The organism is Pseudooctadecabacter sp. (genome assembly GCF_020627745.1).
GTDB lineage: Bacteria > Pseudomonadota > Alphaproteobacteria > Rhodobacterales > Rhodobacteraceae > Octadecabacter.
Window position 1 is genome coordinate 6,349 of record NZ_JAHDGE010000022.1, and the last position, 42,773, is coordinate 49,121.

A 42,773-nucleotide genomic window follows, 5' to 3' on the forward strand; every position below is an offset into this window, starting at 1 on the left:
TCTGGGTGCCTGTATTTGTCAGCACATATTCGTAATCAATCGTATCGCCCACGGTATCAAAGGTGGTCGGATCGCCTGCAGGCAGGCGTTTGACAATCTCAAGCCCGGTGGTCGTCACGGCGGGGATCGACACAGCGGATGTTCCGGTGGCCGCGACACCGCCCACGGTGATATCGGCGGTGGCCGTGTTCGTCAGGCTTTCAGCGTCAAGATCATCCTGCGTGATCCGGTAATCGCCGGTGCAGGTGATCAGGGCATTCGGGGCAACGGGCCCGGCAGGGCAAGTGACCGTGCCGCCTGCATCGGTGATCAGCATGTCCGTGATCGAAGGGGCCTGCGGCCATGTGACGTTGCCGGTGTTTCGAATGGCAATCTCGAATTGGATAAGATCGTTGACTGCATCGTAATCAGGCTGGATTGCCGTCTTGAGGATCGTCAGATCAGGCGCGGCGGCGGGGCCGTCAATCTGTACGGAATCCGTATCCGTCTGGGTCGCGCCATCAGGATCTTGTGCATTGACCGTCGCGATGTTGACCAGCTGCGTTCCCGAAATTGCAAAATCGTCAACGTCATCCTGCGTGACCGTATAGGACGCCGTGCAGGTCGTCGTATCATTCGGCGCCTGCGGCACGAGGGTCGCCGTTGTGCAAACCGTGCCGGAAATCTTGTCATCGGTCAGGACGATGTCGGACAACGTCGAATTGCCGGTGTTGGTGATGACGTAGGTGTAGTTGACGACCTCACCGACCGTTGCGAAGGCCGCACGATCAGCCGTCTTTTCAACATCAATCGAGGAATTGAGCGGTGCGGAGGACGTGATGGTCACGCTGTCCTGCACTTCGCCAAGGTTGCCGAATTCCGGATCGCCATTGGCCTGCGCAATATTTGTCACCGCCTGCGCGTCAAAATCGGCCTGGGTGATGGTGTAAACGCCGGTACATGTCGCAAATTCGGCCGTTCCGCCGCCCGTCGTCTCCCGGATCGTGGATTTATCGCAGGTTACGTTTGAAATGCGGTCATCGGTGACACGCACATTGTTGATGTCAACCGACCCGATGTTTGTCACCACATAGGTATAGGTGACCTGTTCCCCCACAGCGGCAAACGTCGTGCGGTCCGCTGTCTTCTCAAACTCGTATCCCGGCGCGATGGTCCGCAGGCTGTCATCCGGCAGGCTGTTGCCGCGCCGGAAATCCCAATAGTTGTCATTGGGGTCCGCGTCGAACACCTGTGTTGTCGTCTGGCCGGAACTCAGGATGTTGCTCAACAGGGTCTGATTGGTTGATGAAAACCAACCCGTGTTGAACGAGTTGTTGCCGAAACCCTGTTCAAAACCAAAGCTTTGCGTGCCGGAATTGTCGGTCTTTTCGGTTTGAATGCTGGACCAGTTTCCAACCGACACACCATTCATGATCAGGCTGATGTCGTTGAAATCGAAACCGTTGGTCTGGGTATCCCCGTCATAGGCAGAGAACCGGACATACATCCGGTCGATACTGCCGCCGAAGTAGTCGGTACACGACCGCACGCCGCAATCCAGCGGGATCGGATTGTTGATGGTGAACGGATTGCCGCGGAAGGCCGCAGGCTCACCGTTGGACTGGAACCCGCGAAACGCACCATCAGGGTCGGAAAACTGGTAATAGACGTTGCCGTTGGTGCCGATCATGACGATCGCGACACCGCCTGCTTCGGGATAGGGGGCCGGAAGGGAGATGCCCTCGTTCGGCACGGTCGTGGTAAACGGCGTGGCGGCAGCCATCTGCGGCACACCCAGACCAACGGCTCCAAAAATCGCTGCTTTGAACAGCTTTACCCAAGACTTTGTCACGTCAAATCCCTCACTCAACACCGGCCAGTTATTGTTCTTATCCGAAAATCTTGTTTCGCGATCGGCCGGTCACTGTTTCAATCGACAGTAGAATGCACGCTTCTGTCGGACAATGGCCCTAAGGGGGGAAAATCGGCGGGGAATGGTCGCCGTTGCCAAATGTGAGGCTTAAAAGCCGCACATTTAGCCACGCGGGTTCAAATGCTACGTCTTATGCTAAGACCGGGGCGCGCTTTGCTGTTCTGGATGTCGCCCCATCAATCGCAAAAACGGACCGGTGCGCATGTAGGTTCCGGTTTCATGACGGGATCGCGTCCGCAGAACGGGCGTTGTGGCGGAATTGTCCGACCCGCTTTCGCGCAGGACGATATACAGACCCGAGGCAATGATGATCCCCGCGCCGATGATGGTCATTCGGTCGATGGATTCCTGAAAAAACAATGCGCCATAGACGGCGGCCCACAAGATCTGGCTGTATTGCATGGGCGCGATGATGGCGGCCTCCCCGATCTGGTAGGCCGCGATGATGAACCGCCCGGCAATCCACGCAAACAGGGACACAAGCGCCACCAGACCCAGATGCTCAATCGGCATCGGTTCGTAAACAAAGGCGAGGGCAAGGCCCATCAGAACAAAATTGGCCACCATTGGGTAAAGAAGCATGACAACCGGACGTTCGTCCGCCCCGATCCGGCGCACGATGATCGACGCGACAGAGCCGCCCACCGCCGCTGCCAAAGCGGCCGCATGTCCAAGGGTCAGTTCGGTCGTTCCCGGACGCAACACAACCAACACGCCCGTCAGGCCCACGATAACCGCCAGCCACCGCCGGATGCGCACCTTTTCACCCAAGATCGGAATTGCAAGAATGGTGATCAACAACGGGGCCGCAAACAAAATCGCATAGGTCTGGGCCAGCGGCAGAACGGTAAAGGCATAGAAGGCGCTGATTGCAGTGGTGACTGCGGCCAGGGTGCGCAGGGCCATCCACCACGGATGAACCGGCAAAAGCGTGCCAGGCTTGGCATCGCGCATCAGCATCACCGTGGCCAAAGGAAAGCTGAACAACACGGAAAAGAATACGATCTGGACAGGGGAATAGGACGCGCCCAGAATTTTGACGAACACATCATGTGTTGCGAATATCCCGAAGGACAGCAGCGCCAGCAGGGCGCCTTTGGCATTTGCAGACATGGATCGTCCTCATTTCCGTTTCGGCCACGACATAGCAGCGTCAGTGACGTGGGGCCAACGGGGAATTGGCAAGGCTGCTATGCGCACATAGGGTGACGGAATGATAAACGGTCCGGCAAAATCCATTCTTCTGTTCGGGGGCACTGGCACCATAGGCCGCGCCGCTGCGCGGGCCTTGGTGTCGGCAGGGCACCGTGTCTGCTGTGTCGTGCGGCAGGGGGCCGATACGACGACCCTGCCGGAAGACACGCAAATCTGGCACGCGATGGGTGATGACGGAACGCTGTTGTGGGATGCAGGCGATCTGACCGGCTATGATGCGGTGGTGTCGTGTCTGGCATCACGCACAGGCGCGCCGCAGGATGCATGGCGGGTCGATCATGATTTGAACGCAGCTGTGCTGGACGCCGCACAAACGGCTGGCATCCAACAGTTCGTTCTTTTGTCCGCCATATGTGTCCAGAAGCCCGCACTGGCTTTTCAACAGGCAAAGCTGGCGTTCGAGGCAAAGCTGATTTCAAGCGGACTGACCTATTCCATCGTCCGGCCCACCGCCTTTTTCAAATCCCTGTCCGGTCAGGTGGCGCGCGTTCAGGCCGGAAAGCCGTTCTTGCTGTTCGGCGACGGGGCCCTGACCGCCTGCAAACCGATCAGTGACCGCGATGTCGGTCGGTTTCTTGCCCTTTGCCTTACCGATGCGGCATTGCAAAACAAGGTCCTCCCTGTCGGCGGGCCTGGCGAGGCGATGACCCCGCGACAACAGGGTGAGATGCTGTTCGAACTGACGGGTCAGACACCCAAGTTCCGTGCCATACCGGTGCGTATCATGAATGGCATTATTGGCGCGCTGACCCTTGGCGGTCACCTGAGCCCGTCTTTGCGCGCCAAGGCTGAACTGGCCCGGATCGGGCGCTACTATGCCACGGAATCCATGTTGGTTTGGGACGGGTCGCAGTATGACGCGGCCGCGACGCCGTCTTTCGGGTCAGATACCCTGCGCGACCATTACCGCGCCATGATCGCGGGGGACGTGGCCGCCGATCTGGGCGACCACGCTGTCTTCTAAAGTGATGCGTCGAGGGCTGCGAGGATCGCATCACCCATGCCGGATGTGCTGACCGGTGTGGTGTCCTCATCGCCGAGCAGATCGCCCGTGCGCACGCCATCTGCCAGCACCTGTTCAATGGCCTGTTCCAGACGTGTGGCTTCACCTCCTTGGTCAAAGGAATACCGCAGCGCCATCGCAAAGCTGAGGATACAGGCAATCGGGTTCGCCTTGCCCTGCCCCATGATATCCGGGGCGGACCCGTGCACGGGTTCATACATCGCCTTGGGGCGGCCATTGGCCATGGGGGCGCCCAAAGAGGCGGACGGCAGCATACCCAGCGAACCGGTCAACATCGCCGCGCAGTCGGACAGAATGTCGCCGAACAGGTTGTCCGTATAGATCACGTCAAACTGCTTGGGCGCGCGCACAAGCTGCATCGCACCGTTGTCCGCGTACATGTGGGACAGTTCGACCTCGGGATAATCCTTGTGAACCTCGGTGACGACATCGCGCCACAGGATGCCGGATTCCATGACGTTGGCCTTTTCCATCGAGCACAGCTTTTTGTTGCGCTTCATGGCCATGTCAAACGCCGCGCGTGCGCCGCGTTCGATCTCTGCCTCGGTGTAGCGCTGGGTGTTGACGCCCACGCGCATGTTGTCTTCCATATGGATGCCACGAGGTTCGCCGAAATAAACGCCGGAGGTCAGTTCGCGCACAATCATGATGTCCAGACCTGCAACGATGTCCTTTTTCAGGCTGGAAAAATCCGCCAGCGCATCAAAACACTGGGCGGGGCGCAGGTTGGCGAACAGGTCCATCTCCTTGCGCAGACGCAGCAGACCGCGCTCCGGCTTTACGGAAAAATCAAGGTCGTCGTACTTGGGGCCACCCACGGCACCCAGCAGAACGGCATCAACTTCTTGCGCTTTGGCCATGGTGTCGTCGTGCAGTGGCACGCCGTGCTTGTCATAGGCCGCCCCGCCGACAAGGTCCTCGGACACATCAAAATTCAGGTCCCGTTTGGCCCCGAACCAGTCAATAATGCGGCGCACCTCGACCATTACTTCGGCACCGATGCCATCACCGGGCAGGATCAAAAGAGACGGGTTCGACATGTCAGTATTCCTTGGCTAAATCGCGTTGCCACGCGCGTAGCCCGTCAGACGGCGGGGGTCAAGAATGCCGTCCGACTAGGGGGGCACCGCGACGTCGATCCAGACCAGTCGGTGCGGGCCTGTTCCCTCAAGCAACTGGGCCAGCGGATCGGATTCGGGGGGCCAGAACACCCCTTGATCCAGCACGCGCAGATTGGCGGAGGGAACCACATAGGACACGCGCAGATTGCCCGGCCCGTCGTCGGGCCAGTCGGCGGTATCATGACGTGGCGGACCCGTGTGCCAGTCATCTGCGGCCTCTACCGCGCCAAGGCTTGCAGGATTGGTGGGTTGCAATGCGGGATGGTCCAGCAGCGCTGAAATTCCGGCGCGGACCCCCTCACCATCGTTGGGGTCGGCGTTTGCATTGCCGATAAGGACCGGATTGACAGGGGCGGGACCGAAATGGCCTGTCAGGGCTGCCTCCCACAGGCGCAGTTCGTCGCGGTTGCGCAGCCCGTTGAAATCCTCGGGGCCATCGAAGACAGGGGCCGTGGCATCGAAGGCCAGCAACGTCAGGCGCGTTTGTCCAACCACCACAGGGACCATCCAATGGGCATTGGATGATACCGGAAGGGAGTCAAACGCGGCGGCATCGGGAAAAAGCGTGCCATCGCGCTGCGGCAGGACATGGCCCGGCACCTCACGCCATAGCACGTCGGAAAGGTCGACAACCTCCGCTGATAAAACGGGATAGCGTGACAAAATCGCGATACCGCCGTCCCCCAGAAAGCGGCCGTACCCAACGGCATCGCGCGCATCGCCGCGATAGCCGTTCGCATCCAGATCAAGGCCAGTTTGCCGCCCGGTATTGGGCAATGCGGCATAGAGGTGGGGATAGGGCACCGCAAGGCTGTCTGAAAACGCCCCGAGGGCCGCAAGATTTGCGTCAAAGTCAAAATCGGTCAGCACCAGAATGTCCGGCGCGACATGCGTGATGATCCGACCCACGGCTGCGATTTGCGGATCGTCCGCCTTGAGAATATCGCGCAAAAGCAGCGCCGGGCTGTCGCGGCTGAGCGGTGCGGCATAGGTCGCAATTCTGATCGACTGGTCAGCCGCGACCGATGTTGCACCGGCCATAAGCCAGCACGCGATCAGGCCAGCACGCCATCCTCGTCCTGCGCACTGAGGTATGCCCGTTCGCGTTGCAACGCGATCATCTGGGCGACGCGGAGCATGGCGATGCCTCTCATGATCAGGCTGGCGGGTACAAAGGCCCATGCGGTCATCGTCCAGATTAAGGTATGTGAATCCTGCAACTGGATGGGGTTAAAGACATCCGAGGCCAGTTTCACCAATGCTGGGATCAAGAAGGGCAGCAGAAATCCTAAGATAATGTTAACCTGTCCATCCCGTTCGAGACGTTCGACCACGTCGCCGCCGGCTGTCGGGTCGAAGGTCGGCAGGTTTGTCCAGACGTTGAAGCCGCCCCGCTGGTTGGGCCAGTTTTTCAGCCGCAGCGCGATGATGAAAACGGCGAGGGAGACGAGCGAGACCAGATAGCTGAGGCCTGCAGCAATGCGGACGTTGTTGATCAGGACGGCATCGGCCTCAGCCGGGAGCATCAGAACCACAAGGCGCACGGGCGAATAGGGAAAATCCATCGCATCGGCAAGGTTGCCGCCGATCAGCTGGAACAGGCTGGTCAGATTGGTGGGATCATAAGTGCCTTTGGCAATAATCGTCAGGGCGAAAAGCGTGGCCGCAAGGCCCGCAAACCGCACACGATTGAAGGGCGGGGCATCGCGAAATTCAATCAGGCTGGGGGAGGAGGAATTGTATTCAACAAAGGTGAAAACGCCCGCAACGATACAGACCAGACCGACAATCTGGGCCGTGTCCACAGTTGTGCTGGCCAGCACCAGTGCCGGCATCGAAATCATCAAAATGACCATTGCCGCCCGAAGGACAGCACCTGAAAGCCGTGAAAACACTGCCTTTTTTCCTTCATCTCGGTCGGTCGCGATACGATGCCGCGCCCTTGTCCCGGTCTGATCCTGCGCATTGATGGCAGGCTGCCTCATAGTTGCCATAATGTTGCCTACATTCGGTTAACGTCGCAAGTGACGCTTTCTATGTCCCAAAAAATCAGGGCCGATTTGCGGCAAGACTGGTGCGAGATTGCAACCATTCCAAAGCATTGAAAGAACTACATCTATATGTAGGGAGCCGCGCCCCGACAGGCACAAGTTTCCATTCACGAAGCATTAGGACCTGCGTCAAAAGTAAGGGGCACCCGAAGGCGCCCCTGTCTTAGATTTTGCCATAATTGACGCGATGAAGGTTAAACCCAAGGCCGTTCGGCGGAAACCTGCGATTCGAACGTGTCGATGGATGCGGCCTTTTCCATGGTCAGGCCGATATCGTCCAACCCGTTCATCAGACAGTGTTTTTTGAAGGGATCAAGATCGAAGGTGAACACCTCGCCGTCCGAGGACGTCACGGTCTGCGCCTCAAGGTCCACTTCGATCCGCGCGTTGGCGCCTTTTTCGGCGTCCTTCATCAGCGCATCACGCTGGTCTTCGGGCAGCACGATGGGCAGGATGCCGTTCTTGAAACAGTTGTTGTAGAAGATGTCTGCAAAGCTGGTGGAAATCACACAACGGATGCCGAAATCGGCAATGGCCCACGGCGCGTGTTCGCGCGACGACCCGCAGCCGAAGTTGTCGCCTGCCACAAGGATGGACGCATCACGGTAGGCGGGCTGGTTCAGAACAAAGTCTGCGATTTCATTGCCCTGACGGTCATAACGCATTTCGTCAAAGAGGTTCACGCCCAGGCCGGACCGTTTGATGGTCTTCAAAAACACCTTGGGAATGATCATGTCGGTGTCGATGTTCACCAACGGCATGGGCGCCGCGATGCCGGAGAGTGTGTCGAATTTTTCCATTTGGTTTCCTTTCGGGCGTTAACCATTTGCCCCAGTCGATCTTAAGCAAGGTTAACACGGTGGTAAGAGGCACAATGCGTACACATGCCGTACACATCCTGTATGTACAGCAGGCATACATAGCCGGTCAGGCGGGGCTGGTGAGGACCTCCGCACAGCGGGGGTGAAGCGTGCGCCCGTGGGCGCGACACATATCGTAAAGGTGGCGGAGCCAGGGAGCGGGGGCGGTGCGTGCAGCGGTCCGTGCTGTTTGCGATGTGGCCGCTTTGGACGCATAGGTCGCGCCCTTGCCGATCGCCACCGCATGGGCCGGACGCTGCCAGATGGCGCTGCGCGCCCATGTGCCCGCCTGTGTGGTGCCCTGCAACGGACCCAGAATGCCGCGGGACGACATTTCGGTCATGACCGCCTGCGCCTGATCAAGGCTGAGCCCCAGCCGTTGCGCCAGCGAAAAGACGGAAAAATTCACACGGCTTTGGGCATGGTAAATCGCCGCGTGCAAGGCAGAGGCCGGATAGGCCGCCTTGGTGGCCGCCCCGAAGGAGGCCGTCGGCATCAGCGGAGCGGCGATGGCACCGCCCAGCATCTGGAGAAATCCGCGTCGTTTCATGGTCATCGTGACCTCCTGTCTGGTGCCCCGTCGAAGGGGACTTGCGGTGCCATCCGGACATCAGCCGCGAGGTGGCATGGAGAGGGGGCATCATAATTTGCGGCGGGTCTGATCATGACAGCACCGGTTTTTGCATGGCGTCCGCGGCCCAGTTTTCCGTCAACCGGCCACTGAGGCCCAGGCTGACGCATTCGTCCAGCATCCCCCTGCGTTTCAGATCGCGGGCCACATTATGTGCAAAACGCCGCAACTTGAAAACGGAGATGTTGGAAAGCTGCGGGAAAAGATCGGCGTGTTTGACGTCGTTGCCCAGCCCGCTTGTGATGATGCTGTAGTGACACGTATCCACAAACCGGCCGTCCAGACTGGGGATGGGCCAGTCCGTGATGTGCTTTTGATATTTCACGTACCGGTCTTCCCACGGAACGATGTCGGGATGCATGCTGAACTGAGGCACGAAGGCCACGCTTTGCGTGACAGGCACCGCCAGAACAGACGGCGCCAGAAGCGCCAGAAACCCGCCCAGCGAATTGCCCAGCGCATGATAGGTCTGATCCGGCCCGTCCTGCCGGATCAGGTCGCTGATCCTGTCGAAATCAAGGGCGTTGCCCCAAGTGCGTTTGCGGTCAATGATAAAATAGACGAAATCATAGCCGGATCCGGCCCTGAAAAATTCGGGGCGCTGCACGTCGATTCCGTTCATTTCATGGCCGACCCCCGTAAACGACAGCAAGGAACGGCCCGTCGGGGGGCCGCCATAAGCTGTCTTTGAGAGGATGAGGGTGTCATCCTCGAATACGGTGTCGGCCTGTATCATGCCATGAGGTCCCGAACGTCGGTGAGACGTCCGGTGATTGCTGCTGCTGCCGCCATGCCGGGGGAGACAAGGTGCGTGCGCCCCTTGTAGCCCTGACGGCCCTCGAAGTTGCGGTTGGAGGTGGAGGCGCAGCGTTCGCCTTCGGCCAGTTGGTCGGGGTTCATGGCCAGACACATGGAACAGCCCGCCATGCGCCATTCGAAACCGGCTTCTTTGAAGATGTCGGCGAGGCCCTCTTCTTCGGCTTGCGCGCGCACGAGGCCCGAACCGGGCACGACCATGGCGCGTTTGACGGCAATCTTTTTGCCTTTGAGGACCTCTGCCGCGGCGCGCAGGTCTTCGATGCGGCCATTGGTGCAGGACCCGATGAACACCGTGTCGATTTCGATGTCGGTCAGTTTCTGGCCGGGCTTGAGGCCCATGTAGTCGATGGAGCGTTGGGCCGCGCCGACCTTGCCGCCCTCAAAGGAGGATGGTTCCGGCACGACGGCATCAATCGGCAGCACGTCTTCGGGGGAGGTGCCCCATGTGACGGAGGGCGCGATGTCTTCGCCCTTGAGGGTCACGACCTTGTCCCAATGGGCGTCGTCGTCGGAATAGAGCGTTTCCCACCAGGCTTGTGCTGCTTCCCATTCGGCGCCTTTGGGGGCGTGGGGGCGGCCTTTGCAATAGGCAAAAGTCTTGGCGTCGGGCGCGATCAGGCCAGCGCGCGCGCCGCCTTCGATGGCCATGTTGCAGACGGTCATGCGGCCTTCCATGGACAGGTCCTCGATCGCGGTGCCGCAATATTCGATGACGTAGCCGGTGCCGCCTGCGGTGCCGGTGGCACCGATGACGGACATGGTGATGTCCTTGGCTGTCACACCAGGACGCAGGTGGCCGGTGATCTCGACCTTCATGTTTTTGGATTTCTTCTGGATGAGGGTCTGGGTCGCCAGAACGTGTTCAACCTCGGACGTGCCGATGCCGTGGGCCAGCGCGCCGAAGGCACCGTGGGTCGCGGTGTGGCTGTCGCCGCACACGACGGTCATGCCCGGCAACGTCCAGCCCTGTTCGGGGCCGACGATGTGCACGATGCCCTGACGGACGTCGGACACGGGGTAGTAATGGATGCCGAAATCCTTGGCGTTCTTGTCCAGCGCTTCGACCTGAATGCGGCTGTCTTCGGTCATGGTTTCGGCGTTGGCGCGGTCCAGCGTGGTGGGCACGTTGTGATCCGGCACGGCGATGGTTTTCTCAGGCGCGCGGACCTTGCGGCCTGCCATGCGCAGACCTTCAAAGGCCTGCGGCGATGTCACTTCGTGGACCAGATGGCGGTCGATATAAAGCAGGCAGGTGCCGTCTTCCGCCTCATGTGCGACGTGGGCATCCCAGATTTTATCATAGAGCGTCTTGGGGGACATATCGGTCCTCTCCCGTATTGGTGTGGTGGAAATGGGGTGGGGTCGCCCGAAGGCGCGGCGTCATAGACGGGCGAGGATGGTGCGGTTGGCACCATAAAAGCGCCAAGGCAGGCGCGCGCGGTCATCCATGTCGAATACTTGGGTCATGGGGGTCAGATATACGCGCCACGCGCGCCTCGCAAGTCAGATGTCTGTGTCCACGCGCACGGACGCCTTGAACCAAAGGACGCAGGATACCCGAAGGATTCACGCCGATTTGCCCTATCGAGAGGAGATTCAAGATGTCTTTTAGCCCCCCGTGGCGTCTGCCAGCCCTTATTTTTGCGCTGGGCGCGTCCCCTGCCCTTGCGCAGAATTTCCAGTATGAAAGCAAAGTGGGCTTTCCCGATTTCGGGTTCATGGTCTCGCCCAAGGACTATCAGGGACCGGTCTTTGCCCTGGCGGACGATTTTCCGCAGGCGATTCCCCCGCTTGATCCGCAGGTCGAGGAAATTCTGTCGATTGATTTCAAGGCCGACCCCATGGCCTATGTGATGGCCGTGCGGGACTATGTGTTCACCGGCAACATCCATGGCGGCGATGTGGCGGATGATTTCATCCTGCAAAACAATTCCGAAGGGATCGGCTGGTATCACATGCCGTGGCAACACTGGGGGTCCACGGGCCGTGAGGGGTATCACGGGCTGACCCGTGAGGGGCCCTTGTCGCCGCAGGTTCTGGCGCCCGAGCAGACGGATGCGTCCTATGCCTATGCGGTGGGGTTCTACAACGGCCCCGGCGGGTTCACCATCGGGCAGGTCTGGAACGATCCCTACGGCGGGCCGGACCTGACCCATATGATTGACGCCATGGAGACCGGATTTGCCTTTCCCGAAGGCACGGTCGTGGGCAAGTTTCTGTTCACATCCTTGGGCGCGGATCAGGTGCCGTGGCTGGACAACCCGCTGCAATGGGACGGTTACGTCTATGAATGTGACGTCGATCCATCGGTCGATTGCCCGAAAGGCAGCGAGATGATGACCGCCCCGCGTGTGACGCAGGCCATGAACCTGTTGCAGATGGATGTGATGGTCAAGGACAGCCGCGCGGATGAGGCCGGTGGCTGGGTCTTTGGCACCTTTGCCTACAACGGCGGTGCGGCGGGATCGTCCGAGTATTCCGATTACGGGTCGTTCTGTGCGGGTATCCCCGGTGAGGGCAGGAACTGGTGCAACCTGATGCCTGTGGGCGTGATGTGGGGCAATGACCCCGACAATGCCGACACATTCATCAACAGCGCGCCCACCGAGACGGTCATCAATGCCGATCTGGAGGAGACATGGATCAACCCCGATGAGGCCCTGCCCGCCATGCACCTTGGGTTCAATTCGCGCCTGAACGGGCCTGCGGACAATCCCACGTCCAGCTGCATGTCGTGCCACGCCACCGGTCAGGTGCCCAGTGTCAGTGCGATTATGCCATGGCTTGACGGGGTGGATATTCCGGCGAACGGCACGCAGGCGTCGGACGCGTGGATGCGGTGGTTCCGCAATTTCGAGGACGGTGAGGCGTTTGATGAGGGTCTGGCCGTCAGTATGGATTTCTCCATGCAGCTGACCAAGGGGATCGAGAATTACATCCAGTATCGCGGTCAGGTCGAATCGGGGCTGTTTGCCTTGCAGTACTGGGGCAGCGGCGCGGGGGAACCGGTGAGCCGCGGGGCGACTTTGCCGATGCAATAGAACGACCCCTCTGGATGGGGCCAACCCCGCCTGCGTTGCGCAACGTGGGCGGGGTTTTTCTTTGCGCTATGTGGTGGGGCAAAGGAGACCGGCATGAAACGGATTTTGGCAGCATTGGGGATCGGGGCGGCAACCATGGCAGCGGCGGACGACGGGTATTACGGCAAGTACGAAACACCCCGCTATGAGGTTGTGGCAGAGTATGGCGCGGCGGAACTGCGGTCTTACGCGCCGCATCTGCTGGCGGTGGTGGCCGTGCGCGGTGACAGGCGCGGGGCGTTGAACCAAGGGTTCCGCACGCTGGCCGGATACATCTTTGGCGGCAATGCGGGCGGCGCATCGGTGGCGATGACATCGCCGGTCACGCAGGCGCCTGCGCAGATCGACAGGGCAGCGCCGGTGACGCAGATCGGCGAGGACGGGGTGTGGGAGGTCACATTCATGATGCCGTCGGACTTCACCCGCGACACCCTGCCTGCCCCCAACAACGACGCCGTGCGGTTTGTCGAGGTTCCGGCACGGCAGATGCTGGTCGCCACCTTTTCGGGCCGCAGCACCGACCGGATCCTGACGGCGCAGACCGACGCCCTGCGGCGGCTTGCCGATGAGGCGGGCATCGGTCTGACCGGTGCCCCCACCTTTATGTTTTATGATGATCCGTTCACCCTGCCCGGCAACCGGCGCAACGAGGTCGGCTTTGAGGTCCGGTCGGGGACCTGAGCCAGCCTTGATCCTTGGGGATCGCGGGGGCATGGTGCGGGTATGGCAAACCATGTAGCCCAGAGCGGGCCGGACGATGCAATTCAGGATCTGCAGGAACAGGTGCCGCCTGAGGCATTTGAGGCGTTGCGCGATGCGCCGCCCGCCGTCCCCAACACACCTTTGGATGAAATCACGGAAGTCGGGCAGTCGCTGATCGCCCAGGGGCTGACGTTTATGGAATCCCTGTTCCGGCCGTGGAATTTTTATCAGGTGTTGATCGCGCTGGGGCTGTTTGCGGCGTCCCTGATCCTGCGGCGGGTGTTTGCACCCCGTCTGCATGAATGGCTGCGCACGCGCGAAGGCTGGCCCAAGTGGCGGTTGCGCATGGCTTTGGTGGTGCACAAACGTCTGGGCGGGATTTTCTTTGTCGTGCTGATGTGGGTTGGCGTTTTTGTCATGCGCGAGGTCACGTGGCCGTCGCGGTCCTATCTTTTGGGCATCATCGCCAATCTGGCGCTGGCGTGGCTGGTGGTGACATTCGCGACGCGGCTGATCGGCAATCCGTTTTTGCGGTCGATGGTGCGGTATGGCGCGTGGATTTATGTGACGCTGAACATCATCGGCATCACCGACGAGGCCGAAACGCTGCTGGACAGCATCGCGATTGAGTTGGGTGAGACGCGGATTTCCGTCTGGCTGGTGTTGCAGGCGGTTTTCATTCTGGGCGTATTTTTCTTTGTGGCGCGGTTTTTGTCGACGACCACATCGGCCCGCATCCAGCGCAACGAAGACATCAGCCCGTCCATGCAGGTGCTGGCGGTCAAGTTTTTGCAGGTGCTGCTGTACGGGGCCGCATTTTTCATCGGGCTGCGGGCGGTCGGGTTTGATCTGACAGGGTTGGCCGTGCTGTCCGGTGCGATTGGTGTGGGCCTTGGTTTCGGTCTGCAAAAGGTGGTGTCGAACCTTGTGTCCGGTGTCATCATCCTGCTGGACAAGTCGATCAAGCCGGGGGATGTGATCACCGTGGGATCGACCTTCGGGTGGATCAATTCGCTGGGCGCGCGATACGTCAGCATCACCACACGCGACGGGCGCGAATACCTGATCCCGAACGAGGACCTGATCACCACACAGGTGGTCAACTGGTCCCATTCCAACGATTTCGTCAGGCTCGATATCTATTTTGGCACGGCCTACGGCGACAACCCCCATGAGGTGCGCAAGCTGGCGATCGAGGCGGCGGGCAGCGTGGACCGCGTGCTGGATTTCCGCCCGCCTGTCTGCCACATCGTGGGCTTTGGCGACAGCAGCGTGGATTACATCCTGCGGTTCTGGATCCGCGACCCCACGGGCGGTCTGACCAACATCCGCGGCAACGTCTATCTGGCGCTGTGGGATGCGTTTGAGGCGAACGGCATCTCGATTCCGTTCCCGCAGCGCGAGGTGAAGGTTCTGGAGGGGTCGGAACTGGGACACAAGGCGCTGGATTAGGCGCCTACTGGAACACCTCGAAGACGCCGCCCAGAATGAACAGGATGACAATAAACCCGAAGATGCGTTGCAGATAGATGATGCGCACGTCCCATTTGGTGAGGCTGTGCGTTTTCGAGAACGCCTCGTCCAGTTGCAGGGTCGGGATGGTGCGGTCGATGCTGCGAAAGAAACTGTTGGCGACAGGCGGCGCGGGGCGGTCCAGTTTCCGGCCCGCACGCAGGCTGCCACTGACCCAGCCGGCAAGGTGCCGGTTGAACCACAGCCATGGCAGCACCACGATAAAGGCCAGCAGAACGATGCCACGCAGGTTGTTGTAGCCGTATTGGTTGATGACCCCGCCCATCCAGTACAGGACCCGCTGGGCGACATCTTCCTTGGGCAACTGGCTGGCAAAATGTTCGTTTTGCGAAATGGCCAGACGCCGTGCGACATCCGGGAACCCCGCCGTGGACGATGATGCCCGCAACAGGGTGTAGACCTGCGGCTGATACGGCGCGTCGATCCGGCCCTCGGCATCGGGCAGGAGCGAGAGGGCACGCGGCAGGTCGCGGGCAAACAGGGTCCGCAGATCACCGGCATCAACCTTGGGCGCGCTGGCCATCGCGGCCCCGCCCTGATCAAGGGCGGAGACCGCATCACGGTCAGGGTTATACAGGTCGATCCGGCCCACGTCGGAATTGGTGACGTCAATCAGGAACGGGTCCTGATCTTCGCGCGGGAACAAACGCGGGGCCAGAACAAGGCGGTCAATGGTGGCGGACCGCATCAGAATCTGTGCGCCGGGTGTCATCGCCAGACGTTCGCTTTCAAACCGGACGGTGACCGCGCGCATGTGGTTCATGATCAGGATGTCCTGAAGCCGCACCCCGATGTTCACGACGCCGAAGACAGAATCATAGAGGTTCAAACGGCCGATCCGTGTGGCGCTGTCACAATCCGACACCGGTGTTTCATCGGTGGTCTCTGACGCATCGCTGATCGGGGCTTCGGCGTCCGGTCGCTGGGACAACGGTGCAGGGTTTGCGGGCACGTTCGCCCATTCCGCGACCTGATCGTCCGTCAACGCCTTGTTCGAAATGTTGGCGTTGGCCACCTGAGCGTCACGGACATCCAGCGTGCCCACATTCAGACTGCGGAGCACGAGATATTCGGAAATGGTCGATCCGTCCAGGATGAGGGTCGGCGCCGACACACATTGGACGTAAGCCTCGGTCGCGGTGAGGCCGATAAAATCGGCCCGCGCGGTGACTGTGACGTTGTTGAGGTAGAAATAGGTGTCGACCTGCGCAGAAGAGAAATCAACCTCCCCCACGGTTGAATCCCAGATGCGAAACGCATTGAAATGGCCAAATTCGCCGGTCACGCCATCGGTCAGGGTGCTGCGGCGGATGGTCATGACGCCGATGTCCGAGGACCAGAGTTCAAGATTGCCGCTGATGTCGGCTTCCGTGACCCAGACAAAGTCGTGGTTGGTTTTGAACATCCTGAGGGTCACGGGGCCGGTGATCTGGAACAGGTCAACCTCGCGGGCGGAGCCGTGCTGCAGATCGAAGCGCACGCCATCCCCCACCGCGCGCAGGGTCTGGAGGCCCAGAAACCGCGTGTCGATGTGGCGCATATCAAAGTCCGCAGACGTCACACCGGAGACTTCCATAAAGGCTGAAGGTCGGGCGCGGTAGGCGCTGAGTTCGGTGACATAGGCGTTGTCGTCAAGGCGGATGAAAGACCCGTCGAAGTAGTTCAGGCTGACGTCATCCAGCAGGCTGTTTGACACGTCGATCACATCCAGTGGACGGCGATAGAAACTGGCGGAGAGTTCGACGCCCGAGAAATCAACCTCGACCGCGTCGGGGCGGACGGCCAGCAGCAGGTCAAGATCACGGGTGTCGATGGAAAAGGGTCGGTAGTAGCGCTGAAAGACCCTTTGGGTTTCGGCCAGAAGGTCCGCGTCGACAGCGGCGGCAAGGTCGATGCCGTCGGGGTTCCAGGGCATCCAGTCAAGTCGCGGTTCATCGGCTGTGGGATTCAGGCTGAGACGCCCGTATTCATTGAGCGCGAGGGTGAGGTAGGAGTTTTCGAAAACCTCAAACCCGGGGTCTTCGCTATCCAAAAATCGGACGAGGAGGTGATGTTCGGTTTCGATGATGTCGAGGCCGGCGGAAAGCAGCGTGGCCTTCCAGCGGTCATTCAGATCCGCATAGGTGCGCCGCCCCAGATCGGCCTGCACGGCGTATTGAAACACCTCGGTCGACCAGCGCTGGCGGATGTTGATGGTGCCGTTGCGGGATGATGCGATGTCGTCGGCGACACTGGCGATTTCGGTGCTGCGATGGGCGGCGGCGCGGGCACGATAGAGGAAATAGTGCCAGGGGTCGGGGGCCGTATCGAGGGCGACGGTCGATTGGACGAAACTCCAGTCAAAGTAGGCGTTGGCGACGTCCCCGGCCGTGATCCCATCCGGTGTGTCTTCCATGTCAGGGAACAGGCCGCCGTATTCAAACGCGAAATTATTGAGTGCAAATTCAAGTTGGTTTGCGTCATCCCAGTTGCGGTCGGCGAAGCGTGCCAGATCGGGTGGGTCTTCGTTGAATTGCGCGCGGCGCAGGTGGCGGAAAAGGGCGAAGTCGATACGATCGTCGGTCCATCCTTCCACAAGCAGGTCGTCAAGGCCGGAAAGGTCAATGTCCGCACGGTCCGCCCCGGCCTCCATCCGGTCTGTCTGATCCCTGAGCCACCTGACGGCGGCGTCGATTTCAGGGTCGAGGATGTCGATGACGCGCGGTTCGACGATGACGACAGGGGCCGCGACGGGATCTGTGCTGTTCGGCGGGGCGGTTTCGCTTGTCTGGGACAGGACAGCGACCGGCCACAACAGGAGGGTGACAAGCAGGCGGGCGGTCTTTGACTGGAACATGGCGGTCCTTTCCGTTGGGGAAGGATTGAACAGGGCCGCCGTGACTTCAATGCAAAGTTGTGGACATCGCGTCACAGCCCCCCAAAGACCACGTTGAAAACGCCGCCCAGCGTTGCTAGATTGAGACATGCCCAGCGCCGGGGCCTTGGCGGCGTATTTTTAGGAGGACAATGTTCTGTCTTTATCCAATCAGGCAGATGGATCTGCCGATGTTACGGGCCGCACGATGAGTGTGCAGGTGCCGACCTCTGACAGCACGCTGGCGGCTGTTCTGAAATCCCTCGACGATGACAAGGCCGAAGACGTGGTGCAGATTGATCTGCGCGGCAAGTCCGAGATGGGCGATCACATGGTGATCGCGTCCGGTCGGTCGTCGCGGCAGGTGTCGTCGATGGCCGAAAAGCTGACCGACCGGTTGAAGCAGACCTATGGCATCCTGTCCAAGGTCGAAGGCAAGACCACGGGCGACTGGGTCTTGATCGACACCGGGGACGTGGTGGTGCATCTGTTCCGCCCCGAGGTTCGCGAATTCTACCAGCTGGAAAAGATGTGGCTGGACCCCGATGAGGCGGCCAAGACGACCTGATGCGGGTCTGTCTGTGCGTGGTGGGCCGCCTGCGGGCCGGCCCCGAACGCGATTTGATCGACGATTATGTGACACGCTTTGACCGCAGCGGGCGGGCCTTGGGCCTTGGCCCGCTGGACGTGCGCGAGGTCGAGGACCGCAAGGGCGGCGGCATGGCCGCCGAGGCCGTGTTGCTGCGCCGCGCGCTTCCCGACGGGGCGGCGGTGATTGCGTTGGATGAACGGGGCAAGCTGCGCACGTCGCCCGAATTTGCGCAGGATCTGGCGCGGTGGCGTGATGACGGGCGGTCCGATCTGGCGTTCATTATTGGCGGGGCGGACGGGATTGACCCTGCCCTGCGGGCGGAGTGCGACGGGGCCTTGTCGTTTGGCAAGATGGTCTGGCCCCACATGCTGGCGCGGGTGATGCTGACCGAACAGCTGTACCGTGCGGCCAGCATTCTGGCGGGGGCGCCCTATCATCGGGTGTAGACTGAGTATTTTTGGCAAAACGAAGCAGGGGGCGGTTTTGCACAGGCTGCCGCTGCGATAAGACGGGATGAGCCAAGGAGAATTCTTATGACCACGCCGAAACCTGTCGTTCTTTGTATTCTGGATGGATGGGGCAAGCGCGCCGAGCGGGACGGCAATGCGCCTGCCCTGGCCGAAACGCCGAATTTTGACCGCGTGATGCAGGGCCCCAATGCGGAGCTGATCACCCACGGGCCGGATGTGGGCCTGCCAAAGGGGCAGATGGGCAATTCGGAGGTGGGCCACACCAACATCGGCGCGGGGCGGGTTGTGGCGATGGATCTGGGCGCGATTGATCTGGCCATCGAGGACGGGTCGTTTTTTGACAACGCGGCACTGGTCGACTGGTGTGACGGGCTGAAGGCGCGGGGCGGGACGGCCCATATCATGGGGTTGGTCAGCGATGGCGGGGTGCACGGGCATATCGTGCACATTCAGGCGGCGTTGAAGGCGGTGACGGATCGCGGGGTGCCTGTGGTGCTGCATGCCATCACCGACGGGCGCGATGTGGCACCGCGGTCTGGCGCCGGGTTCTTGCGCGACCTGATCGCGGAGATGCCGGAGGGTGTTACCTTGGGCACGGTCACGGGCCGGTATTACGCCATGGACCGCGACAACCGCTGGGAGAGGGTTGAGACCGCCTATGCGGCTATGGTGCGCGGTGAGGGGGCGTCAGGAACGGATGCGGTGGAGGTTGTCGAGGCGGCTTATGCCGACGACGCCACGGACGAGTTTATCCCCGCCACGGTATTGGGCGACTATTCGGGGATGGCTGACGGCGACGGTGTGTTCTGCCTCAATTTCCGCGCCGACCGCGCGCGCGAGATTTTGGCGGCCATGGGTGCGCCCGAGTTTGACGGGTTTGATGTGGCCGGGCGGCCTGATCTGCACCTTCTGGGCATGGTCGATTATTCCACCGCCCACAACGCTTACATGACCACTTGCTATCCCAAGCAGGAGATCAGGAACACGCTGGGCGCATGGGTCGCATCCAAGGGACTGCGCCAGTTCCGCGTGGCGGAGACGGAAAAGTATCCTCATGTGACGTTCTTTCTCAATGGCGGGATTGAGGAGCCCGAGGCGGGCGAAGACCGCTATATGGCGGCGTCCCCCAAGGTGGCGACCTATGATCTGCAGCCGGAGATGTCGGCGGGCGAGGTGACGGAGGCCTTTGTGGGGGCCATTGCCGACGGCTACGATCTGATCGTGTGCAATTTTGCCAACCCCGACATGGTGGGGCATACCGGCGATCTGGACGCGGCGATTGCCGCTTGCGAGGCTGTGGATGCGGGTTTGGGCCGCGTTCTGGAGGCTTTGGACGCCGCCGGTGGCGCGATGATCGTCACGGCGGATCACGGCAACTGCGAAACCATGATCGACCCCGAAACCGGCGGTCCGCACACCGCCCATACGATCAATCCGGTGCCTGTGGCGTTGGTGGGCGGACCTGAGGGTGCGCGGCTGCGCGATGGACGTCTGGGGGATCTGGCACCGACGCTGCTGGATCTGATGGGGCTGGATTTGCCGCCCGAGATGACGGGAAAGAGCCTGATGTCGTGACGAGGCTGGCGCTGTTTCTTGCCGTTTGGGCGGCCCCGCTGTGGGCGCAAAGCCCGGCTGAGGATGCCGAAGCTGCGGCCCTGAGGCTGGGCGCGGCGCGGATCGCGCTGGAGGCGGCGGACGGGCGGTCCGACAGGGTTGCCGCCTTGACGGAGACGGTACAGGCCTATGAGGACGGGTTGACCGCCTTGCGCGACGGGCTGCGGCGGGCCGCGATCCGGCAGCGCACCCTTGAGACCGATCTGGAGGCGCGGGCCGAGGAGGTTGCCCAGCTTTTGGGTGTGTTGCAGACCATGGGCCGTGCGCCTGCGCCGATCCTGTTGCTGCATCCGTCGGGGCCGACCGGAACAGCACGGTCTGGGATGATGCTGGCGGACGTGACGCCTGCGTTGCAGGACAAGGTGACGGCATTGCGCGCGCAGCTGGATGAACTGGCTGTGTTGCAGGGTCTGCAAACCGATGCGCTGGTGATCCTTGAGGATGGTCTGAACGGGGCACAGGTGGCGCGGGCCGCATTGTCCAAGGCCATCGCGGACCGCACCGATCTGCCGCGCCGGTTCGAGGACGATCCGGTGCAGACGGCCCTTTTGCTGGCCAGTTCCGAAACGCTGGCGGCCTTTGCCAGCGGATTGGCGGACACCGGTTCGGGGGGGCCTGATGCCAATAGCGTGAAGGGTCTTGTCCCCCTGCCCGTCGAGGGCCAGGTGCTGCGCGACTTTGACACCCCGGATGCGGCTGGCATTGTCCGCCCCGGACTTGTCATCGCGACGCGACCGAGGGCCCTGGTGACGGCGCCGGTGCCTGCCACGGTGCGGTATGCGGGGCCCTTGCTGGACTATGGCAACGTCATCATTCTGGAACCTGCGGCGGATGTTCTTTGGGTTCTGGCGGGGCTGGCCGAGGTGTTTGGCAAGGTGGGGCAAATCGTCCCACAGGGGGCTCCGGTGGGGTTAATGGGGGGGCAAGTCACCGATCCTCAAGGTATTTTGACCGAAAGCGCGCAGGGTTCCGCCGGTCAGCGGACTGAAACGCTTTATCTTGAGGTCAGAGAGATGCAGAGTGCCGTGAACCCTGCGGAGTGGTTTGTCGTAGACTAGACAGGCCGAACTTGGGGCGCGGGAGAATTCAAGCTGATGGGAATGAGTAGATGAAGAAGTTTGCGATGGCCGCCACGGGTGGCATTTTGCTGGGTGCGGTGGCGACAACGCAAGTGGCCGGGCCGCTGATTGCGCAGGAGGCGGACAGCAATGTCAGCGTGTACGAACAGCTGGACCTGTTTGGCGATATTTTTGAACGCATCCGCGCGCAATACGTGGAAGAGGTGGATGAGGCCGATCTGATCGAGGCCGCCATCGACGGGATGCTGACATCGCTTGATCCGCATTCCAGTTATCTGTCCCCTGAAGACGCCGCCGATATGCGTGAGGCCACGCGCGGTGAGTTTGGCGGCCTCGGGATCGAAGTGACGCAGGAAGAAGGCTTCGTCAAAGTGGTGTCCCCGATTGATGGAACGCCCGCGTCCGAGGCCGGGATCGAGGCGGGTGATTTCATCACTGCTGTCGACGGAGAGAACCTGTTGGGTCTGACACTGGACGAAGCGGTCGAACTGATGCGCGGCCCCGTCGGGTCCGAGATCGTGATTACGGTCGTGCGTGAGGGCGTCGAGCAGCCGTTTGATGTGTCGATCATCCGCGATACGATCAAACTGACCGCCGTGCGCAGCCGCGTTGAGGGGGATACCGTGGTGCTGCGGGTCACGACCTTTAGCGACCAGACCTACCCCAGCCTTGAAGAACAGCTGGCCGAACAGGTGGCCGAGGCCGGCGGCATGGAAAACGTCAACGGTTTCGTCATCGACCTGCGCAACAATCCGGGCGGTTTGCTGAACCAGGCGATTGCTGTCTCTGACGCGTTTCTGGACGCGGGTGAGATCACGTCAACCCGTGGGCGCGACCCGTCCGACGGGCAGCGCTGGAACGCCCGTGAGGGTGATCTGGCCGAGGGCAAGCCGATGGTCGTGCTGATCAACGGCGGGTCTGCATCAGCGTCCGAGATTGTGGCCGGTGCGCTGCAGGACCACCGTCGCGCGATTGTTGTTGGCACCAACTCCTTCGGCAAAGGGTCTGTGCAGACCGTCATGCCGTTGCGCGGTGACAGTGCCATGCGGCTGACCACGGCGCGCTATTACACGCCATCGGGCCGGTCGATTCAGGCGCTGGGCATTTCGCCGGACATCATCGTGGAACAGCCCCGCCGTGATCCCAACGCTGAAGCCGAGGTTGAGGAGGACGATGCAGCCTTCATCCGGTCCGAGGCGGATTTGCGTGGCTCGCTTGAGAACGACAGCCTGACCGAGGACGAGATCGAACAGATCGAAGCGGACCGCGCGCGGGCAGAGGATGCCGCCGCATTGCGCGAAGAGGATTATCAGCTGGCCTATGCCATTGATATTCTGAAAGGTCTTTCGGCCCTCGTCGAACAGGACTAGGCGCTGTTATTGAAAAACAAACGCCGCCGGGGATACCCTTGGCGGCGTTTTGATATGAAGGACCACAGGATGACGCCCGAAGAGATTGCCAAACTGCCGTACCGTCCCTGCGTCGGGCTGATGATCGTGAACGGGGCCGGTCAGGTTTTTGTCGGTCAGCGGGTCGACCGGTTCAGGGACGCATGGCAAATGCCGCAGGGCGGAATTGATCCGGGGGAAGACGTGCACACGGCTGCGTTGCGCGAATTGGGTGAGGAAACGGGCATCACCCCCGATCTGGTCACCATCGAGGCCGAGACCGACGGTTGGCTGCCCTACGACCTGCCCCATGATATCGTGCCGAAAATCTGGAAGGGGCGCTATCGCGGACAGGAACAGAAATGGGTGCTGGTGCGGTTCAAAGGGACCGATGACCAGATTGACATTGAACAGGACCATCAGGAGTTTTCCGAATGGAGGTGGATGGCGCCTCAGGACCTGCTGGCCAATATCGTGCCGTTCAAACGTGACGTGTATGCCCGCGTGTTGGATGCTTTCGAGGATCGGATATGAGACATTTGTGCTGTGCCGCTGCCGCTTTGACCCTTGCGGCCACCGGACCCGCATCGGCGCTGTCCTGTCTGGCCCCCGATGTTGCATCAAGCTTCACCTATGCGGCCGAGGCGGAACAATCCTATGTGGTCCTGCATGGTGAATTTTCGTTCGCGCCACCGCCATCGTCGATCACAGGCGACATCAACGCCCCGCGCGAAGTCAGCTATACCGCGACCTTTTCGGGCGAGGCTTTGGGGCGGTCGGGCTTTGTCCCTGTCGGCGATCTGACCGTCGATGTGACCCACGGCTGTGCGGCTGCGTGGTGCGGATCGCTGGCCGGTGGAGTGCCGACAATCGCCTTTGTGGAAAAGCAGGCAGACGGCTATGCCATTACGGTCGGGCCATGCGGCGGGCAGGCTTTTGCACGTCCCACGCGTCAGATGGTCCAGCAGGTCGAAGCCTGTATGCGCGGTGAGACCTGCGAAGGTGGCCTGTTGCGCTAACGCCGTGTGCGTTTGACCTTGCGCGCGGTTTTGGCGGCCTTCTTTTTGCCCTTGGACAGTTTGCGTTTGGGCGGTTTGCCACGGGACGACGGGCGGCCTTGCGGTACTGCCTTACCCTCCAGTTCCACCAGATCGACGATCAGCCCGCCGGTGACGGGGGCGGCCTCAACCAGTTTGACGGTGGCCCGCTGGCCCAGACCGATAATGCGTCCACTGTCCGCGCCCATGAGGGTCTGGCTGTCGGCGTCGTAATGGAAATATTCGGCACCCAGATTGCGGATCGGGATCATGCCGTCGGCGCCGGTTTCATCCAGTTTCACAAAGACGCCGAATTTGGCGATGCCGCTGATCCGTCCGTCCATGACCGCACCCACGCGGTCATTCAGGAATGATGCAAGATACCGGTCCGTGGTGTCCCGTTCAGCCATCATCGACCGGCGTTCCGTGTCTGAAATCAGCTTGGCGGTGTCGGCCAGCATCGCCTCATCTTCGGGTGTCAGCCCGTCCTTGCCCCAGCCATGGGCCGTGATCAGGGCGCGGTGCACGATCAGGTCCGCATAGCGCCGGATCGGGGAGGTGAAATGGGCATAAGCCTGCAGCGCGAGGCCGAAGTGGCCGAAATTCTCGGGGCTGTAATAGGCCTGCGTCATCGACCGCAGGGTCGAGATATTGATCAGTTCGGCGGTGTCCGTCCCTTCGGCCTGCGCCAAGAGGCGGTTGAGGTGTGCGGTCTTCAACACCTGCCCCTTGGCCAGTGTCAGGCCGGAGGCGGCGGCGGTTTCGCGCAGCGCCTCAAGCTTTTCCTGACTGGGTTCTTCGTGGACGCGGAACAATAGCGGCGTGCGTTTGGCGATCAAGGTTTCGGCGGCAGCCACATTGGCCAGCACCATGAATTCCTCAATCAGGCGGTGGGCATCAAGGCGGTCCTTGAAGGCGACATCGGTGACTGTCCCGTCCTCGGCCAGAACAATCTGACGTTCCGGCAGGTCCAATTCCAACGGCTGGCGCACGGCGCGGGCGCGTTTGAGGGCGTCGTAACAGGCGTAAAGCGGCTTGATCACGTCGTCGAACAGGGGGGCGACCTTGTCGTTCACGTCCCCATCCATGGCGGCCTGAACTTCTTCGTAATTCAGGGAGGCAGGCGAGGTCATGAGCCCGCGCACGAACCGCTGCCCCACCTTGTTGCCCGCCCCGTCGATGTGCATTTCCACCGCGATGCAGGCCCGTTCCACGCCTTCATGAAGCGAACACAGATCACCCGACAGACGGTCCGGCAACATGGGCACAACGCGGTCGGGGAAATAGGTGGAATTGCCGCGCTTGCGCGCCTCACGGTCCAGCGCGGAACCCGGTGTCACGTAATGGGCCACATCAGCGATGGCGACCCAGAGGGCGAACCCGCCGTCCCCGTTGGGAATGACGCAACAGGCGTCATCATGATCACGTGCGTCCCAAGGGTCGATCGTCACCAGCGGCAGATGACGCAGGTCCTCGCGGCCTTTCAGACCGGCGGGTTTGGCGCGGTCGGCCTCGGCCACGACCTCATCGGGGAAATGGTCGGGGATGCCGTGCTGGTGAATGGCAATCAGGGATACGGCGCGGGGTTCGGTGGGATCCCCCAGACGGGTGATGATGCGCGCCTTGGGCAGGCCCATGCGGCCCCGTGGTCCGGCCTGTTCAGCCTCCACCAGTTCACCATCCTTGGCCCCGCCTGTGGCACCGGGGGCCACCGTCCATTCCTTTTGCGATCCTTTGTCGACGGGCAGAACACGGCCACCTTCGGACCCTGCACGGAACACACCCAGAATACGCAAGGGATTGGTGCCGATGCGGCGGATCAGGCGGGCGGTGTAGGCGTGGTCTTCGCCGGTGACTTCGGTCAGCCGGCCCAGAATACGGTCGCCTGCGCCCAACGCGGGATCGGACGTGCGCAAGGACAGCAGAATGCGCGGCACGGCCCCCTCACCCGACCATTCCAGCGGGCGCGCAAAAAGATCACCGTCCGCGTCGGGACCTGTCACCTCCAACACCGACACAGGGGGCAGCTTGTCGGGATCACGGTAGGAGGACTTGCGCTTTTGCAGCTTGCCCTCGTCCTCCAACTCACGCAGCACGCGTTTCAGATCAATGCGTGCCGCCCCCTTGATACCAAAGGCCCGCGCAATGTCGCGCTTGGCTGTCTGGGCGGGATTTTCGGCGATCCAGTCAAGGATTTCGGTTTTGGAGGGTATACGTGTCATCCGCGACAGGTAGCACGCGCGCGGACGAAGGGCAGGCCCCTTTTCTCTGGTTCAAAAATACCTCCCCGCCGGAGGCGCCCCAAAATTCGCGAATTTTGGGTCTGCGTCAGGAAAAGTAGTCGCGCAGGATGCGGGTATAGATGGCTTTGAGTTGTGTGATCTGTTCAAGGGGAACGCATTCATCGACCTGATGCATGGTTTTGCCCACCAGCCCGAATTCCACCACCGGACAGTGGTTTTTCACGAACCGCGCGTCCGATGTGCCGCCTGTTGTGGACAGTTCCGGCGTGAGGCCGGTTTCGGCCTCAACGGCCGCGGATACAAGATCTGACAATTCTCCGGGTGGGGTCAGAAAACTTTCGCCCGACACCCGTGTGGACATGTCAACGCGGACCCCGAAATCGGCGGCCACGTCATCGACTTCGGACTGCATCCAGTCGATGACGCTGTCGGAGGTGTGCAGGTCGTTGAACCGGATGTTGACGCTGGCCTTGCACTGGGCGGGGATCACGTTGGTGGCCGGGTTGCCCGTGTCGATGGTCACAACGGCGAGGGTCGAGGGATCAAAATGATCGGACCCTTGGTCCAGTTCATGGCTGGCCAGCCGGTCCATCAGGCGCGCCATGGCAGGCAGCGGGTTCAGGGCGCGGTGCGGATAGGCGGAATGCCCCTGCTTGCCGGTCACGGTAAAGTGGGTGGTCAGCGACCCGCGCCGACCGACCTTTATCATCTCACCCATTTTTTCGGGGCAGGTCGGTTCCCCCACCAGACAGGCGGTCATCGTTTCGCCCCGGGTTTCCATCCAGTCCAGAAGGGCGATGGTCCCATCGGTCGAGGGGCCTTCCTCATCGCCGGTGATGGCCAGGATCACGGCGCCGTCCGGCGGCGTGTCGCGAACAAAATCCACGGCGGCTGCGGCAAAGGCGGCCACGCCGGATTTCATATCTGTGGCCCCGCGCCCGTACATGATGCCATCGACTACCTCGGCCCCGAAGGGGTCATGGGTCCATGCGGCCTCATCCCCGACGGGGACCACATCGGTGTGGCCGTTGAACCCGAAAGACCGGTTGGCCCCGCGCGCGCCCCAGCGCGCGTAAAGGTTCGGGGTGTCCCCGCGATCCACGCGCCATGTCTCGAACCCGGCGTCTGACAGAAGCTTATCCAGCAGCTGAAGCGCGCCGCCCTCCTGGGGGGTCACGCTGGGGCATTTGATCAGATCGGCGGTAAGTTGGACGGGATCGGTGGGCATAAAACATCCTTCTGTTGCCCCTGCGTTACCGCCTTGCACCCTGCGATGCAATCGCGCGGGGCTGTGACCCCATCGACACAGATTCCACGTGACGTGAACGTAACCTCCTAAAATACCGACAGAAAAAGGGCGGGGTGGCGTACATTTGTCTTAATAAATTGACCCGAGGCAGGTCAGACATCGAGCGGACCCCAAATGGTCCATAGGTCGCAACGTCGACCACAAGATATAGGTTTCCTGCGCACGTGCCGTGTGGAGGGGCCGTCTGGCGTGTCTCACCATAAGGCAGGTGAGAGCAATGGTTCAGCCAAATGAGCTGAGTTACGACCTTGGTGCATCGGCACTCGACATGGCTGAGGCCATGTTCGGGGACGGTGTGCAAGTTGTCGGTGCGAGTTATTCCGGTTCCACTTATTCATCGGGCACATATGCCAACGGCGACAGTCTGGCCCCGGGCGCCACGCCCGGCGATACGGGCGTCATCCTGTCCACGGGCCGTGCCAACAGGTTCACCAATAACAACAATCAGGCCAACCAGAACACCAACACATCGACCAATTCGGACGGCGAGAACAACAACGCCGATTTCAACGCGATCGCGGGGACCAACACCTACGACGCGGCCTACATGGATATTGATTTCATTCCCGATTCAGACACGATGACGATGCAGTTCGTGTTCTCGTCCGAGGAATATCCGGAATTTTCGAATTCGATCTACAACGACGTCGTAGGTGTCTGGATCAACGGTGTGCATGTGCCCCTGTCCATCACCGGAGAGGCGACGGCGGTTGGTGATATCAACCAGACCGACAACACGAACCTGTACAACGACAATTCGAACGACAGCTTCAACACGGAGATGGACGGCTTCACCCTGACGATGACGCTGACCATTCCGGTGAACGCGGGTGAGATCAATTCCATCCGCATCGGTATCGCGGATGTGGCGGACAGTCTTTACGATTCCAACCTGTTGATTGCGGGTGATTCCATTCAGACGACGCTTGTTTCGAATGATGACAACATCACCATGAAGGAAGGGACGACAAAGACGGTCGACCTTCTTGATAACGACACCAACGGCACCACCGGAACCCTTGTGGTCACCCACATCAATGGTGTTGCGGTCAGTGCCGGGGATTCTGTCACGTTGAATTCCGGTCAGATTGTGACGCTGAATGCCGATGGTACGGTGTCGATTACGACAGATCTGGACAATGACAATATCGCGTTCACCTATGGTGTTGCGAGCGTCGACGGATCTGGAAACACTTTGCAGACAGATACGGGTTTTGTGACGGTCGAAACGATCCCGTGTTTTGTGGCCGGGACGATGATTGAAACGGCTGACGGGCCGCGCGGTGTGGAAACGCTGGCAGAGGGCGACATGGTCATGACCCGCGACGACGGTTTGCAGCCGTTGCGCTGGACCGGTCGCCGGACGGTGCCGGCCACCGGCAAGATGGCCCCGATCCGTCTGGCCGCCAATGTGCTGGGGCAGCACAACGCATTGATGGTGTCCCCGTTGCACCGGATTTTGATCAAGGATGCGGTGGCTGAACTGCTGTTCGGCGAGGACGAGGTTCTGGTTGCCGCGAAGGATCTGGTGAACGACACCACGATCCGTCCGGTGGAAGGCGGTGAGGTGGACTATGTCCACCTGATGTTCGACCGTCATCAGGTGATTTATTCCGAAGGGCTGCCGACGGAAAGTTTCCTGCCCGGCCCCCAGACGTGCAAATCCTTCGAGGCGGAAATCGTCGAGGAGATCACCACGATCTTCCCCGAACTGGATGTGATGACCGGTGAGGGGTATGGCCCCGCAGCGCGTCCCTTGCTGAAACGCTATGAGGCCGAAGCCCTGCGGCTGAAGCGGCAGGTGGCTTGACCGCGATGACGCCGAACTGGATTGCAACACGGACGGCTGAACGCGGCGCATTTCACCCGCGGGGGCTGTGCTGTGCCGATCCGGTGGGGCCTGTGGGGCTGGCGCTGCTGGCCCGCGGGTCGATCCTGATCGAAGCGCAGACCCGTCCGCTTTCAAATCCGGTCAATCTGGTCCGGTTCAGCCGTCTGGACCCGTGGCCGACCGGCCTGAAGATCTGTCTTGAACCGGATGGCACGGTGCGCCTGATGGTCCGGCAGGGGAACCGGTATCTTGAGACGGCCCTGCACACCGGACTGGGCGGAAAAATCGAGACCGCGCATATCGCGTTTATCTGGGATGCGCCGCGTCGCCGGGGCCGGTTGAGCGTGTATCTGCCTGATCATGGTCATCTGTGGCAGACGGATGTGGTGTCACCCTTTCCGCTGTCGCTGCGCGATATCCGCCGGATGGTGGCCGACGACACCACCCTGTCGCCCGATGTGAACTTTATCGCCGTTGCGGATGCGCCCTGTCCTTTGGGGCCGGTGCCGGGGCTGACCGGATCGGCGGCTGTGGACACGCCGGACGGGCCGGTCCTGATCCGGACGGTCCAGCCGGGGGACCTGATTTGCGCCGACGGGCGATCCCCTGTGAAGGCCCTGTGGGTGGGGCGGACAACGGTGCCAAGTCTGGGCCGGTTTGCCCCGATGCGCCTGCGCCGGCCCTATATGGGGTTGTGGGACAACCTGATTATCTCGATGGATCAGCGGGTTTGCCTGTCAGGGTCCGAGGTCGAATATCTGTTTGGCGAGGAACGGGTCACGACAGCTGTGCGGCACCTTGAAATTCGCAACTGTGCCGAACCGGTCCGGACCCCGCCGCCTGTGATGACCTATTATCAAATCCTGCTGGAGACCCATGAAATCATCCGTGTGAACGGTGCCAAGGTCGAAAGTTTCGACGGGTCGGCGGCACTGTCGTCACGGTCTGCCTTCGGTGTGTCTGTTCTGTCTGACATGGGTGAGGATATCCGCCCCCGCGAGGTCGGTCTGGCCGCGCCTGTGTTGCAGGGGTTCGAGGCGCTGACGCTGACGGGCGCGACCATCGGCTAGGCTTCTGGGGATGTGTCTTTGTCGAAGAACGGAGTCATCTGGGCGACAATCACGCTGTTTTCATCCAGCGCACGCTGCATCAGGGCGCGTTCTTCGTCCGCGATGTCGTGCCCTTCGGCCAGACGTTCGTCCAAGGTGCCATAGCCCGACACATCCAGCGGATTGACGTCGGCCTGTTTGAGGATCGCCACTGTTTCGCGCACGGCCTCTGCCTCATCCACGCCGGAGGCATAGATCATCAGGGCGGCACCGGTGCTGCCGTCAGGCAGGCCATCGCCGGATTTGCGGCCCACTTCGACCAGCAGGGTATAGACCTGCTGGCGCGACTTTTTCTTCGGTTTTTTCGTATCAGACATGGCCCCCGTGGTGAGGACGCAGGGGGCCGATGTCAAGCGGTCAGGACGCGACTTTGCGATAGACCCAGATCAGCAGGCTGGCACCTGCGGCACCGACAATCAGCTGTGGAATCCATGAATTGGCTGCATAGATGCCCAGCAATGACAGGATCGCGTTCAGGACAAGGGCCCCGACGATACCCAGAATGATATTGAGAATGATGCCTGTGTCGGCCTTCATGATCATGCTGGCAATCCAGCCTGCAAGGCCGCCGACGATAATTGATGCGATAAGTCCCAGTCCCATGCGGACCTCCTTTAGGTATGTCAGATGACAAACAAGGGCCGGTCAGGTTTGGTTCCCGTCCTCGTCGGAAAAACGTGATTTTGCGGCCCATAGTGATGAAAAGATCAGCACCGCCTGCGCAGGAATGAACCCGAGCGCCAGAAGCGCTGTCACGACAGCCCAGACGGGCATGTCAAATCGGTCAACCAGCGACCGGAACGGCCCGTAGGCCAGTAGAAAGACCCCGACCAGACAGGCCGCATCAAACGCGACGGGACCCCATGCTGCGGCCCAGCCGGGACGGTCCCCGCGCGCGATGCGGGCGCGGGCCAGCGTCCGGCTGAGGATCATTCGCAGCGTTGGTAGGTGCGCGCCGCCCCGCGCGACAGCACGGCGACGCCATCAAAGGTCTGGTAGATGAACACCCGTTCGGTCCATTCCTCACCTTCGCCGGAACACACCATGTCGAACAGGGTGCCTTCGGCCATATCACGGATGGCTGTGGGGTTGGTCAGGGTGCAGGTGGATTCGACAAAGGTGATTTTGTCGTCCGCCAGGGTGATGCGCCCGTCGTTGTACGTGTCCAGATCACAGCCTGCGACGGGGTCGGTCCCTGACCAGTGATAGGTGCCATCAAGGGTCTGCGCCGCAAGGGGTGTCGCCATCAGCGCCAAAGCAATCGCGTATTTCATTGGCTTAGTCCCGCAGCAATTCGTTAATGCCGGTCTTGGACCGGGTGCGTTCGTCCACACGTTTGACGATGACTGCGCAATAGAGGTTCACGCCGTTCTTGGACGGCATGGAGCCTGCGACGACCACGGAATAGGGGGGTACTTCGCCGTACATGACCTCACCGGTGTCGCGGTCCACGATCTTGGTGGACTGGCCGATGAAAACGCCCATGCCAAGGACCGATCCTTCGCGGACAATGCAGCCTTCGACGACCTCGGACCGGGCGCCGATAAAGCAGTTGTCTTCGATGATGGTGGGGCCGGCCTGCATGGGTTCGAGCACGCCGCCGATGCCCACGCCGCCCGACAGGTGCACGTTCTTGCCGATCTGCGCGCAGGAGCCGACGGTGGCCCATGTGTCGACCATGGTGCCTTCGTCCACGTAAGCGCCAAGGTTCACAAAGGACGGCATCAGCACCACGCCAGGTGCGATATAGGCCGATTTGCGGACAATACAGTTGGGCACGGCACGAAAGCCTGCCGCATCCCAGCGCGCCGCATTCCAGCCATGGAATTTGCTGTCGACCTTATCCCACCATGTGCCATTCTGAGGGCCGCCTTCGTGGACTTCCATGTCCTTGATGCGGAAGCCCAGCAGCACAGCCTTTTTGGCCCACTGGTTCACGTGCCATGATCCATCGTCCTGCTTTTCGGCGACACGCAGTGTCCCGCTGTCCAGCGCGGCCAGTGTGTCTTCGATTGCGTCGCGCTGTTCACCGGTGGTGGCCGATGTGATGGTGTCGCGGGCGTCCCATGCGGCTTCGATTGCGGTTTCAAGCTGTGCGTTGGACATGATGGCCCCCGTTTGATGCGTTGCGTTGGGGCGCACATAGCGCGAAGCGCGCGCTGGGGCAATCAGATCGGGATGGGGGCGGGGTTCGCGCCGCACAACAGAACGGCGATACGTTCGTCCGGCCGGGGCGTGTAGGCCCCCGACAGCACGGCCGCGAGGGCGGCGGCGCCTGCCGGTTCGACCAGCTGGCGCAGGTGCTGCCAGAGGGCGGATTGGGCGCGGGACACGGCATCGTCCGTCACCAGCACCGTGTGCAGATTGTGCCTTTGGGCCAGTGACAGGGGCAAGGCGCCGATGCGTTTTGCGCCCAGCGCATTGGCACACAGGCCGGAGACGTCGACGTCGGTTTGCGCGCCATGGGCCAAGGCAGCGTGCATGGCGTTGGTTGTGGCGGTCTCCACCCCGATGATCCGGGGCGCGTCCGGTTGGTCTGCGAACCACGCCAGCGCACCGCTGATCAACCCGCCGCCGCCAATGGCGATCAGGACCGTGTCGGCGGCAAGGCCCTGTGCCTGCCATTCTTTGAAACAGGTCCCCTGTCCTGCGATGGTGGCGGGCGCGTCGTAGGGGTGGATGTCCAGCGCGCCGGTTCTGGTTTGGTGGTCTGCGGCTGCGGCGGCGGCATCCGCGTAAGCCCCAGCGACGATATGCAGGTCCGCACCGGTCTGGCGGATCACGTCGATTTTGGCGGGGCCTGCCATTTCCGGCACGAAGATATGCGCGGCATGACCCAGCGATTTTGCCGCCTGCGCCACCGCAGCCCCGTGATTGCCACCCGATGCCGCCACGATGCCCGCCGGTGGCACATCCGCCGTCAGCACGGAATTGAACGCCCCGCGTGCCTTGAAGCTGCCGGTGATCTGGCAGTGTTCGAATTTGAACTGCAGCGGTCGGCCAAACGCCTGTGATGTCATCACGGGGGTCACGTGGACGTGCCCTGCAATGCGGTCGGCGGCGGCGGTGATATCGGCTGAGGTGACGGACATGTCAGGGCCTTTGGTTGGACAAAGCCCGGCCAACCTGCCACTAAATTTGCAAAAGACACAATGCACCACTGGAGCAGCCCCATGAAAGACGACACACGCCGCCATCCGTTCCGCGACAGCCATCAGGACCGTGAAGAGGCCGCCCACGTCCCCGACACTCCGCAAACACGGTCGCCTGCCTATGCGCTGGCCTTTGCGGATGATGATTTCATGTGCCGGGATGAGTTGCGGCCTGTGCGGTTGCAACTGGAGCTGCTGAAACCCGAGCTGATGCTGGACGAGGCGGGCGTGGTGTCCACCGTGGTGATGTTCGGCGGCGCGCGCATTCCGGAACCGGCCAAAAAGGACAGCGCGCGGACCAAGACACTGGCGGAGTTGTCGGCCTTCTACGACGAGGCGCGCACCTTTGCGCGGCTGATGACGGAACGGGGCGACGCCAGTGAAAACGTCATCGTCACCGGCGGCGGCCCCGGTGTGATGGAAGCGGGCAACCGTGGGGCCATGGACGCCGGAGGGCGGTCTATCGGGTTGAACATCGTGCTGCCGCACGAACAGGCCCCCAATGAATACGTGACACCCGAACTTTGTTTCAATTTTCACTATTTTGCCATTCGCAAGATGCATTTCCTGATGCGGGCCAGCGCGATCACGGTCTTTCCGGGCGGCTTCGGGACCTTGGATGAACTGTTCGAGGCGCTGACGCTGATCCAGACCGGCCGCATGGCCAAGGTGCCGTTTTTGCTGTTTGGCAAGGCGTTCTGGCACAGCATCATCAACTGGGATGCGTTGTCAGAGGCGGGCACGATTTCTGCCGCCGATCTGGACCTGTTCCGCTTTGTGGACACCGCCGAAGAGGCGATCGCCGCCCTTGATGCATGGGAAGGCGCGGGCGAAAAACGCGGTGAAATTCCCGGTCGGTAGGAAACGGGGCTTGCTGTCACAGACAAGTCGGCCCATTTTACACGTATAAATTGCGCAGGTGAGAGGCCGCCGATGAGACTGATCGTGATGGGTGTTGCCGGTTCGGGCAAAACCACATTGGGCGTTGCGACCGCGCAGGAACTGGACGCCATATTTATCGACGCAGACGATCTGCATCCCGAAGACAACATTTCGCATATGTCGTCAGGCAAGCCCCTGACCGATGAAATGCGCTGGCCGTGGCTGGATGCCTGCGGGGCAGCCCTGCGCGATCACGACCGGATTGTGCTGGGCTGTTCGGCGCTGCGCCGGTCCTACCGCGATCACCTGCGGACGTTCGCGCCGGACGCGCGGCTGGTCTATCCGCGCGTGACCGAGGACATGATCCGCGAGCGGTTCAAACGCCGGACCGGTCATTTCATGCCGGAACGTCTGATCAACAGCCAGTTCCGCACGCTGGAACCGCCCACGATTGACGAAAACCCCATCCTTGCCCCCGCAACCCTGCCGGTGCAGCGCGCGGCCAAGCTGGTGGCGTCGATTGTTCTGGCGAAATAGGCGTTAAAGGCCCGCGTCAGCCTCGATCTGTTTGCGGGATTTGCGTTCGCGTTCTGTGGCGGATTTCAGCTGCCCGCACGCGGCCATGATGTCCTCTCCGCGCGGGGTGCGGATGGGGGAGGCATAGCCGGCCTTATAAACGATGTCGGCAAAGGCCTGAATGCGGTCCCAGTCGGAGCGTTCGTAGGGCGCGCCGGGCCATTCGTTGAACGGGATCAGGTTGATCTTGGCGGGGATGCCGTCAATCAGCTTTACCAGACGGCGGGCGTCGGCGTCGCTGTCGTTCACGTCCTTCAGCATCACATATTCAAAGGTGATACGTTCGGAGTTGCTGACCTTCGGATAGGCGGCGAGGGCTGCGATCAGTTCCTCGATATTCCACCGTTTGTTGATCGGCACCAGTTTGTCGCGGACCTCATCCGTTGTGGCGTGAAAACTGATGGCCAGCTGACAGCCGATTTCTTCCGCCGTGCGCGCGATTTCGGGCACAACGCCGGAGGTGGTGAGGGTGATGCGGCGGCGGCTGAGCGCGATGCCTTCGCCGTCCATCGCGATCTTCATGGCGTCGCGGACGTTTTCGAAATTATAAAGCGGCTCGCCCATGCCCATGAGCACGATGTTGGACAACAAACGCGGGCCGTTTTCGCCGGTGCCCTGCCCCGGTTCGGGCCATTCGCCCAGATCGTCGCGGGCCAGCATGACCTGACCGATGATTTCACCGGCCGTGAGGTTGCGGACCAGTTTCTGGGTGCCCGTGTGGCAAAAGCTGCATGTCAGGGTGCAGCCCACTTGGGAGGAAATACACAAGGTGCCGCGATCGGTTTCGGGGATATAGACCACCTCAACCTCATGTCCGCCTGCAATGCGCACGAGGTATTTGCGGGTGCCATCGGCGCTGACGTGTTTGGACACGACTTCGGGCAGATCAATCGAGAAGTGTTCGGCCAAGGTGGCGCGGAAATCCTTGGCGAGGTTCGTCATCACCGCGAAATCGCGCACACCCCAATGGTAGATCCACTGCCAGATCTGGTTGACGCGCATCTTGGCCTGCTTTTCCTTCACGCCGACACCGATCAGCGCATCACGCAACTGGGTGCGGGTCAGGCCGACAATGTTCACGGGGCCGCCTTCGGGCAGCTTGCGTTTGATCGTCATGACGTCTTGGGTGATGGGCGCGGAAGGCTCCATGAGAATCGTCCTTAGATGGGGTTGCGCGGTCTATATAATGACAAAGGCCGGTTGCCCAAGGGAAACCGGCCTTCGCAATTTCGCAGTGCGGCGTTTAGCTGCAGCGATTCGCGGCCTCTTCGACGCCAGCGGTAAAGCCCAGCAGCGAGAAGGTGTCGCGCGTGACGGTGCCGCGACCGGACCGTGCGGTCACGGTCGCCTCGGACCCGCGTTTCATGGCCGCAACGATCTGCGCGTCGGCCTCGGGCGTGGCGGGCCAGGCCCATTCGCCTTCGGTGAACAATTCATAGGCGGTGCCGCCGATGCTCAGTTCTGCGGTCGAACCGGATGCAAAAGGATAGCCCCCCGTGAACGTCACCTGTCCCTGCACGCCTGCACCGGGACGGTAGAAAACGAACAACAGGATCTCACCGCGGCGCACGGACACGACCTGTCCATCGCGGGAGTTCACGGTTTCCTTGGGCGCGGAAACGGCCCAGCATTCGGTCGGGTCGCTTTCCACGAAAACGGACCAGTCGGTGTTGGCCGCCACGCGGTTTGAACTGGTTTCCTGGGCGGTCGCTGTGGTGCCAAGCGTCAGCAACGCCAAAGCCCCCAGCGCGTGGGTCATTTTTGAAATCATCTTTACAGCCTCCAAGCTGTCCTTGCCTCTGGTTGCTCTATATAGCGCAGCACCTCTCTTGGGCACCTTTTCGGCTAGATTGAGCAGTTTCAACTCGATACCCCTAGCATTAGCAATAATTTGCCCAAATGGGAAAGCCTTTTGGGTGTGTCTATTTGCGCAAGGTTCCGCGCATGGGGGAAATATGACAGGCAAAGCAGTCGATTTGGTTGAAATCTGGCGCGGTGGGCGGCTGGAAAGCCTGCATCGCGGTCATGCGGTGGTGATGAACGCAGGCGGTGAGATCGTGGAAAGCTGGGGCGACCCCGATCACGTGACCTACCCGCGATCATCGGCCAAGATCATTCAGGCCCTGCCGATGGTCGAAAGCGGCGTGGCGGACCGGATGGGCCTGACGCCCGCGCATCTGGCATTGTCCTGCGCGTCCCATTCGGGGGCGGCCATCCACACCGATCCGGTCAACCGCTGGCTGGATGATCTGGACCTGAACGACGATGCGTTCCGCTGCGGCCCCCAGTGGCCGTCGGACATTCCGGCGCGCAACGGTCTGGTCAAGGCCGATGCCACGCCCTGCCGCTATCACAACAACTGCAGCGGCAAACACTGCGGGTTCCTGACCATGGTCAAGGCCAACGGCTGGGGGCCGGAGTATGTAGAGGCGGATCACCCCCTGCAGGTGCAGATCAAAGCGACGTTTGAGGACTTGTGCGAAGACACCTCCCCCGGTTGGGGCATCGACGGCTGTTCCGCCCCCAACCACGCAATGACCATTCGCGGCATGGCCCGCGCTATGGCCAGTTTTGCCGCCGCAGACGACCGCAGCGCACGCGGCGCTGCCATGGTCCGCCTGCGCGAGGCCACGATGGCCCACCCCGCCTTGGTCGCCAATGTTGACCGCGCCTGCACCCACCTGATGCAAGCGGGCAAAGGGGCGGTATCGGTCAAAACCGGGGCCGAAGGGTTCTTTATCGCGATTATTCCGGGCAAGGGCTTGGGCGTTGCGCTCAAGATCATGGATGGCACCACCCGCGCGTCCGAATGTGCCATGGCCGCGATCCTGTGCCGGTTGGGTGTGTTGGACGCCGATGACCCGCTGGTGAAGCAATACCGCAACCCCGACCTCAAGAATTTCGCGGGGCTTGTGACGGGCGACATGCGCCCCGCCGCAGCCCTTGCCTGACCTGTGATTCTGCGCCAGAAGGGCTGCGTTCTCAGGGCGGGGCGAAATTCCCCACCGGCGGTTACAGCCCGCGAGCGGCCCCTGTGTTAGGGGTGTCAGCAGATCTGGTGAAATTCCAGGGCCGACGGTCATAGTCCGGATGAGAGAGAGCAATGTCGTGCGGGTGTCCCGCGCGCCATATGTCTTTGCCCCGAGGTGATGTGTCACCCGCGCGCCCTGCGCGCGGCCAACGGGAAAGGAGACCCCCATGACACCCACCCGCTACGCCTTTGTAAAGGCGAACTGGCACGCCCAAATCGTGGACCGTGCCTATGATGGTTTTGTCGATGTGATCCCTGCGGAAAACGTCGATGTGTTCGATGTGCCCGGCGCGTTTGAAATGCCGCTGGTCGCGCGTGATCTGGCACTTTCGGGCCGCTATGCAGCGGTGGCCTGTGCGGCGCTGGTCGTGGATGGCGGCATTTACCGGCACGACTTTGTGGCGCAGGCCGTGGTGGACGGGCTGATGCGCGTGGGTCTTGATACCGGCGTGCCTGTGTTGTCGGTGTCACTGACGCCGCACCAGTTTCAAGACACAGACCACCACCATGCGATCTACCGCGATCACTTCGTCGAAAAAGGACGGGAGGCCGCGCGCGCGGCGCTGATGATCGGTAAAACGCGGGCCGCGCTGGCGGCTTAAGTCACGAATTCGGTCTTGGCATAGCCTTGCAGGTACAAAAGCGCGGTCAGGTCGCCATGATTGACCCGCACGCGGCATTTTTCCTGCAAGGCGGGCTTACCATGGAGCGCCACACCGGTGCCTGCGTTTTGCAACATCAGCAGGTCGTTCATGCCGTCACCGACCGCCAGAACATCCGCCGGGGTGATGCCAAGACGCGCCGTGATTTCGTTCAGCGCCTCCAGCTTGGCCTGCTGGCCAAGGATCGGACGCACGACCTGACCGGTCAGTGCCGCGCCCTCGACCGCAAGCGTATTGGCGCGATTTTCGTCAAAGCCCAGCGCCTCGGCCACCGCAGAGGTAAAGGCCGTGAACCCACCGGACACGAGCGCCGCATACCCGCCGTGCGCCTTCATCGTCTGCACCAAGGCCCGCCCGCCGGGCATATGGGTGATGCGATTGGCCAGAACATCCGCGATGACCTGAACCGGCAATCCGGCCAGCAGGCCGACCCGTTCATCAATCGCGGCCTCAAAATCCAACTCGCCATTCATCGCACGCGCCGTGATATCGGCCACGCGCGCGCCAACGCCGGCCTCATCGGCCAGCTCATCAATGCATTCCTGCTGGATCATGGTGCTGTCCATATCCGCCAAAAGCATCTTTTTGCGGCGGCCGTCCAAGGGCTGCACGATCAGATCAACGCCCTGCCCCTGCACATCGGCCCAGACGTCATCCGCGTTGTCCGGCATCCGCTCCATCGCGAACTCAGCCGCCTCATCCGCGGCCAGCCATTGGGCGGATTGGCCGCCCCATGCGTTGCGCAGGGCCTCGACCAAGGCAGGCTGCAAGCCGCCCGGTTTTGCGATCAATGTGGTGACATACATGGCGCGCCCTCCTGCGTTGCCCGTCAGAAACCAAGGATGACAGAAAAGCGCAACAGGTCCCCCTTCATCTGGCCAAAAAAACTCAAATCCGACGGCACGACCGGACCCTCAGGTTTCCGATAGACTCCCGCCCGTGCCGCAAATTCCTTCGGTCCGGTCGCAAATGCTGCATTTTCGCTGTTGCCGCGCCCGCTGCCACCCACTAAGTCCGCTCGTGGGACACCCTTCCCCAACGAAGGGCATTTATCTGTGAGGATAGCATCAATGGCTTTATCAGCTCCGGCCACGCGGCCGGCAAATTCGCGTTTTTCGTCTGGCCCCTGCGCCAAACCCCCCACATGGACACTGGACGCATTGAAGGACGCCCCCTTGGGCCGGTCCCATCGCGCCGCTGTGGGCAAAGACAAATTGAAAGCCGCAATCGAAGGCACCCGTGAGGTGTTGGGCATTCCGGCGGATTACAAAATCGGCATCGTGCCCGCGTCCGACACCGGCGCTGTGGAAATGGCGATGTGGTCCCTGCTGGGCGAACGCCCGGTGCAGATGGTGGCTTGGGAAAGCTTCGGGGCGGGCTGGGTCAGCGATGTTGTCAAACAGCTGAAGATCGACGCCTCCGAACATGTGGCCGACTATGGCGAAATCGTCGATATGGCGGCCCTCGACTACGACCAGGACGTCGTCTTCACGTGGAACGGCACAACGTCCGGCGTGCGGATGCCGCACGGTGACATGATCCCCGCAGACCGCGCTGGCCTGACGATCTGTGACGCCACATCAGCCGCCTTCGCGCAGGATTTGCCGTGGGACAAACTGGATGTGACGACGTTTTCGTGGCAGAAAGTCATGGGCGGTGAGGCCGCGCATGGCATGTTGATCCTCAGCCCGCGTGCGGTTGAACGGCTCGAATCCTATACGCCCGCTTGGCCCATGCCGAAGATTTTCCGCCTGACCAAAGGTGGCAAGCTGATCGACGGAATTTTCGAAGGCGCGACCATCAACACGCCCTCAATGCTCTGTGTCGAGGATTACCTTTTTGCACTGAACTGGGCCAAATCCATCGGCGGTCTGGCCGCATTGCGGATGCGGGCCGATGCCAACGCGCAGGCGATCTGGAATTTCTGTGCAACCCGCGACTGGATCGACAATCTGGCGGTGGAAAAGGCCACTTGGTCCAACACGTCCGTGTGCCTGAAATTCACCGATCCACGCATCACGGACGGCGCGGCCTTTGCCAAGGCAATCGCCAAACGGCTTGAGGCCGAGGGGATCGCGCTGGACATCGGTGCTTACCGCGATGCACCCGCCGGTCTGCGTATTTGGTGCGGGGCCACGGTTGAGACCAGCGACATCGAAGCGATGCTGCCGTGGCTCGACTGGGCGTTCCAGACTGAAATCAGCGCGTAATCAAATTTTTCAAAAAATTCGGGCTCAAAACCTCTGATGAGGTTTTGCGGCCCGTCCGAAAGGAACTCAAATGCCTAAAGTACTCGTCTCCGACAAACTGTCCGAAACCGCCGTCCAGATCTTCCGCGATCGGGGCATCGACGTGGATTTCATGCCCGAACTGGGCAAGGACAAGGAAAAACTGGCCGAAGTGATCGGCCAATATGACGGTCTGGCCATCCGGTCCGCCACCAAAGTAACCGCCAAACTGCTTGAGGGTGCCGACAACCTGAAAGTCATCGGCCGCGCCGGGATCGGCACCGACAATGTCGACAAAGAGGCCGCGTCCAAAAAGGGCGTGATCGTCATGAACACGCCGTTCGGCAACATGATCACCACAGCCGAGCACGCGATTGCGATGATGTTTGCCGTGGCCCGCCAAATTCCCGAGGCCAGCGCCTCGACCCATGCGGGCAAGTGGGAAAAGTCGAAATTCATGGGGGTTGAACTGACGGGCAAAACCCTTGGCGTTATCGGGGCCGGCAACATCGGCGGGATCGTGTGCGACCGCGCCCGCGGCCTGAAGATGAAGGTCATGGCCTATGACCCCTACCTGGGCGAAGAAAAGGCCGAAAAGATGGGCGTCCAGAAAGTCGAACTGGATGAACTGTTGGCCGAGGCCGATTTCATCACCCTGCACGTGCCCTTCACCGATCAGACAGCGAATATCCTGTCCAAGGAGAATATCGCCAAGCTGAAGAAGGGCGTGCGGATCGTGAACTGTGCGCGCGGTGGTCTGGTGGACGAGGATGCCCTGGCCGAGGCGTTGAAGTCCGGCCATGTGGCCGGTGCCGCCTTTGACGTGTTCAAAACCGAACCCGCCACCGACAGCCCGCTGTTCAACCTGCCCAATGTGGTTGTCACCCCGCACCTTGGGGCCGCCACCACCGAAGCGCAGGAAAACGTGGCCTTGCAGGTGGCAGAACAGATGTCCGACTATTTGATGACGGGCGCTGTGACCAACGCGCTGAACATGCCGTCTGTGACCGCCGAAGAAGCCAAGGTCATGGGGCCATGGATCGAACTGTCCGGCCATCTGGGCAACTTCACCGGTCAGATGACGGATGAGCCTATTCAGGCCATCAACATCCTGTTCGACGGCACGGTCAGCGACATGAACCTGAAGGCGCTGACCGCGGCGACCATCGCCGGGATCATGAAGAAGGCGAACCCCGACACCAACATGGTCAGCGCGCCCGTGATTGCCAAAGAACGCGGCATCAAGATCAGCACCACCAAGCAGGATAAATCCGGCGCCTTTGACGGCTACGTCAAGGTGACCGTCGTTACGGCCAAACGGGAACGGTCGGTTGCAGGCACTGTCTTCAGCGACGGCAAGCCACGGTTCATCCAGATCAAAGGCATCAACATCGACGCCGAAATCGGCGCGCACATGGTCTACACCACCAACGAAGACGTGCCGGGGATCATCGGTGCCTTGGGCCAGACCATGGGCGAAAACAACGTCAACATCGCGAACTTTACCTTGGGTCGCGCTGCGGTCAAAGGCGAAGCCATCGCGCTGCTTTATGTGGACGAACCTGTGCCCGCACCGGCGCTGAAGGCGCTGGAAGACACGGGCCTTTTCACGCAAGTCAAACCCCTGACGTTCGACGTGGCCTGATCTTCTTGGGTTCAAAAATACCTCAGGGGGTGAATTGGCGCAGCCAAGAGGGGGACAGCGTCCCCCTTCCCCCGCCCGCCGCAGGCGCATAAACAGCCCTTATGTTATATGCAGTTGGCGATA

General features: G+C 61.2%; 40 protein-coding genes and 1 riboswitch. Of the genes, 19 read left to right on the forward strand and 21 right to left on the reverse strand.

Translation table 11 applies throughout. The features are described from left to right. Together QZ653_RS09795 and QZ653_RS09800 are read right to left on the reverse strand one after the other, a co-directional pair. The coding region (locus tag QZ653_RS09795; RefSeq protein WP_296419874.1) for a hypothetical protein at positions 1–1,831 on the reverse strand (1,831 nt) is incomplete at its 3' end. Between the two features lie 216 nt (positions 1,832–2,047). Then, a complete protein-coding gene (locus tag QZ653_RS09800; RefSeq protein WP_296419875.1) occupies positions 2,048–3,025 on the reverse strand; it encodes a DMT family transporter in 978 nt (325 codons plus the stop codon). A gap of 100 nt (positions 3,026–3,125) precedes the next feature. Between QZ653_RS09800 and QZ653_RS09805 the strand changes: the two genes are divergently transcribed. Next, positions 3,126–4,091, forward strand: coding sequence for an NAD(P)H-binding protein (locus tag QZ653_RS09805; RefSeq protein WP_296419876.1), 966 nt, complete (start codon positions 3,126–3,128; stop codon positions 4,089–4,091). Here QZ653_RS09805 and leuB read toward each other — a convergent pair. The 7 genes from leuB to leuC form a co-directional block, all read right to left on the reverse strand. Then, positions 4,088–5,191 (reverse strand): 3-isopropylmalate dehydrogenase, encoded by a 1,104-nt coding sequence (leuB, locus tag QZ653_RS09810; protein ID WP_296419877.1) that lies wholly within the window; start codon positions 5,189–5,191, stop codon positions 4,088–4,090. The two genes, QZ653_RS09805 and leuB, sit on opposite strands and share 4 nt — an antisense overlap. Positions 5,192–5,266: 75 nt before the next feature. Continuing rightward, positions 5,267–6,313: an endonuclease/exonuclease/phosphatase family protein gene (locus tag QZ653_RS09815; protein WP_296419878.1), complete on the reverse strand. Its 1,047-nt coding sequence runs from the start codon at positions 6,311–6,313 to the stop codon at positions 5,267–5,269. Between the two features lie 14 nt (positions 6,314–6,327). Beyond that, complete coding sequence (locus tag QZ653_RS09820) at positions 6,328–7,128, reverse strand: hypothetical protein (RefSeq protein WP_296419879.1); 801 nt, start codon at positions 7,126–7,128, stop codon at positions 6,328–6,330. Between the two features lie 389 nt (positions 7,129–7,517). Next, positions 7,518–8,123 carry a 3-isopropylmalate dehydratase small subunit gene (leuD, locus tag QZ653_RS09825; protein WP_296419880.1) on the reverse strand — a complete coding sequence of 202 codons (606 nt, stop codon included), beginning with the start codon at positions 8,121–8,123 and terminating at the stop codon, positions 7,518–7,520. A gap of 127 nt (positions 8,124–8,250) precedes the next feature. Next, positions 8,251–8,739: a hypothetical protein gene (locus QZ653_RS09830; RefSeq protein ID WP_296419881.1), complete on the reverse strand. Its 489-nt coding sequence runs from the start codon at positions 8,737–8,739 to the stop codon at positions 8,251–8,253. 106 nt (positions 8,740–8,845) lie between these two features. After that, positions 8,846–9,550 (reverse strand): hypothetical protein, encoded by a 705-nt coding sequence (locus QZ653_RS09835; RefSeq protein ID WP_296419882.1) that lies wholly within the window; start codon positions 9,548–9,550, stop codon positions 8,846–8,848. Next, entirely contained in the window at positions 9,547–10,953 is a 1,407-nt protein-coding gene (leuC, locus tag QZ653_RS09840; RefSeq protein ID WP_296419883.1) for a 3-isopropylmalate dehydratase large subunit, read from the reverse strand. The genes QZ653_RS09835 and leuC overlap by 4 nt, the downstream gene beginning before the upstream one ends. Before the next feature lie 281 nt (positions 10,954–11,234). On the opposite strand from leuC, the gene QZ653_RS09845 reads away from it, so the two are divergent. The 3 genes from QZ653_RS09845 (at position 11,235) to QZ653_RS09855 (ending at position 14,867) form a co-directional block, all read left to right on the forward strand. Next, positions 11,235–12,674 carry a hypothetical protein gene (locus tag QZ653_RS09845; RefSeq protein ID WP_296419884.1) on the forward strand — a complete coding sequence of 480 codons (1,440 nt, stop codon included), beginning with the start codon at positions 11,235–11,237 and terminating at the stop codon, positions 12,672–12,674. 93 nt (positions 12,675–12,767) lie between these two features. Further along, complete coding sequence (locus tag QZ653_RS09850) at positions 12,768–13,394, forward strand: SOUL family heme-binding protein (RefSeq protein WP_296419885.1); 627 nt, start codon at positions 12,768–12,770, stop codon at positions 13,392–13,394. A 42-nt stretch (positions 13,395–13,436) separates the two neighbouring features. Further along, positions 13,437–14,867 (forward strand): mechanosensitive ion channel family protein, encoded by a 1,431-nt coding sequence (locus QZ653_RS09855; protein WP_296419886.1) that lies wholly within the window; start codon positions 13,437–13,439, stop codon positions 14,865–14,867. A gap of 4 nt (positions 14,868–14,871) precedes the next feature. Here the strand turns inward: QZ653_RS09855 and QZ653_RS09860 are convergent, their stop codons facing one another. Then, entirely contained in the window at positions 14,872–17,784 is a 2,913-nt protein-coding gene (locus QZ653_RS09860) for a hypothetical protein (RefSeq protein ID WP_296419887.1), read from the reverse strand. 226 nt (positions 17,785–18,010) lie between these two features. Between QZ653_RS09860 and rsfS the strand changes: the two genes are divergently transcribed. The 7 genes from rsfS to QZ653_RS09895 all read left to right on the forward strand — a co-directional run bounded on the left by rsfS (position 18,011) and on the right by QZ653_RS09895 (position 23,964). Beyond that, on the forward strand, positions 18,011–18,370 hold the full coding sequence (gene rsfS / locus QZ653_RS09865) for a ribosome silencing factor (protein ID WP_296419888.1): 360 nt from the start codon (positions 18,011–18,013) through the stop codon (positions 18,368–18,370). Continuing rightward, a complete protein-coding gene (rlmH, locus tag QZ653_RS09870; RefSeq protein ID WP_296419889.1) occupies positions 18,370–18,840 on the forward strand; it encodes a 23S rRNA (pseudouridine(1915)-N(3))-methyltransferase RlmH in 471 nt (156 codons plus the stop codon). The genes rsfS and rlmH overlap by 1 nt, the downstream gene beginning before the upstream one ends. Before the next feature lie 87 nt (positions 18,841–18,927). Further along, complete coding sequence (gene gpmI / locus QZ653_RS09875; RefSeq protein WP_296419890.1) at positions 18,928–20,439, forward strand: 2,3-bisphosphoglycerate-independent phosphoglycerate mutase; 1,512 nt, start codon at positions 18,928–18,930, stop codon at positions 20,437–20,439. Next, entirely contained in the window at positions 20,436–21,536 is a 1,101-nt protein-coding gene (locus QZ653_RS09880; RefSeq protein ID WP_296419891.1) for a murein hydrolase activator EnvC family protein, read from the forward strand. The genes gpmI and QZ653_RS09880 overlap by 4 nt, the downstream gene beginning before the upstream one ends. 50 nt (positions 21,537–21,586) lie before the next feature. After that, positions 21,587–22,927 carry a S41 family peptidase gene (locus QZ653_RS09885; protein WP_296419892.1) on the forward strand — a complete coding sequence of 447 codons (1,341 nt, stop codon included), beginning with the start codon at positions 21,587–21,589 and terminating at the stop codon, positions 22,925–22,927. Between the two features lie 69 nt (positions 22,928–22,996). Then, on the forward strand, positions 22,997–23,479 hold the full coding sequence (locus QZ653_RS09890) for an RNA pyrophosphohydrolase (protein WP_296419893.1): 483 nt from the start codon (positions 22,997–22,999) through the stop codon (positions 23,477–23,479). Further along, on the forward strand, positions 23,476–23,964 hold the full coding sequence (locus QZ653_RS09895; RefSeq protein WP_296419894.1) for a hypothetical protein: 489 nt from the start codon (positions 23,476–23,478) through the stop codon (positions 23,962–23,964). The genes QZ653_RS09890 and QZ653_RS09895 overlap by 4 nt, the downstream gene beginning before the upstream one ends. Here the strand turns inward: QZ653_RS09895 and rnr are convergent. Next, entirely contained in the window at positions 23,961–26,204 is a 2,244-nt protein-coding gene (rnr, locus tag QZ653_RS09900; RefSeq protein WP_296419895.1) for a ribonuclease R, read from the reverse strand. The two genes, QZ653_RS09895 and rnr, sit on opposite strands and share 4 nt — an antisense overlap. A 106-nt stretch (positions 26,205–26,310) precedes the next feature. Next, positions 26,311–27,453: a succinyl-diaminopimelate desuccinylase gene (dapE, locus tag QZ653_RS09905; protein ID WP_296419896.1), complete on the reverse strand. Its 1,143-nt coding sequence runs from the start codon at positions 27,451–27,453 to the stop codon at positions 26,311–26,313. Positions 27,454–27,751: 298 nt separating this feature from the next. On the opposite strand from dapE, the gene QZ653_RS09910 reads away from it, so the two are divergent. Continuing rightward, a complete protein-coding gene (locus QZ653_RS09910; protein WP_296419897.1) occupies positions 27,752–29,344 on the forward strand; it encodes a Hint domain-containing protein in 1,593 nt (530 codons plus the stop codon). A 5-nt stretch (positions 29,345–29,349) separates the two neighbouring features. After that, complete coding sequence (locus tag QZ653_RS09915; RefSeq protein ID WP_296419913.1) at positions 29,350–30,435, forward strand: Hint domain-containing protein; 1,086 nt, start codon at positions 29,350–29,352, stop codon at positions 30,433–30,435. Here the strand turns inward: QZ653_RS09915 and QZ653_RS09920 are convergent. From QZ653_RS09920 to QZ653_RS09945, 6 genes are all read right to left on the reverse strand, one after another. After that, entirely contained in the window at positions 30,432–30,791 is a 360-nt protein-coding gene (locus QZ653_RS09920) for a hypothetical protein (RefSeq protein ID WP_296419898.1), read from the reverse strand. The genes QZ653_RS09915 and QZ653_RS09920 overlap by 4 nt on opposite strands. Before the next feature lie 40 nt (positions 30,792–30,831). Next, positions 30,832–31,077, reverse strand: coding sequence for a GlsB/YeaQ/YmgE family stress response membrane protein (locus QZ653_RS09925; RefSeq protein WP_296419899.1), 246 nt, complete (start codon positions 31,075–31,077; stop codon positions 30,832–30,834). Between the two features lie 42 nt (positions 31,078–31,119). Further along, positions 31,120–31,407 carry a hypothetical protein gene (locus QZ653_RS09930; RefSeq protein ID WP_296419900.1) on the reverse strand — a complete coding sequence of 96 codons (288 nt, stop codon included), beginning with the start codon at positions 31,405–31,407 and terminating at the stop codon, positions 31,120–31,122. Continuing rightward, a complete protein-coding gene (locus QZ653_RS09935; RefSeq protein ID WP_296419901.1) occupies positions 31,404–31,748 on the reverse strand; it encodes a hypothetical protein in 345 nt (114 codons plus the stop codon). Before QZ653_RS09935 ends, QZ653_RS09930 begins: the two co-directional genes overlap by 4 nt. 4 nt (positions 31,749–31,752) lie before the next feature. Further along, on the reverse strand, positions 31,753–32,580 hold the full coding sequence (gene dapD, locus QZ653_RS09940) for a 2,3,4,5-tetrahydropyridine-2,6-dicarboxylate N-succinyltransferase (protein WP_296419902.1): 828 nt from the start codon (positions 32,578–32,580) through the stop codon (positions 31,753–31,755). Between the two features lie 62 nt (positions 32,581–32,642). Then, on the reverse strand, positions 32,643–33,566 hold the full coding sequence (locus QZ653_RS09945; RefSeq protein WP_296419903.1) for a threonine/serine dehydratase: 924 nt from the start codon (positions 33,564–33,566) through the stop codon (positions 32,643–32,645). Between the two features lie 81 nt (positions 33,567–33,647). Between QZ653_RS09945 and QZ653_RS09950 the strand changes: the two genes are divergently transcribed. Continuing rightward, a complete protein-coding gene (locus QZ653_RS09950) occupies positions 33,648–34,487 on the forward strand; it encodes a TIGR00730 family Rossman fold protein (protein ID WP_296419904.1) in 840 nt (279 codons plus the stop codon). Positions 34,488–34,559: 72 nt separating this feature from the next. Then, a complete protein-coding gene (locus QZ653_RS09955) occupies positions 34,560–35,045 on the forward strand; it encodes a gluconokinase (protein ID WP_296419905.1) in 486 nt (161 codons plus the stop codon). Positions 35,046–35,048: 3 nt separating this feature from the next. On the opposite strand, the gene rlmN is transcribed toward QZ653_RS09955, so the two are convergent. Both rlmN and QZ653_RS09965 read right to left on the reverse strand, forming a co-directional pair. Then, positions 35,049–36,233 carry a 23S rRNA (adenine(2503)-C(2))-methyltransferase RlmN gene (gene rlmN, locus QZ653_RS09960; protein WP_296419906.1) on the reverse strand — a complete coding sequence of 395 codons (1,185 nt, stop codon included), beginning with the start codon at positions 36,231–36,233 and terminating at the stop codon, positions 35,049–35,051. Positions 36,234–36,327: 94 nt separating this feature from the next. Continuing rightward, entirely contained in the window at positions 36,328–36,855 is a 528-nt protein-coding gene (locus tag QZ653_RS09965; RefSeq protein WP_296419907.1) for an invasion associated locus B family protein, read from the reverse strand. 184 nt (positions 36,856–37,039) lie between these two features. Here QZ653_RS09965 and QZ653_RS09970 point away from each other — a divergent pair, with 184 nt between their 5' ends. Further along, on the forward strand, positions 37,040–38,035 hold the full coding sequence (locus QZ653_RS09970) for an asparaginase (RefSeq protein WP_296419908.1): 996 nt from the start codon (positions 37,040–37,042) through the stop codon (positions 38,033–38,035). 23 nt (positions 38,036–38,058) lie between these two features. Continuing rightward, positions 38,059–38,190, forward strand: a riboswitch (FMN riboswitch). Positions 38,191–38,282: 92 nt separating this feature from the next. Continuing rightward, positions 38,283–38,717, forward strand: coding sequence for a 6,7-dimethyl-8-ribityllumazine synthase (locus QZ653_RS09975; protein WP_296419909.1), 435 nt, complete (start codon positions 38,283–38,285; stop codon positions 38,715–38,717). Here the strand turns inward: QZ653_RS09975 and serB are convergent. Next, positions 38,714–39,583 carry a phosphoserine phosphatase SerB gene (gene serB, locus QZ653_RS09980; protein WP_296419910.1) on the reverse strand — a complete coding sequence of 290 codons (870 nt, stop codon included), beginning with the start codon at positions 39,581–39,583 and terminating at the stop codon, positions 38,714–38,716. The genes QZ653_RS09975 and serB overlap by 4 nt on opposite strands. Positions 39,584–39,847: 264 nt before the next feature. Between serB and QZ653_RS09985 the strand changes: the two genes are divergently transcribed. Further along, on the forward strand, positions 39,848–40,987 hold the full coding sequence (locus QZ653_RS09985; protein ID WP_296419911.1) for a phosphoserine transaminase: 1,140 nt from the start codon (positions 39,848–39,850) through the stop codon (positions 40,985–40,987). Positions 40,988–41,057: 70 nt separating this feature from the next. Beyond that, on the forward strand, positions 41,058–42,650 hold the full coding sequence (gene serA / locus QZ653_RS09990; RefSeq protein WP_296419912.1) for a phosphoglycerate dehydrogenase: 1,593 nt from the start codon (positions 41,058–41,060) through the stop codon (positions 42,648–42,650). The last annotated feature ends 123 nt before the right edge of the window (positions 42,651–42,773 follow it).

Bases quoted from the DNA above. Each gene is read 5' to 3' on its own strand.
- QZ653_RS09800 (WP_296419875.1), bottom strand. From the start codon at position 3,025: ATGTCTGCAAATGCCAAAGGCGCCCTGCTGGCGCTGCTGTCCTTCGGG.
- QZ653_RS09805 (WP_296419876.1), top strand. From the start codon at position 3,126: ATGATAAACGGTCCGGCAAAATCCATTCTTCTGTTCGGGGGCACTGGC.
- leuB (WP_296419877.1), bottom strand. From the start codon at position 5,191: ATGTCGAACCCGTCTCTTTTGATCCTGCCCGGTGATGGCATCGGTGCC.
- QZ653_RS09815 (WP_296419878.1), bottom strand. From the start codon at position 6,313: ATGGCCGGTGCAACATCGGTCGCGGCTGACCAGTCGATCAGAATTGCG.
- QZ653_RS09820 (WP_296419879.1), bottom strand. From the start codon at position 7,128: ATGGTCATTTTGATGATTTCGATGCCGGCACTGGTGCTGGCCAGCACA.
- leuD (WP_296419880.1), bottom strand. From the start codon at position 8,123: ATGGAAAAATTCGACACACTCTCCGGCATCGCGGCGCCCATGCCGTTG.
- QZ653_RS09830 (WP_296419881.1), bottom strand. From the start codon at position 8,739: ATGACCATGAAACGACGCGGATTTCTCCAGATGCTGGGCGGTGCCATC.
- QZ653_RS09835 (WP_296419882.1), bottom strand. From the start codon at position 9,550: ATGATACAGGCCGACACCGTATTCGAGGATGACACCCTCATCCTCTCA.
- leuC (WP_296419883.1), bottom strand. From the start codon at position 10,953: ATGTCCCCCAAGACGCTCTATGATAAAATCTGGGATGCCCACGTCGCA.
- QZ653_RS09845 (WP_296419884.1), top strand. From the start codon at position 11,235: ATGTCTTTTAGCCCCCCGTGGCGTCTGCCAGCCCTTATTTTTGCGCTG.
- QZ653_RS09850 (WP_296419885.1), top strand. From the start codon at position 12,768: ATGAAACGGATTTTGGCAGCATTGGGGATCGGGGCGGCAACCATGGCA.
- QZ653_RS09855 (WP_296419886.1), top strand. From the start codon at position 13,437: ATGGCAAACCATGTAGCCCAGAGCGGGCCGGACGATGCAATTCAGGAT.
- QZ653_RS09860 (WP_296419887.1), bottom strand. From the start codon at position 17,784: ATGTTCCAGTCAAAGACCGCCCGCCTGCTTGTCACCCTCCTGTTGTGG.
- rsfS (WP_296419888.1), top strand. From the start codon at position 18,011: ATGAGTGTGCAGGTGCCGACCTCTGACAGCACGCTGGCGGCTGTTCTG.
- rlmH (WP_296419889.1), top strand. From the start codon at position 18,370: ATGCGGGTCTGTCTGTGCGTGGTGGGCCGCCTGCGGGCCGGCCCCGAA.
- gpmI (WP_296419890.1), top strand. From the start codon at position 18,928: ATGACCACGCCGAAACCTGTCGTTCTTTGTATTCTGGATGGATGGGGC.
- QZ653_RS09885 (WP_296419892.1), top strand. From the start codon at position 21,587: ATGAAGAAGTTTGCGATGGCCGCCACGGGTGGCATTTTGCTGGGTGCG.
- QZ653_RS09890 (WP_296419893.1), top strand. From the start codon at position 22,997: ATGACGCCCGAAGAGATTGCCAAACTGCCGTACCGTCCCTGCGTCGGG.
- QZ653_RS09895 (WP_296419894.1), top strand. From the start codon at position 23,476: ATGAGACATTTGTGCTGTGCCGCTGCCGCTTTGACCCTTGCGGCCACC.
- rnr (WP_296419895.1), bottom strand. From the start codon at position 26,204: ATGACACGTATACCCTCCAAAACCGAAATCCTTGACTGGATCGCCGAA.
- dapE (WP_296419896.1), bottom strand. From the start codon at position 27,453: ATGCCCACCGATCCCGTCCAACTTACCGCCGATCTGATCAAATGCCCC.
- QZ653_RS09910 (WP_296419897.1), top strand. From the start codon at position 27,752: ATGGTTCAGCCAAATGAGCTGAGTTACGACCTTGGTGCATCGGCACTC.
- QZ653_RS09915 (WP_296419913.1), top strand. From the start codon at position 29,350: ATGACGCCGAACTGGATTGCAACACGGACGGCTGAACGCGGCGCATTT.
- QZ653_RS09920 (WP_296419898.1), bottom strand. From the start codon at position 30,791: ATGTCTGATACGAAAAAACCGAAGAAAAAGTCGCGCCAGCAGGTCTAT.
- QZ653_RS09925 (WP_296419899.1), bottom strand. From the start codon at position 31,077: ATGGGACTGGGACTTATCGCATCAATTATCGTCGGCGGCCTTGCAGGC.
- QZ653_RS09930 (WP_296419900.1), bottom strand. From the start codon at position 31,407: ATGATCCTCAGCCGGACGCTGGCCCGCGCCCGCATCGCGCGCGGGGAC.
- QZ653_RS09935 (WP_296419901.1), bottom strand. From the start codon at position 31,748: ATGAAATACGCGATTGCTTTGGCGCTGATGGCGACACCCCTTGCGGCG.
- dapD (WP_296419902.1), bottom strand. From the start codon at position 32,580: ATGTCCAACGCACAGCTTGAAACCGCAATCGAAGCCGCATGGGACGCC.
- QZ653_RS09945 (WP_296419903.1), bottom strand. From the start codon at position 33,566: ATGTCCGTCACCTCAGCCGATATCACCGCCGCCGCCGACCGCATTGCA.
- QZ653_RS09950 (WP_296419904.1), top strand. From the start codon at position 33,648: ATGAAAGACGACACACGCCGCCATCCGTTCCGCGACAGCCATCAGGAC.
- QZ653_RS09955 (WP_296419905.1), top strand. From the start codon at position 34,560: ATGAGACTGATCGTGATGGGTGTTGCCGGTTCGGGCAAAACCACATTG.
- rlmN (WP_296419906.1), bottom strand. From the start codon at position 36,233: ATGGAGCCTTCCGCGCCCATCACCCAAGACGTCATGACGATCAAACGC.
- QZ653_RS09965 (WP_296419907.1), bottom strand. From the start codon at position 36,855: ATGATTTCAAAAATGACCCACGCGCTGGGGGCTTTGGCGTTGCTGACG.
- QZ653_RS09970 (WP_296419908.1), top strand. From the start codon at position 37,040: ATGACAGGCAAAGCAGTCGATTTGGTTGAAATCTGGCGCGGTGGGCGG.
- QZ653_RS09975 (WP_296419909.1), top strand. From the start codon at position 38,283: ATGACACCCACCCGCTACGCCTTTGTAAAGGCGAACTGGCACGCCCAA.
- serB (WP_296419910.1), bottom strand. From the start codon at position 39,583: ATGTATGTCACCACATTGATCGCAAAACCGGGCGGCTTGCAGCCTGCC.
- QZ653_RS09985 (WP_296419911.1), top strand. From the start codon at position 39,848: ATGGCTTTATCAGCTCCGGCCACGCGGCCGGCAAATTCGCGTTTTTCG.
- serA (WP_296419912.1), top strand. From the start codon at position 41,058: ATGCCTAAAGTACTCGTCTCCGACAAACTGTCCGAAACCGCCGTCCAG.